A 57,419-nucleotide genomic window follows, 5' to 3' on the forward strand; every position below is an offset into this window, starting at 1 on the left:
TGAAATATGCGTGCCATGCGATCTCCAAGATCGCCCCTTCCTTGAGGGATGCGCGGCAGGTGGTCAGGCCAGACGCGACTGGTTAACCCCTCGCGGTCAGGTGAGACAGCAAGCAGGGTTTCCCAGCGGGGATCCTCAATGCGACGCAACAGAGACAGGCTTTGGTTTCGAAACCAAAGCGCCGCGTTTGTCCTGCCGAAGTCCTGAGCCAGTCGGGTTTTGACCCTGCCTGGACGCGGCTCTTTCAGCATAACGACCAGACGGCGTTTCCAACGAAATTCAGCTGAAATAGTCACACAAAATCCGGCTGTAGATGGCCTTGAGTTGGTGGATTTGTTCGACAGGTACGTTTTCGTCCACTTTGTGCATGGTTTTGCCGACGAGGCCAAATTCAACCACCGGGCAGTGGTGTTGCATGAAGCGGGCGTCCGAGGTTCCGCCGCTGGTCGACAATTCTGGCACGCGCCCGGTTTCAGCCTCTACAGCCGCCGCTACAAGGTCAGAGAGGGCGCCCGGAGGCGTGATAAAGCTTTCGCCCGAGATTTTGACGGTCTGTTCGATCCCAACCCCAAACTCTGCCGCGACCTTGTCGGCCATCGACTGCATCCAGTCGGTCAGGCTGGCGCCACTGTGGGCGTCGTTAAAGCGGATGTTCACGGTCGCACGGCACTCAGACGGGATCACGTTTGTCGCCGGGTTGCCGGTGTCCATTGTCACCACGGCAAGCGTCGAGGCATCAAAATGCTCCGTGCCGGTGTCCAGCTCGTGAGAGGACAAAAGATCCATCAAGCGCGCCATCGCCGGAAGCGGGTTCTTGGCGCGATGGGGATAGGCGGAATGGCCCTGAACGCCGGTAAATGTGAAATACGCGGTCAGCGACCCCCGTCGCCCGATCTTCATCATGTCGCCCATTTCATTCGGACAGGTGGGTTCCCCGACAAGGCAAACAGACATTTGTTCGCCCGCTTGGTCCATATGCTCCAGAAGAGCCGTAGTGCCGTCAAGCGCATCGCCTTCTTCATCGCCGGTGATCGTCAGCATTATGGCGCCGTCGGGAGGCGTGTTCTGCACAAGGTCAATTGCAGCGGCGGCAAAGGCTGCCACCCCTGATTTCATGTCCGTCGCACCGCGGCCATACATGATGCCATCGCGGATTTCGGCGCCAAATGGATCAACGCTCCACGCGGCGGCATCGCCCACAGGCACGACATCGGTATGGCCGTTAAATCCAAAGGTTTTGGCATGGCCCTTGTCTCCCCACCGGGCGAACAGGTTGCAGATGCCACCTTTGTCGACACGCTCGCAAAAGAAACCGGCCCCTCTTAGCAGGTCTTCCAGCAATACCAGTGCCCCGCCTTCTTCCGGGGTGACAGAGGGGCATTGGATCAGGCGGGCAGTTAGGTCGGCGGCATCGGTGTTGTGCATGAAAAACTCGGGTTTGTGCGTGGTCTTGAGCTTTGTGCCATAGGCAAAATCGGCCTGAAAGTCACAATTCTGACCGCGAGACGACGTTTGAGCGCTAAAGGCCTTAACACAAACCAAATTTTCGTGTCTATTGGACGCAATAAAAATGACCGAGGCAGGTCAATCAGCAGCAAGGCCACAAAAGGCCGCATATTTCTCCAGCGCCGTATCGAGCGGTTTCGGGGCTATTTTCTTAAACGATCGGGCGGGAAGGCCCGACGTGTTGCCGTTGGATTTGTCTTGGCTCTTTCTGAGTAGGGCAGATCAGGTATGCCAAGATTGATTACAAACCACAAAGTGACCGCGCAGAACATGGGGCGTGCGACATGACCTGGATTGCACTGGCTGATAGCAAAACCTGTCATTTTGCGGCTGAAGGCCTGTCGAATGTCGGTAGGGTAGCACCGGCCGAACGGGTTGACCCTGAAGCAGTGATGCCGCGCGGAAGTATCCTTCTTGAAACACGCGTCTCGCCGCATGACCGGCCGCAGATCGTTCTGGGGTTAAAGCGTGGATTTGAACATGGCGTTTCTTTCAGCTTGCAGGCTTTGCCCGGGGGTGGCCTAAACTTGGTCCACGAGCGCGGCGCCGAGATGGTGCATGGCGTGGTCAATCATGACTCGTCCGCAGTACGCACCGATATTCTGCGCATCACGTACAGCTGGGACATGGTGCACGATTGGGCGAGATTGGTTGTCGAGCGTCCGGAAGCGAACCGCAGTTTCCAGACTTCTATGCGCGGTCCCGTAGCGATGCAGTTGTCTGACATTCGTGAGATGACATTGAACGAAGCCGCCCGCCAAATGGCACCGGACGTATTGTTCTTTGCGGTTTCGGATCGAATTGAACCCATTGGCCCAATGCCGGGAATGATCGCATCCACAATGGTCGAAACCCCGTTTGGTCAGACTCCGGTCGGAAAATTGCAACGTGGGGACATTCTTGAAACTCTGGACGGTGCGCAGGTGCCAGTTTTGCAGGTCCTTCGTCGCACAGTTCCCGCCAGAGGATTGTTCGAGCCGGTGCGCTTGCGGCAACCCTATTTCGGATTGGCGCAGGACACGGTCGTTGCCCCGTTTCAGCGTCTTGTGATTGGCGGGTCTCGAGTCGAGTATCTGTTTAATGCAGAACAGGTTCTGGTGCCGGCACGTCACCTTGTGAACGGAAGCGCAGCGCTGCGTGAAAAAAACCATCTCTTGGTGACTTACACACAGGTGCTTTTGCCGGACCATCAGGCTTTGCTTGCCAATGGTACATACATGGAAAGCATGAACATCGGGCGTATTCGACGTACCCGCAACATTCTCCAAGGTAGCTTGTTGGGACAGTTTTCACGAACAACTCTGCCCGAACACTCGGTTCCGGCCTATCCGGCCTTGGGAAGTTTCGAAGCCCTGATCTTGGCAGAACAACGCGCAGCCTAGTTCATCAGGTTGTCGTCTGTCGCGATGGACTCTTCGCCCTTAAAAAATTCGGTCATTTGTGCAACAACCACCGAGTTTTCATCCAATGCGCGCTGCATCAGATCCCGTTCGGCTTGATCGATCTCGTGGCCCTGAGCCTCGCGCTCTGCTGTTGTCCCGTAGCCGGTCACATCCAGAGGCGCGAGATCAGCTTGCTTTAGAATAGCAACCGTCTCGCGCACGGCCTCGGCTTCGTCCACACCGCTGGCATACACCATAAGCGCGGCGCCGGTTGCCTTGTCGGGCAAACCATCACCGTCTTTGCGGCCGACTTGCACCAAGAGTGTATAGACCTGCTGTCGCGAGGGTTTCTTTGTCTTTTCCATACCAGCGGCCATACCCAAGCCGGATACAGTGGTCAACCTTGGCCATCGGGATCTCAAGATGTGTCCGCAGGAATGGGGAGAATTTGTGGCGATTTCCCATAAAAACCTGACCCAAAATCACAGCATAAATTAGCGAGTCGCGACTATCTGTTTTTCAAGTTGTGATTTTGTGGGGTTAAAAATGATTACTGCTTCAGAGCTGCCAATCGATACGAGTGCGGATGCCACTGCCATGGCTGAGGCGATGTTCGGAAACGGAATCTCGATCGTTGAAGGAAGCGCTGTCTATACCGGCGCGGCGTCAGCGTCAGGCATCTATACACAAGGTGACAGCGAGGCGCCGAACCTGACACCTTCGGACACGGGTGTGATCCTGTCGACAGGGAATGCCACAGATGTCACGCGCGACAGTGGTGATCCGAACCGCCAGGCTAATGAATCAACCGATCACGGGCTCGACGGAGATGCCAACCTCGAAGAAATCGCAAATGCTGAAACGTTCGATGCAGCCGTTCTAGAGGCGACCTTTATCCCAGAAGGGTCGGTTCTCACGATGCAGGTGGTGTTCTCGTCCGAGGAATATCTGGAATACGTCAATTCAGGTTTCAACGATGCCGTGGGAATCTGGGTCAATGGTGAAAAAGCTGAGCTGACCGTGGGTGATGGAGACATCACCATCAACAACATCAATGATGGCAGCAACCAGAACCTCTATATCGACAACCCCGAAGACGGCGAAGTTGCCAATACCGAAATGGATGGTTTTACCGTCACGATGACCCTCAAGGCACCGGTAAACCCAGGCGAAGAAAACACCATCAAGATCGCGATCGCCGATGGCGGTGACGGCATTTACGATTCGAACTTGCTGATCGCAGGGGACTCGGTTCAAACGGCCCTGGTGGCCGGGGATGATGAAGTCGAGTTGGCACGCGACAGTGAAGTCACCTTTGATCTGAGATCCAATGACGTCAGCCAGAACAGCGCGGTTCTGAACATTACGCATATCAACGGCAACGAGGTCGTTATTGGTGAGCCAATTGTTTTGCCAACGGGCGAATCCATTACATTCAACGCCGATGGTACAGTCACCATTGAAACTGATGGCGATGTGGGATCGAACGTCTTTTCCTACACCGTAGAAGATGGTGATGGGAACACGGATGTCGGGTTCGTCACCCTGACCACCGTGCCTTGCTTTGTCGAAAACACATTGATTATCACGGACCGTGGCGAGGTTGCGGTTGAAGACCTGGCAACGGGTGACATGATCCTGACCAGAGACAATGGCTTTCAGCCTGTACGATGGATCGGTAGTACCGTTCGAGTTGCCGCGGGTCAGGATGCTCCAATTCGGTTTGAAGCAGGCGCCCTTGGCAACCATGACGCGGTAGAGTTTTCGCAAAACCACCGGGTTCTTGTAACTTCCGCAATGGCGAGCCTTTTGTTTGGTGAGTCCGAAGTCCTGATCAAAGCCAAAGATTTGGTCAACGACACGACCATTCGCGCGCGCAATGACCACGAACCCGTTTCCTATTTCCATCTGTTGTTTGATCGCCACGAAATTGTCCGCGCAAACGGGTTGGACAGCGAAAGCTATCATCCCGGCGTAGAGACGCTGGACTCGTTTGACCCGGAAACACGCGAAGAGATTCTCCGCCTTATGCCTTCGTCTGATGCGCTGTTGGGTTACGGCTATGGACCCGCTGCCCGTGTGTCCTTGCGGACACTTGAAGCAAAGGCGTTGATGCGGGCCTAGTTTACGCGACGATTTTCGGATCTGATGGGAAACTATAAGTGCCGCGCGTTGACCTATTCGATCAAAGTGCTCATTTTGGTCCGGCATTTAAGTGTTGGGGAATTGAGTTATGCGATTGGTCACGCACGCCGCGTTTGCGGCCTTAGCCGTCTTGTGCCTAGCGCAATCGGCGTGGTCGCAAGTCACACGACCTCTGGAATTTGCGACCGTGCACCGCCCGCCTTTTGCGATACTGGATGAGGGTACCCCAACCGGATTTTCCATCGATTTGATGACAGCCATTGGTGAATCTTTGGGCCGCCCGGTTCAGTTTCATCCGCAAGACTCGTTTGCAGACATGTTGGACAAAGTGCGCGCCGGAGAGGTTCACGGCGCGATTGCCAATATCTCGATCACGGCCGCGCGTGAACGTGAGATGGACTTTAGTCAGCCAATCTTTGAAAGCGGTCTGCAGATTCTTTTGCCGGTTGAGAGTGGCACGATTCAACGGTTGGGGTCTGTTCTGACACGCGAAATTCTGGTGCTTGTCCTCGTGGCGTTGGGCGTCTTGTTCGGTGGTGGTTTGTTGATGTGGCTGTTTGAACGTCGACACCAGCCCTATTTCGATCGCCCGATGCCCGATGCCATGTTCCCGTCTTTCTGGTGGGCGCTCAATCTGGTGGTCAACGGGGGGTTCGAAGAGCGGATGCCGATGTCGCGCGCCGGCCGGATGTTTGCGGTTATGCTCGTCGTTGCCAGCCTGTTCATCGTGTCCATATTTGTGGCCACCATCACAGCCGCCGTCACGGTTGACGCGATTCAGGAAAACGTGGTGTCGATCAATGATCTCGAGGGACGCCGGGTTGCGACGGTTAGCGGATCTACCAGCAGTAGTTTTCTAGCCGCCCGTGAAATTGATGCTACTGGCTATACAGATCCCGCGCAAATGCTCACGGCCTTTGTGGCTGGTGAGGCTGATGCGGTGGTTTTTGACGGTCCGATCCTGGCCTACTTTGTGCAAGGGCAGGGGCGCGGAAAATCGCGTTTGATCGAACGGGTGTATCGGCCCGAAAACTATGGGATCGCACTCCCATCCGGGAGCACGATCCGAGAAGACATTAATCAAACGCTGCTGCATTTGAGAGAAGATGGCACCTATGACGACCTTGTCGATCGTTGGTTCGGTGCCAACTACCGCAACAACTGATGTTTAGTCGCGCAGCAAGTCGTTGATCGAGGTTTTGGACCGGGTTTTGGCGTCAACGCGTTTCACGATTACAGCGCAATAGAGGTTCACGTTGTTCTTCGACGGCATGGAGCCTGCGACGACAACCGATCCTGCGGGCACTTCGCCATACATCACTTCGCCAGTTTCGCGATCCACGATTTTGGTGGACTGGCCGATGAAAACGCCCATGCCCAGAACCGAGCCTTCGCGCACGATGCAGCCTTCGACCACTTCCGAGCGCGCGCCGATAAAGCAGTTGTCCTCGATGATCGTCGGACCCGCCTGCATTGGTTCCAGAACACCGCCAATGCCAACGCCACCTGACAGGTGCACGTTCTTGCCGATCTGCGCGCATGATCCAACGGTCACCCAGGTATCAACCATGGTGCCTTCGTCCACATAGGCGCCAAGGTTTACGAACGACGGCATCAGGACTGCGCCGGGCGCGACGTATGCAGACTTGCGGACCACGCAGTTCGGCACGGCGCGAAAGCCAGCCTCTTTCCATTCGTGATCGCCCCAGCCTTTGAACTTGCTGTCGACCTTGTCCCACCAGCCGCTGCCTTGGGGGCCACCATCATGGAATTCCATGTCTTTGATACGGAACCCCAGAAGCACAGCTTTTTTGGCCCACTGGTTCACATGCCACTCGCCATTTTCCTGTTTTTCGGCCACACGCAGTTTGCCCGAATCCAGCGCGTTTAGCGTGTCTTCGATGGCTTCGCGGGTTTCTCCGCCGGTGTGAGGATTGATCGTGTCGCGGGCTTCCCACGCGGCTTCGATGGCTTGTTCCAGTTGCGCGTTTGACATGTTGTTCAGGCTCCGAATTTCAGGATTCGGAGCTTTCTAACGGCATCACGCCTCGACGTCACCCTAGATTGCGACCTTTATTGAAACGGGTCCGGCGTGATATTTGCTCCACAAATCAACACAGCCACCTTTTCACCGGGTTCCGGCTGATAGGCGCCGGACATCAGGGCCGCCAACGCCGTTGCTCCTGCCGGTTCTACCAATTGGCGTGTTTCGCGCCACAAGGCCTCTTGCGCTCGGGTGATCGCCGCATCCGTGACCAGCACGGACTCCACACCTGTGGACCCCGCCAGATCAAAGCAGATCTGCCCAATCTTCTTAGCTCCCAACGCATTGGCTGCCACCCCAGAGACATCGACATCGACAGGCTCTCCTGCGCTGATTGCGGCATTCAATGCGTATGAGGTTTCCGGCTCAACGGCCACGACTCTCCGCCGCCCGTCAAACCACGCCATCGCACCCGCGATCAACCCGCCACCGCCCACAGCAATCAGCACGGTGTCTGCTTGAAGCCCCTGGTTTTCCCATTCTAAGGCCAGTGTTCCCTGACCGGCTACCGTGGCTGGGGCGTCATAGGCGTGGATCTGCATCGCCCCGGTTTCGGTCTCATAGGCCAACGCCTGATCCAGCGCGTCGGAATAGGCTCCGGGCACCACCACCAGGTCCGCACCGGCATCACGGATCAACGCAACTTTGGCTGGACCCGCCATCTCGGGCACGTAGATTCGCGCCTTGTGTCCCAGCTTGTGGGCGGCATAGGCCACAGCGGCACCGTGGTTGCCCCCCGAAGCCGCGACCAATCCGGACTTGGGTACGTCCTGAGACAATAAGGTGTTGAAAGCTCCGCGCGCTTTGAATGTTCCGGTGTGCTGCATCTGTTCCAGCTTCACCTCAATCGGATAGCCCAGCCCGAACCCGTCCAACGCCCCGACGGGCGTCTTCGCCACATGTCCGGCGATGCGTTTTTCCGCAGCGATGATCTCGTCCTGCCAATCCATCTTCACATCCCTGTCACTGGTATTGTTGCAGCGAACCCTATAGGCCTGAGGGAAACGCGCAAGTAAGGAAGTATGAGTGATGAAAGATGAGCGACTGAGCCCGTTTCCCAGTGCCGGAACCGACCGCAGCACGGCGGATCACGTACCGGACACACCGCAAACGCGGGCGCCGGCCTATCGCTTGGCCTTTGCCGATGACGAATTCTTGTGCCGGGATGAATTGCGGCCCGTTCGCCTGCAACTTGAGTTGCTCAAACCGCAATTGGCGCTGGATGAAGAGCAGATCGAAGGCACGATCGTGATGTTTGGTGGCGCCCGAATTCCGGAACCTGCCAAAAAGTCGACAGCGCGCACGGAAACGCTCGCCGATTTGTCGAAATACTATGACGAAGCCCGCAAGTTTGCTCAGCTGATGACCGAACGCAGTGATGGTCGGAACAATGTGATTGTCACGGGCGGTGGACCCGGTGTGATGGAGGCCGGAAACCGTGGTGCGATTGATGCGGGTGGAAAATCGATTGGTCTGAACATTGTGTTGCCGCATGAGCAGGCACCAAACGAATATGTGACGCCAGAGCTATGCTTTAACTTTCACTACTTTGCCATTCGCAAGATGCATTTTCTGATGCGCGCTCAGGCGATCTGTGTCTTCCCCGGCGGCTTTGGTACGCTGGACGAAATGTTTGAATCCCTGACCTTGATTCAGACCGGCCGCATGGAATGCGTTCCCTTCCTGCTGTTCGGCAGATCGTTTTGGGAAAAGATCATCAACTGGTATGCGCTGGCGGATGCCGGCACGATTTCTGCTGACGATTTGGAGCTGTTCCGCTTCGTGGAGACCGCCGAAGAGGCCATCGAGGTCATCGATGGCTGGGGCGATTGTGCACCACGGGACGTGATCCCCGGGCGGTGAGGCAGGGACCAAGCGGTTTCGAAACCGCTTGCCAAGGCGTTTTGAAACGCCTTGTGCGCCTTAATGGATCTGTGCGGGCAAAATGCCCAACTCGATTCCCTGTGGAAGCTTGGTCACAACCTGTGCGCCGCGCACGTCCTTGATCGCATAGCCATATCCGGCCAAACGGAATTTCCACTCACGTGCGCTGAGCGCCTGAGCGCGTTCGCGCTTGAGAATTTCCAATACGGGCGCGTCGATGATTGCGCCTCCGATATCTGCATGTGCCATGTTCAGCCCTCCTTGAACTGTATTGTTCACAATTGGGAAACTGATTGTTGATCGCGGCTGTTTTGTATCGGAATTGAGGAAAGTTTTAGGCAGCTTCTGCTAGGGCCGTTTCATCCACATAGTGCGGTCGGGATCGACGGGCTGGAAGCCGTACTTGTGATACAGGCCATGCGCGTCTCGTGTCGAAAGCATCCAGCCTGTCACGTTCTCAAGGTCAGGATGCTCTAGCAGCGCAGTCATCAGGTCCTTGGAAAACCCATGCCCCCGAAACTCTTCGAACACAAAGAGGTCAAAGACATAAGTGTGAAAAACTCCGTCGCTCACAGCCCGGGCCATGCCAACCTGACGATCTCCGTCGAACATGCCGACGATGGCGGAGTTGTCAAAAGATGTCAGGATGTCTGCGCGGCTGCGACCGTTGCCCCAATAGGAGGATTGAATAAACGCTATGACCTTGTCCAAATCGAACTCGGCAAAGTCATAGGTAAACTTCATCCCAAACCGGCCTCGGCCTCGATCTGTTTGCGCGACTTGCGCGCGCGTTCGGTGGCCGACTTTAGTTGACCACAGGCAGCCATGATGTCCTCTCCGCGGGGCTTGCGGATCGGTGAAGAATAACCAGCCTGATAAACGATCTCAGCAAAGGCGCGGATGCGGTTGTTGGATGACCGCTCATAAGGGGAGCCGGGCCATTCGTTAAAGGGGATCAGGTTGATCTTGGCCGGAATGCCGTGATCCTTGATCAGCTTGACCAGGCGATGGGCATCCTCATCCGAGTCATTCACGCCCTTGAGCATCACATACTCAAAGGTGATACGTTCTGAATTTGACACCTTGGGGTAGCTTGCCAGCGCCTCCAACAAGGTCTCAAGGTTCCAGCGCTTGTTGATTGGCACCAGCACATCCCGCACCTCGTCGGTTGTGGCGTGGAAAGAGATCGCCAACTGGCAGCCGATTTCTTCGGCAGTGCGCGCCATTTCCGGCACCACGCCCGAGGTCGACAGGGTAATGCGGCGTCGAGACAGCTGAATGCCCTCTGGGTCCATGGCGATTTTCATCGCGTCCCGGACATTTTCAAAGTTGTAGAGCGGTTCACCCATACCCATCAGAACGATGTTTGAAAGCAATCGGGCCTCGTAAGTGCGCGTACCGCGCTCTGGCCATTCATCCAGATCGTCGCGTGCCATCATGACTTGGCCGATAATCTCTCCGGCAGTCAGGTTGCGAACCAGCTTTTGCGTACCAGTGTGACAGAATGAACAAGTCAGAGTGCATCCCACCTGAGAACTGACGCAAAGTGTTCCGCGGCCATCTTCGGGGATGTAAACCACCTCAACCTCATGGCCTCCTGCAATCCGCACGAGGTATTTACGGGTGCCGTCTTCGCTGACTTGTTTGCTGACCACTTCGGGGATTTCGATTGTGAAAGCCTCGTCAAGCTCGGCCCGATAGGCTTTGGACAGATTGGTCATCTCGTGAAAGTCGCGAACGCCCCACTGATAGATCCACTGCCAGATTTGGTTGGCCCGCATCTTGGCCTGCTTTTCCGCCGTGCCCTGTTCGATCAGGGCGTCGCGCATGGCCGTGCGGGTCAATCCGACCAGATTGACCTTGCCGCCTTCTGGCAGCTTTCTCGGAATTGTGTGCACGTCCTGTGTGACGGGGGCGCTGGCGGTCATAATGTCGGGTTCCGGGTTTGGAAATCAGGCGCGTGGAATACACCATTTGGGCCCGAAAGCAAACAAAACAAGGTTAGGCCGCTGACTTTGCCTGCAATGCCAATGGCACTTCGTAGCCTTTGAGACAGCGGCGTGCCGTGTCGCCATAACTGGCCAGATCTATCAGTTCCGGGAACAGGCGCAGAATCTCGTCTCGGGCTTCGTGTTCAAACTGATCGATAGTGACTTCACCGGGGTGAAAGCTCTCGGTCGGCATGCCGTCCGACATGATGATTTGATGGCTGTCGAACAAGAGGTGAAAGTACTCGGGGTTGGGCACGTACTTCACCTGTTTGATGCCGCTCCAGCCAACAAGATGCTTGGCTGGAATCAGAACTTCACGTTCGGCAAAGAACACCTCGAACTTGGCGTCCCGCATCCAGATACGATGGTTTGGGGACACAAAAAGATCGCGTGCAGGCATGTTGCGGCCCATTGATCCCCTCGGAATGCAGATCGGTGCATTGCTTTCAAAACGTGTACCCCTTGCGTCTGCCTGTATCGAACCGATCCAGCGAATTGGAGCGAATCCTCCATCACGAACAACAACCATGTCGCCGGGGCGTAGGTCTTCGACGGCGACTTCGCCGCGTTTTGTGGCAATCAATGTGCCAGCGAGGAAGCAGGGAATCGAGCCTTCGTTCAGATCCCCGGTGGTCCAATTGCCATCATCATCCAGCTGAACTGATTGGGTCTGATCATTGCCGGTTGACCCAATTTGCGTTGAGGTTAGCCCGGCGGCAGGCCCGGTTGTTGGTGACACCGTGTTGTCGAAAGAGACAAAATCAATGACAACTCCATTTTGAACCAGCGCCACGGCGCCGTCTTTGTGCACGCCCACGCCAGCAAGTGAATAGACGTCTTTGCCCGCGACCGTATCCTGATAGTTGCCAATCCCATTGATCGAGCGAAGGTTCCCATTGGGGTGATAGACCACAATCTGGATATCAGACGTGTCTGTGCCTTCGGCAATGGCAACTTCGACAAAGTCGTTTTGCGCCGGCCCGCGATACTTGATTTCAGTAAAATACGGCGTTGTCATTGTTCGGCCCCACGTCTGAGTGTTCCGACCGGTTCATCCGATCAGTTCCCCCATGGTGACGATGTGGCTTAGACCCTGGCAGGGGCCGTTCCGCCGCCCTTTCAGGCGGCTTAGTGTTTATTCACAGCGCTGCTCAGCGCCCTCAACGGCGGCGGTAAATCCAAGCAGTGAAAACGAGTCTTGGGTTTTCGTGCCACGCGAAGATTGCGCCGACAGCGTTGCTTTGGTTCCGCGCTTCATGGCGGTGACGATCTTGCTGTCGTCCGCAGCCGAAGCGGGCCATGCCCACTCACCTTCGGTGAACAACTCAAAAGAATTGCCATCAACGCTGAGGTTGACCGTTGAGCCGCTCGCAAATGGATAGCCTCCGGTAAACCCGACCTGACCTTTGACGCCAACTTCGGGTCGGAAGAAGACCATGAACAGGATGTCACTGCGACGCACTGCGACGACGCGACCCTCTTTGGTGTTCACGCTTTCCTTGGCGGTGCTGACGGCCCAGCATTCCTTGGGCTGCTCTGCAACGCAGACGCTCCAGTCCGTTACCTGGTTCGAGCAGGGCGCGGATGATTGTTCTTGTGCACTGGCGCCTTGGGCCCAAATGCCCAGCATTGCGCCAACACATGCGCCAATCGCGTACCGACTCATTACGAGTGATCCCATATCAACAGCCTCCAAGCTGTGCTTTGCCTCAGTTTTCCGGCCCATCGGCTTTTGCCGCTTTTTTCGCGAACCGGACATTTCTTTCTCGATATAAACACATTAGCCTGATTTGGCTGACCGGGAAAAGACCTGTTGGCATGATTTTGCCCAATAAAACGAGGTCTGTGATGACAAATCCTGTGCCAATGGTGGAAATCTGGCGTGGACCCTTTCTGGAAAGCATGCATTTGGGGCATGCCGTGGTGTGTGGTGCAGACGGTCAAATCGTCGATGCCTGGGGCGATCCTTCTGCCGTTGTGTTGCCTAGAAGCTCTTCAAAAATGCTGCAGGCCCTGCCTCTGATTGAAAGCGGAGCCGCCGATGCGGCAGGGTTAACCGATGCCCAGCTGGCGTTGGCTTGTGCGTCGCATCAGGGGGCGGACATTCATTCTGCGCCGGTCACAGCCTGGCTGAAAGATCTTGGGCTAAGCGACGATGATTTTTGTTGTGGGCCACAAGAGCCTCGCGACATTGACGCGCGTGACGCATTGATCCGCGCAGGCAAATCCGTTTGTCGCTATCACAACAACTGTTCCGGCAAACATTCTGGTTTTCTGACCCTCACAAAGCATCTTGGCGCTGGTCCGGACTATGTGGCTTTGGATCACCCGGTTCAAAAGGCCGTCAAAGCGGCATTCGAAGAGGTCACGAAAGAAGACACGCCTGGCTATGGCATTGACGGGTGTTCTGCGCCCAATTTTGCCACGACCATGCACGGAATGGCACGCGCCATGGCCTTTTTTGCGGCAGCCAACCCGGATGGCGACAGACGGCAAAGCGCTGCGGCGCGGTTGCATCGGGCGATGGCAACCTATCCTGAGTTGGTGGCGGGCGAGGGCCGCGCTTGTACCGATCTGATGCGTGCGATGGATCACAAGGTTGCAGTCAAGACAGGGGCCGAGGCGTATTTCATCGCGATCATCCCAGAGAAAAAACTGGGGGTTGCCGTAAAGATCGCAGATGGCAGTACGCGGGGTGCCGAATGTGCGATTGCAGCAATCCTGATCCGTCTCGGTGTTCTGAACGAAGCGCACCCGTTGGCACAGAAATACGTCAACGGGCCTATTCAGAATTGGGATGGCCTTGTGACTGGTCGGATGAAACCCGCTGAAGGTTTTATCTAACCTGACTTTTGCTGCCCGGGGTATTCCCCGGGCACCCATGGAACGAAGCCGCTAGAGCGACTTACATCTCCATTGCTTCCGCGACTTCAACTGTACCAGCGCCGCCTTCAAGAATTGGGCAGCCCTTGGCCATGGCACAGGCCGCGTCCATGTCCGAGGCGTTGACCAGCGTATAGCCGGACACTGGGTTGGCTCCGCCGTCATCTTCCACGCCGGAGGCTGTCACCGTTTTGGACATGCCTGCCGGATTGCCGCCATCAACAAGGGCGTCGCCCATGCCTTCCATCCAGGCGCCCCAGGCCGCCATCACGCGCTCACCCTCTTCTTGGGTCTCCGGGCGGCCACCACCGTGATATATGAACATAAACTTTGGCATTTTGTTATCTCCCTGTTTTGAAACTGATTATTGTAGAAGTTTCGCCAGATCGTTGAGCGAAGAACTCCAGCCCTTCTCATGGTTGGCGCTGATCTCGTCATCACCCAGATCACGATGATCAATCACCAGCCGCGCACCGGTCTCGGTCTGTTCAATGGTGAAAGTCACGTGGCTCTCGGCGCCGCGCTGGTCGCTGTCATCATGCCATGCCCAGGTGAACCCAACGGACTTAGGCGGAGACACATGGGTGACATGGCCCGAGACTTTGTATCGCTGGCCTTCGCTGTTGCGCATGACCGAAAACCATGGGCCCGTCTTGGTGAAGTCCATGTCATCCTCGGGGACGTCCATGCCCTCTGGCCCCCACCACTTCAACAAGTCCGCGCGGGCAGTTACAGCTTTGTACAATCGATCTGGCGATACCGAGAAATCACGTTCAAGCCTCAGGTCAGTCATGGTCGTCCTCCGAAAGAAGTGCTTCCAGCCGATCCAGACCGGCTTCCCAGAATGTGCGATGATCCATTGTCCAGTCAGCGATGGTGCGCAACGCCTCGGGGCGCACGGCGTACAAACGCTTATTGCCCTCAGCGCGTTGCGAGATCAGCCCCGCTTCGCGCAGCACCTTAAGGTGTCGGGAAATCGCTGGCCCGCTGATCCTTGCATCCGCCACAAGGTCACCTGCGGGCAATTCGCCTTGCGCCATCAGGCGTTCTACGATGGATAGTCGGGTTTCGTCGGCAAGGGCCGAAAATGTCGAAATCAGATTGGTCATTCGCCTATTTAACTCTAAAGTTAAATAGATGACAACAGACCTGTCCAAACCTCACGCAAGCGTGAAGCGATCAGGCAAAATCCGTTTTGGCATAGCCCTGAATGTAGAGCAGCGCGGTGAGGTCGCCGTGATTGATGCGAATCTCACATTTGGCTGCCACGGAAGGTTTCGCGTGCAGGGCCACGCCTGACCCAGCCAGCTCGAGCATCCCGAGATCATTGGCACCGTCGCCTACAGCCATAACATCCTCATGCGCCAGCCCAAGACGGTCCGTGATTTCTTTCAGCGCCTGAACTTTCGCCTCACGCCCAAGGATCGGGCGGCCGACATCGCCATTCAGCTTGCCGCCTTCAGTAAGCAACGTATTGGCGCGGTTCTCGTCAAAGCCCAGCTCGGCGGCAACCTTTGCCGTAAACGCCGTGAAGCCACCTGATACCAAGGCCGCGTAAGCCCCATTTGCTTTCATGGTTCCCAGCAACGCCTTGCCACCGGGCATAAGCGTGATGCGCTCGGCCAGAACTTTGGCAATCACGCTTTCGTCCAAGCCCTTCAACAGACCAACCCGCTCGGTCAGCGCGCCTTCAAAGTCCAGCTCACCATTCATAGCCCGAGCGGTGATGTCCTTGACCCGCTCTCCCACGCCAGCCTCATCCGCCAACTCGTCGATGCATTCCTGCTGGATCATGGTCGAGTCCATGTCGGCCAGCAGCATCTTCTTTTTCCGCCCCTCTGTAGGCAAAATCACAAGGTCCACACCCATGTTTTGCAGGTCTGACCAGACGTCCCAACGATTGTCCGGCATGACCTCCAGCGCGAACTCTGCAGCTTCGTCCAAAGCCAGCCAGTTCGCATCCCCACCACCCCAGGCGTTGCGCAGCGATTCGACCAAAGCCGGATCGAGTGAGGGGGTCGTGGGCGAAGTTAGAAGTGTGGCGAAGTACATGGGAAAGTTTCCGATAGTGGTCATTTCAGGTCGCTTTTCAGCGTTCAAGCGGCGCTATAGCTTCATTTTGACTGTTGTGGAACCACAAACACCCCTCTATGTCCGTCCGTGGGACACCTCTCCCCAACGAGAGGCATATATCTGTAAGGATAGCATTGATGGCTACTCAGCAACCGGCAACGCGGCCGGCTAATCCGCGTTTTTCTTCTGGCCCTTGTGCCAAACCCCCCACATTCGATGTCACCAAACTCGCCGACGCCGCCTTGGGCCGCTCGCACCGTGCCGCTATTGGCAAGGACAAGCTGAAGGCCGCGATCGAAGGCACGCGCGAAGTTCTGGGCATCCCCGCTGATTACAAGATCGGCATCGTTCCTGCGTCCGACACCGGCGCGGTCGAAATGGCTCTGTGGTCGCTTTTGGGCGAACGCAAAGTCGAGATGCTGGCATGGGAAAGCTTTGGCTCGGGCTGGGTTACCGACGTGGTGAAACAGCTGAAAATCGACGCCGAGGTAGAAACCGCCGACTACGGAAAGATCGTTGATCTCGCTTCGGTCGATTGCAACAACGACGTCGTCTTCACTTGGAACGGAACCACCGCCGGTGTGCGTGTTCCAAACGCCGACTGGATTGCCGACGACCGCGAAGGTCTCACCATCTGCGACGCCACTTCGGCAGCTTTCGCGATGGACCTGCCCTGGGACAAGCTGGATGTGACCACTTTCTCCTGGCAAAAAGTGTTGGGCGGCGAAGCGGCTCACGGCATGCTGATCCTCAGCCCCCGCGCTGTCGCGCGTCTGGAAAGCTACACGCCCTCATGGCCCTTGCCGAAGATTTTCCGCCTGACCAAGGGTGGCAAGCTGATCGACGGCATCTTTACGGGTGCCACAATCAACACGCCGTCGATGTTGGCGGTCGAAGATTACCTCTTCGCGCTGGATTGGGCGCGCTCGGTTGGTGGATTGCAGGGTCTTATCGCCCGTGCCGACGCCAATGCGCAGGCCGTGTTTGATTTCTGCGACGCCAACGACTGGATCGCCAACCTCGCCGAGGATGACGGCACGCGGTCGAACACCTCGGTGTGTCTGAAATTCACCGATGATCGTATTCAGGATGGCGCCGCCTTTGCCAAGGCCGTCGCAAAGCGTCTGGAAACCGAAAACATCGCTCTGGACATTGGCGCTTATCGCGATGCCCCTGCCGGTCTGCGGATCTGGTGCGGCGGCACGGTTGAGACTTCGGACATCGAGGCCATGTTGCCCTGGTTGGCATGGGCCTTTGAGGCTGAAATCGCAAATCAATCCTAAGGGTTCGGCGGACAATCATGCCCGCCCTACCAACTCTCTCAAAATCTGTTGGGCGGACATGACGATCCGCCACCCCGACATCAAAAAGGACCAAACTCATGGCCCCCAAAGTACTCGTTTCCGACAAACTCTCAGAAACCGCTGTTCAGATCTTCCGTGACCGCGGGATTGCTGTGGATTTCATGCCTGACCTTGGCAAGGACAAAGACAAGCTTGCGGAAGTGATTGGCCAGTATGACGGCCTCGCGATCCGCTCGGCCACCAAAGCCACCGCCAAACTTCTCGAACGTGCCGACAACCTCAAAGTCATCGGTCGCGCCGGCATCGGCACTGACAACGTCGACAAAGAGGCCGCGTCGAAAAAAGGTGTGATCGTCATGAACACGCCTTTTGGCAACATGATCACCACCGCCGAGCACGCGATTGCGATGATGTTCGCGGTCGCCCGCCAAATCCCCGAGGCATCTGCCTCGACCCACGCCGGTAAATGGGAAAAGTCCAAGTTCATGGGCACCGAGTTGACGAACAAGACCCTCGGCGTCATTGGTGCGGGCAACATTGGTGGTATCGTTTGTGACCGCGCGCGGGGCCTCAAGATGAAGGTCATCGCCTATGACCCCTTCCTCTCGGAAGAAAAGGCCGACAAGATGCAGGTCGAAAAGGTCGAGTTGGACGAGCTTTTGACCCGCGCTGACTTTATCACCCTGCACGTCCCCTTCACCGATGCCACCGCCAACATCCTGAGCCGCGAAAATCTGGCCAAGACCAAGAAAGGCGTCCGCATCATCAACTGCGCCCGCGGTGGTCTGGTTGACGAAGAAGCGCTGGCTGAGATGCTGAAATCGGGTCACGTTGCTGGCGCCGCCTTTGACGTGTTCAAGGTCGAGCCCGCTACAGAAAATGCCCTGTTCAACTTGCCCAACGTGGTCTGCACGCCGCACCTTGGGGCGGCGACAACAGAGGCGCAGGAAAACGTTGCCCTTCAGGTCGCTGATCAGATGTCCAACTACCTGCTGACCGGCGCGGTTGAGAACGCGCTGAACATGCCTTCGGTCACGGCCGAAGAGGCCAAGGTCATGGGGCCGTGGATCAAGCTTGCCGAGCACCTTGGCAGTTTCTCGGGTCAGATGACCGATGAGCCAATCAAGGCCATCAACATTCTCTATGACGGTGTTGTCGCTGACATGAACCTTGCCGCGCTGAACTGTGCTGTGGTTGCGGGTATCATGAAAAAGGCCAACCCTGACGTGAACATGGTGTCGGCGCCTGTTGTTGCGAAAGAACGCGGTATTCAGATCTCGACCACCAATCAGGACAAGTCGGGCACCTTTGACGGTTACATCAAGGTGACCGTCGTTACCGATCATCGCGAACGTTCCATCGCTGGGACGGTGTTCTCGGATGGCAAGCCGCGCTTTATCCAGATCAAGGGCATCAACATCGACGCTGAAATCGGGGCACATATGCTCTACACCACCAACGAAGACGAGCCCGGCATCATCGGCGCATTGGGTCAAACCATGGGTGAAAATGGCGTCAACATCGCGAACTTCACTCTTGGCCGTGCCGACGTTGGCGGTGAAGCGATTGCACTTCTCTATGTTGACGAAGCTGTACCTGCAGAAGCCCGCGCCAAGCTGGCCGAAACCGGCCTTTTCCGTCAGATCAAGCCCCTGCAATTCGACGTCGCCTGATCAGATTTGCAACGCCGAACGCGACGCCGTCCCACACCCGGGGCGGCGTTTTTCGTTAACATGTGAAATTTTATTTTGCACAGGATAACCTCTGGGTCTACGATGCACTGCATGACCGGAGGCCAATCATGTCCCTAGCCATACCGACTGACGACACGATCACAATCGACGATCTGGTGCGAGATCCCTACAGCATCTACCGTCGGCTGCGCGCCGAGATGCCTGTGGCGCATGTTCCGGCTGTTGGACGGACGATGCTCACCAAGGCAGCCGACACAAAAGCCGTTAAAGACAACGCTGAGCTGTTTTCGTCCGATGACCCGAACACGCCGATGAAGCGCGCGTTTCAGGCTCATACGCTTATGCGGAAGGACGGTGCTGATCATGCACGCGAACGCGGTGCCATGGCCCCAGCTTTTCACCCACGTAACTTGCGGGATCACTGGACTGGAATCTATCGCCAGGTGGCTGAAGACTACGTCGCACGCCTGCCGCGTGGAGAGGTCATTGACCTGTTTCCCTCTTTGGCTGCGCCTTACGCAGCGCGCTGCCTTGCAAACCTCTTGGGTATTGAAAGCGCCACGGATGACCAGATGATCCACTGGTCGCAATCTCTGATCAACGGGGCGGGCAACTTTGGCTGGGAAGAAGCCCCCTTTGCCATTGTGGACGCGGCGCATGTGGACATGAATGCACTGCTTGACCGTGAAACAGAGCGCCACTTGGCTGAGCAGGGCCCATCTGCGCTTTCAGCCATGGTTAATGCGCAAGACCCCATTGAAACCAGTCAGGTCCGCTCGAACGTCAAAATCGCAATTGGCGGCGGCATCAACGAACCTCGCGATGCGCTTTGTACGATCCTGTTTGGCCTGCTGACCAACCCCGACCATATCGCTGCCGTCAAAGAAGACCCCAAATGGTTTCTGGATGCTTTTGAAGAAGGGGTCCGCTGGGTTGCGCCTATTCAGGTCAGCTCGCGCCGGGCCACGGAAGATACAGAAATCAGAGACTGTTTCATCCCAAAAGATCATGTTCTGATGACCATTCAGGCCAGCGCGGGCCATGATGAAGACATTCACCAAAACCCAGAGCGCTATGATCTGTTCCGCGAGAAGAAAACGCATCAGAGCTTTGGGACCGGTCCGCATTTCTGTCAGGGCACACACGTATCACGCATGATGCTGGTGCAGATCATGCTGCCATTGCTGTTTGACCGCTTCCCTAATATGGAATTGGTAGACCCAGACTCGGTCATTTGGCATGGCTTTGGGTTTCGCGGCCCCCTCAATCTACCCGTAAGGCTAACCTGACAACATGACGATCCCCATCTACGCAGTCGGAGATATTCACGGCCAACTTGATATGCTTCAGGACGCGCTTTCGCGAATTGAACGTGACGGGGGGGCAGATGCGCAGATTGTTTTTCTGGGTGATCTTGTTGATCGGGGGCCTGACAGCGCCGGAGTGATTGAACTTTTGATGAAAGGGCAGGCCGACGGGCGAAACTGGACCATCCTTAGGGGTAATCACGACCGGATGTATTCGTATTTCCTCGAGGATCTGCCTCGTCCGGATCCGCAAATTTTATTGGGGATGGATTGGTTCAACGATCGGATAGGAGGGCGGGAAACGCTGGCATCCTACGGGATCGAGACCTCAGACAGGTCACGGTACTACCAAATTCACCCGATTGCCCGCGAACAAATCCCTCAAAGCCACATCGCGTTCATGGGCAATCTGCCTGCCTATTATCAGCACCAGGGTTTGTTGTTTGTGCATGCCGGTATCCGCCCTGGCGTGCCGCTGGACCAACAGTCTGAAGACGATATGTGCTGGATTCGTCGCGACTTTTTGGATTTTCCAGACGTGCATCCGTGGTTGGTTGTTCATGGGCATACGCCGGAACGGCAGCCCGTGCATAAGGGCAACCGGATCAATCTGGATTCCGGGGCAGGTTATGGCCGTCCTTTGACATCTGCGGTGTTTGAAGGACGTGATTGCTGGATCTTGTCAGACGCGGGACGTCAGGTGCTCACGCCGGAATAATCCCTAAAATCCTCATTACTTGGGTCTAGCTCTTCAAGAAATTCGAAACTGTCCAACCTCACCCTAACAGGTGTGGGGGCCCTTAGTTGAAGGGTGAGACAATGTGGAAAAGAAACAGTGATGATCGGGCGGTTGGTCAAGCGCAACGCGCCCAGACATCAGGTGGAAGTGCCGCCTTTGCCGGTGTCATGAGATTGCTTTCAGAACTCGGAGAATCGACCCTGTTTCAGCCTAATTCTCCAAATCTGTCATTCAAACAGGTCGGTTGACAGGTACTTTAATCCACTGTCGCAAATCACGACGCCAACAACGCCGCCACGCTCAGACCCTTGCAGCAACGACAAGGCGGCAGCGACGTTTGCGCCTGCTGAAAACCCGGCAAAAACACCCTCTTCCCGGGCCAGCGCGCGTGTCATGTCACGAGCTTCTGCGCCACTGATTGTCAAAAACCCATCAACCGGTGTGTCGACCATGAATGCCAGATCAGACATCGCATAACCGCCACCTTGTATTGGGTGGTCCGGTTGCGAGACGGGATTGCCAGACAAGGCAGCTGCTCCGATGGGTTCCAGCACATATCCTCGAATGTCGGGCTGCAGTGCTTTTAGCCCGGCAATTGTGCCTGCATAGGTGCCCGACGATCCCGCAAAATCAACGAATGCTGTCAGACTGTTGTCGCTGTCAGACCAAAGCTCGGGAGCGGTGGTTTCAAAATGCGCCTTTGGATTGCCGGGATGGTTGAACTGATCCGCGCGAAAGGCGCCCCGTTCAATGACAATTTCTTTGGCGACTCTGTCCACCTCCGCGAGGTCACCCCCTGACACTTGCCCGGGAACTGAACCGGGAAGTTGATCGACCAGAACAACCTCGGCGCCAAGAGCAGCCATCATCCGTGCGCGTTCAACGGAATTGCCGCGGCTCATCACCGCAACAAAAGGATAGCCTTTGAGCGCGCAAACGATGGCCAGACCCGTCCCCATATTACCACTGGTCAATTCCACTACGGTTTGACCCGGAGCAAGGTCTCCACTGCGTTCAGCAGCGTCTACAATGCCCTTGGCGGCACGATCCTTTTTGGAAAACCCGGGGTTCAGATAGTCCAGTTTTGCCAGAATACGCCCCTCTAGGCCGCGGGCAGATACCAAACGATCCAACCAAACCGATGGCGTATTTCCAATGACATCCAAAAGAGAGTTCGCCGCCATATCAGTCTCTATTCCTGCCCAAAAGTCATCGCCAGTTCAAAACAACCTTGCCTGAGGCGCCAGATTTCATCGCGGCAAAACCCTGCTCAAAGTTGTCGACGTCAAATTGGTGCGTGATCACGCGACTTACATCAAGCCCATTTTGCAGCATAGCGATCATCTTGTACCAGGTTTCAAACATCTCGCGGCCATAAACGCCCTTGATTGTGATCGCCTTGAACACGATGCGCGACCAGTCCACTGGGGACTTGCCGGGCGGGATGCCCAACAGGGCAATCTTGCCGCCCATGACAAGAGCTTCGACCATCTGGTCTAGAGCTATCTGGCTGCCAGACATCTCCAGCCCCACGTCAAATCCCTGCGTTAGACCCAGTTCAGCGATGACATCGTTCAGATCTTCTTTGGTGACGTCCACACTACGAACCGTGGGCACAACATGTTCCGCAAGTTTCAGACGGTCGGGATTGATGTCCGTGATAACGACATTTCTTGCGCCTGCGTGCCGCGCCACGGAGGCCGCCATGATGCCGATTGGACCGGCGCCGGTAATAAGCACATCTTCACCCAGCAAATCGAAGCTCAGCGCCGTGTGCACCGCGTTGCCCAAGGGATCGAGGATGGCGCCGATTTCATCTGGAATGTCATCAGGCAAAGGAACGACATTGAAGGCAGGCAGGCGCAGGTATTCTGCAAAGGCACCCTGCTCGTTAACGCCAATGCCTCGGGTGCCGGGATCAAGGTGGAATTTTCCTGCACGGCTTTGGCGACTGTCATGATCAATCAAATGGCCTTCGCCTGAACAGCGCTGGCCAACTTCCAGCCCAGTGACATTGCGGCCAATCTCGACGATCTCTCCGGCAAATTCGTGGCCGGTGATCATCGGAACAGGAACTGTGGCCGAGGCCCAGTCGTCCCAGTTCCAAATGTGAATATCGGTGCCGCAGATCCCGGTTTTGTTGATGCGGATCAGGACATCTTCGGGTCCGATTTCCGGGACCGGTGCTTGCGCCGCCCATAAGCCTTCGCGCGGAAAAGATTTTTCCAATGCTTTCATCGTGTTAGGGCGCATCAGATCACTCCCAATTCTTGGCCAACCTTGTCAAAAGCGGCTAGGGCGCGATCCAGCTCTTCACGGGTCAGAGAAGCATTCATCTGGGTGCGAATGCGGGCCTGGCCACGTGGAACAACAGGGAAGAAGAACCCAGACACATAGACCCCTTCGTCAAACAGCTTGGCTGCCATGTCCTGCGCCAGCTGTGCTTCACCCAACATCACTGGAATGATTGGGTGTTCGCCGGGTAGAATGTCAAAGCCCAAGGTCTCTAGCCCTGCGCGCCAATAGCGGGCGTTTTCAAATAATCTGGCGCGGTGGTCAGCGCCCTCTTCAACCAGTCGAAGTGCTTCCAGACCAGCGGCGACAATACTGGGCGGCAGCGAATTAGAAAACAAATAGGGCCGCGCGCGCTGCCGCAACAGGTCAATCACTGGCTGCGGCCCAGCGATATAACCGCCGATGGCCCCCCCAAGTGCTTTGCCCAGCGTCCCAGTCAAAATGTCTACGTCGACACCGAAATGATCCGGCGTGCCAGCCCCGTTTGGCCCCATGAAGCCCGTGGCGTGGCAATCATCGACCATCACCAATGCGTCGTATTCTTTCGCCAGACGAGTGATCTCGGGCAGATTGGCCAGATACCCATCCATTGAGAACACACCATCGGTTGCGACCATGATGTGGCGCGCGCCTTCTTCGCGAGCATGTCTCAGCATCGCCTCAAGATCGGCCATATCATTGTTCATGTAGCGGTAACGTTTTGCTTTACAGAGCCGCACGCCATCGATGATCGATGCATGGTTCAGGCTGTCGGAAATGATTGCGTCTTCCGGCCCCAAAAGCGGCTCGAACAAACCGCCATTTGCATCAAAACAGGCAGCAAACAGGATTGCGTCATCTTTGTTCAGGAACTTTGCCAGCTTCTGTTCCAACTCGCAGTGAATGTCTTGTGTGCCACAAATGAACCGCACGGAGGCCATGCCAAACCCACGCGGCTCCATCGCGCCCTGCGCGGCGTCGATCAGGGCCGGGTGGTCGGCCAGGCCTAGATAGTTATTGGCACAGAGGTTGATAACCTCCTGACCACCCACAGTGATCTCGCCGCCCTGAGGCGAGGTGATCATTCGCTCACGTTTCATCAGACCTTCGGCTTCGATCTGTTGCAGAGTGGCTGTGACGTGGTTCAGAAAGTCTTTGGACATGACATCCTCCATGATTCTGGAATGATGTCTATCATAGCGGACAGAATTCCGAAATAGAAGATTTCCCCTATTTTGGAAAAAATCCGTGATAACGGATTCCACAAACACCTGATCCCATTAAATGCCTCCGGCGGGAGTATTTTCCGCAATACGAGGACCGGATGTGTGGTCTCAGGCGTCTTGTACGATTAGAAAGGCACGTGCCGGGCCGTTCGTGGCGCGGATTGAATGGGTCACGTCTGCGGCATAGTTGGCGGTATCGCCCGCGCTCAGTGTGTCGTGTGCTGTCCCTGAAACAACCTCGATTTCCCCTTCAATGACCGTCAGTTGCTCGCGCGCGCCTCGGGTGTGAGGTTGGCTGTCCAGCAAGCCACCTTCGGAAAAGCGCAGATCATAAACCTCGTGTTTGCCCGCTTGTTCGGGGGGCGACAGGATCCTGATCCGGCAGCCTTGGCCCATGTTGTCGATACTGGGCACTTGGGCCTCGCGGATCGTTTCAATGCGGTCTTCGGTGCTGCCTTCTTCCAGAAGTCCGGCAAAGTCCACCTGCAACGCGCGGGTCAGATTCCACAGCGTGGCAATCGTGGGTGAAGATTCTCCGCGTTCAATCTGACTGACCATGGATCGAGATACGCCGGAGAGTTTGGCAACGGCGTCCAGAGACAGGCCCTGTTCGCGACGCGCCTCTTTCAGGCGGGCGGGCAATAGGTCGAGGATCTGGTTTTCGCTGTTCATGTCCCATAACTGCTGTGCCGTCGCGTCCCTGTCAATGCACGCAGCGTCACAGGACAACGTGTACCCTTGTGACCCAAGGTCAGCGTAGTAGGTTAAGCCCAACTGTTTTTCTTACGGAGGCTTCCTCATGACCGATATCGTAATTCTCGATGGCGCACGGACCGCAATTGGCACATTTGGCGGATCGCTCGCCAATACTGCTCCGATCGACCTGGGCGCAACAGCGGCCAAGGCGGCGATGGAGCGGTCGGGTGTCGAAGGCGGCCAGATCGGCCAGGTTGTCTATGGGCATGTGATCAATACCGAGCCTCGCGATATGTACTTGAGCCGCGTGGCGGCGATGAATGCAGGCATTCCTGACACCACCCCTGCCATGAACGTGAACCGCCTGTGCGGTTCCGGTGCGCAGGCGATTGTTTCAGCGGCACAGTCTCTGATGCTGGGGGATGCGGATTTTGCTTTGGCGGGTGGTGCCGAGAACATGAGCCGCTCGCCCTATATTATTCAGTCTCAGCGCTGGGGTCAGAAGATGGGCGATGTCAAAACGCTCGACATGATGCTGGGCGCGCTGAACTGCCCGTTCGGCACAGGTCACATGGGTATCACCGCTGAAAATGTGGCGGACGAACACGATGTGACCCGCGAGCAGATGGACGCCTTTGCGCTGGAAAGCCAAAAGCGGGCAGCAGCAGCCATCGAAGCGGGCCATTTCCAGAGCCAGATCGTACCCGTCGAGGTCAAGAAGCGCCGTGAGGTGGTGGCCTTTGATACCGACGAGCACCCCACGCCTTCGACCGAGGAGTCGCTCGCCAAGCTGCGCGCTGTGTTTAAAAAAGACGGGCGCGTAACGGCTGGCAACGCATCAGGTATCAATGACGGTGCGGCGGCCATCGTTCTGGCCCGCGCGGACGCTGCGGAAAAGGCTGGCCTCAAGCCCAAAGCCCGCGTGCTGGGCTATGCCCATGCTGGTGTACGCCCGGAGGTTATGGGCATTGGCCCGGTTCCAGCGGTTGAAAACCTCTTGGCCAAGACGGGTCTCGCGATCACCGACTTTGATGTGATCGAATCGAACGAAGCCTTTGCGGCGCAGGCACTTGCGGTGAACAAGGGACTTGGCCTCGATGCAGCCAAGGTGAACCCGAACGGCGGTGCGATTGCTCTGGGTCACCCGGTTGGCGCAACTGGGTGCATTATCACCGTCAAAGCGCTGTACGAGCTAGAGCGCATCGGCGGCTCCAAGGCTTTGATCACCATGTGCATTGGCGGGGGCCAGGGCATCGCGATCGCCATTGAACGCATGTAATTGAGATATCAGGGCGCCTCGATCCTAGGGGCGCCCTCTTTAGTCAATCCAGATCGTAATTCGGTCTGAGCGCCCATTGTCATCAATCACGGTCAAAGTTGACGCGCCTTTCTCAGCAAAATCCAGATCGATGTCGCGACGATGCTGTCGTGTAGCAAGAGGCCGCCCATTTGCAAGAATGGTCAGTGGCAAAACACCCTCACGAATCTTAACTGTCAGACCGCCATCCAATTGTGCGAGGCGCGCGCCATTTGGCGGGAACGCCACGATAGGGGTGTCAGAGGCGGGCTCAAACACAGCCTCACGCCCGCGAAACCGTTGCAAGGGTTGGGGCAGTTGAGCGGAAGATTCTGTAAGGGTTTCAGGTGGCGGTGGGCCAAGTGGGTCCAACGTGGGTTTGAGGCGTTGAAAGGCCTCGAACAGAACTGGGGCTGCAAGTTCTCCGCCAAAGGCACCGGGCACCGGTGTACCATCTGCTCGGCCAATCCACACGCCAATGACATGCTGCCCGTCATATCCCAGCGCCCATGCATCGCGATGTCCGTAACTTGTGCCGGTCTTATAGGCCAACCGGTTTAGCGGAGCGCCAGCAGGGGGCGCGATGGACGAAAGGACATGACCAACTTGCCACGCAGCCGAGCGGCTGATGACATGGCGTTCGGGGGCCGTGTCTGAGCCCATGCGCCACACCAGATCAACCGAAGCACCCCCGCGGGCCTGCATGGCGTAGATCCGGACAAGATCTTCCATCGTGACGCCGATGCCGCCCAAAACCACAGCCAAGCCAGCTTTGCCCAAGGGGAGTTTCGGTGTCGCCCCGGACTTACGTATCGCAGACATAATCCGCGCTGGCCCCAATTGATCGGCAAGCAGAACCACAGGAATGTTAAGGGACTGACGCAGCGCTTCGGCGATTTTCAATTCACCCCGGAACCGGCCATCAAAGTTTTGCGGGGCATAGCCACCAAATGTCACGGGCCGGTCGTCAATCAGGGTCTCTGGGTGCACAAGGCCGTCATCAAACCCCATCGCATAGACCAGAGGCTTTAGGGTTGATCCCGGAGAACGAACCGCACGAGTCATATCGACGAACCCTTCGCGCCGGTCCTGACCTGCGTATCCCGCCGACCCCACCGAGGCCAAGACTTCACCGGTTTCATGGTTCGCGACGAGCATAGCGATCGACAGGCGTTCGCCGAGGCCGAACAGTGATTTTTTTGCCAGTGCTTCGAGGGAAAGCTGCAGGTCACTATCAAGGGTCAGGTTGTGCCGGTGAGCCAAGGGGTCACTGTCAACGGCACGGTCTGCCATATGAGCTGCCAATGTGGGAAATGGGCGTCTTTTGGCCGAAATAGTCTCTGTTTTTGCAGCTCTCACATCGTCCGTGGTTAAGATATCTGAACCTGCCAGCCTGTCCAAAACCCGATCTCTGGCAGCTTGAGCAACCTGACGATCGCGGTCAGGTCGCCGGCCCTCAGGGCTTTGCGGTAATGCGATGAGCAATGCGGCTTGTGCGGGTGTCAGCCGCCTGGGTTCTTTGCCGAACCAAGCCAAAGTGGCGGCTCGGATGCCTTCCAGATTTCCACCATACGGGGCGTGCGTCAGATAGAGGCTTAGAATCTGTTCTTTGTTGAGACGCGTTTCCAGTGCCAGCGCCACTCGCATTTGTCGAAGTTTGCCTGACCAGCGCCCGGTACTGCCGTCTTCAAGCAAGCGCGCAACCTGCATGGTGAGGGTAGATCCGCCCGAGACCACCTCTTGATTCATAACCGCCTGAACAACGGCGCGGGTCAGCGCCAGAGGGTCCACGCCGTTGTGTTGAAAAAAACGTTTGTCCTCATAGGCGACAAGCATGTCGAGATAGCGCTGATCAACCGATTGCGGCGCAGCCCCCAGTCGCATGAGCCCGTCTTCGACCGCATAAGCGCGCAACAGAATGCCGTTGCGGTCCCGCACCTCAACTGAGGTTTCCGCAATGAGCGGCGGCAAGTTGGTTGCTGCCACCCAGTCGTGAAACCGGTCATGCGCAAAGGCCACGCCCCAAAGGGCGATGACCGGTGCGAGGTATCGTCCCCAGCCTCGCATCACTCGTTGATAATGATGCGACTTGCGGCTGTTCGCGCGCGGAACTGCGGACGGTACATGTCCTCAACCGTTGTGGCCGGCTGGTGATACTCACCGGGGCTGACGGCGCGCACGATATAGGCCAATTGGAACTTGTTGCGTGACGTCCAATCCACAGCGGCAAGGAACCTGTCTGCACGGAACTCGGTGTTTTGCGCGGATGTCAGATCCAGCCATTTCAGCGCCGAAATATCTCCGCTTTCCAAGAGGTTCGGATTGTCGATTTCGAAACCAGCGGGCAAGGCGTCATTCACCATGAGCCGCGCACCTCCGTTGCTGGCGGGATCAATCGTCAGAACGGCAACATAGCGATCCCCGACATGGATATTGTCAGGCTGCATGGGCTCGCCATCGGTGGTGAAATAGCTGCGCTCTATGGTGTAGCCGTAGCCACCTTTTTCGACGGGATAGTCCGGCACTCCGATTGAGGTCACAGTCAGCGCAGTCGGCTTGTCGCTTTGGTTGCTGATGAGGATCGGTTCGGCATTGGCCTCATCGGCCAGAGCGCGCACCAGCGGGCCGTTGATGGGTGCACCGTTGACGGAAATGCCCATTCCACTTTCATCCTCAATCAGTGCATGAGCCGCCATCAGGGACCAGACGGATTCCTGGGTGGAGCGGATTTGATCCTGACCTCCGACACGCGCGGACCAAACGGCGCGATCCAGTGCATTGCTGCCAGCCTCAACCGCAAGGGTCAGCATACCGGCAGCATCGCGCAGGTTGGTGCCATAGTCCGCGCGCCATTTGGATGATGGTCCTGAGTCCCACTCCTCTTCCATGTATCGAGCCGCCAGAGCAAACATCCGGTCAGCGCGGGTTTGGTCTCCGTAGTATGCCAACGCAGCTCCCAGCTGAGCATTCGCCAATGGGGTCGCAAAGTCGTCGCCTTTGACGTCTGCATAGTAGCGCAAATCACCCATATTTGCTGCGCCCTCGCGGGCCAGAACCATCAAGGCATAGGCGATGTCTTCCCCCCCGAAATCAAAGTCGGGCGCATAGTTCAGGCGGTTGCGCAGGTTATCCATCGCTTGACGGAACGCGATGTCCGGTACGGTGTACCCTTTGGCACGGGCGCGCGACATGAAGTCACTGACATAGGCATCCAGCCAGAAGTCGCCCGAGTCCGCATACCAAAGCCCAAAGGCACCGTTGCTGGCCTGACGGGTCAGGATCACGGCAATCGCCTCGTCAATGCGTTCCTGCACCTTGCCCCGTTCGCCAAGTCCCAGCGATGACGTGATGGTGTCGAAATACAAGAGCGGCAACGCCTTGGATGTGACCTGTTCGGTGCATCCATAGGGGTAACGATCCAAAGCCTGTAACAGGCCTGGCGCGTCAAACCGCGCCAAAGCGCCAGACGAGATAACCGCAGACCCTGTACCAGGTCTGAGGTCGGCAAAGAGATTGCCGTCGAGAGTGAACGTCGCGCCGGCGGCCAGCTCTATGCGTTGGGTCACACTGATCTCGGGATCGTTGGCGCGCACGGGCAGGGTCAGTTCTTTGACCAGCTGTTTGCCGTCCGGTGTCGTCAGAGCAACCCGAAGGCTGTGATCACCCACGTTAAGGGCGCTGACTGGAATCGTAATGCGCGCGGTTCCCTGTTCTTCCAGCGTCAGACCAGACGGGATATCTCCGGTCACCAGTTCGATGCCTTGGGCACTCACGTCCAAGCCCATGCGGCCTGCAGGACCTTCGGCATGAACGACTTCAAGCAGCAATTGGCTGGTGTCACCCGGCGCGAGGAACCGAGGCAGGGTCGCTGTGACGACAACAGGGTTACGCACAAGAACATCGCGTTCGGCCTGACCCACGGCGGTTTTGCTCCAGGCAACCGCCATCAGACGTACGGTGCCGTTGAACTCGGGCAGATCAAAGCGGACCTCAGCCGTGCCATCGGCCCCGACCTGAACCGGGCCTTCGAAATAGGCGACCAGTTCTTCGGTTGGTGGTGGGGATTGGAACGCCGACCCACTGCCTGCATCGCCACCTTGGCGCAGCGCGCCCATGTCGCCGTTCATGCCGTCAATCAGGCGGCCATAGATATCGCGGATTTCCATGCCAAGACGCCGTTGCCCAAAGTAGTGCCCCGACGGGTCCGGGCTTTGGAAGCCGGTGAGGTTCAGGATACCCAGATCAACGGCGGCCAGCGTGACATAGGCCGTTTCACCCTCGGCAACACCGTCCACTTTGATTCCAACGTCCAATGCGTCACTGGGTGCCACCTTGTCAGCTGCCTCAAGCGATACCGCGAGTTGTTTCGCGCCGGGATCAATCTGAGCGTAACTCAGCCCAAGGGCACGAGATGGGTTTAGGCCCGCAGGAACATTGGCCGGTCGAATAACTGAAGCGGTGACATAGGCGCCAGCACCCCATTCATCCGTGACCTCCAGCGGGATTAGGTTTTCACCTTCCTGAACTTCAACGGCTTTCATGGCGATCAGGCGGTTGGACATGACAGAAATCAGTGCCGTACCCGCAAAACGCGGCACAACGCGCAACGTTGCCGTATCGCCACTGCGGTAACCGGGCTGATCCAGAGACACTTGCAGTGTGTCTGGTGTTTCGGTCGCATCCGCGGGTGCATACCATCCGGCATAGAAGTCTGAAGAGCTGGCGACATAATCGCCATCAACACGTTCCACAACGATTTCATAGCGGCCCCAATCAACAGGGGCGCTGACCTCTAGAGCGTCGCCAGAGATGGTCACCTCTTCGCTGGCCACGGTGGTGCGGCGTGTTGTTGGTTCCCAGTTCCAGTCGCCATAGAGATTGTACCATTGATACGAGGTCCGCAGACGGTTCACGCTCCAACGAACTTTCATCGGTGCGCTGGAAAGATCGGGGTTCAGGCCGACAATCCTGAACGTGGCCTCGGTTCCTTCGGCAACAACACCTTCTTCGAACAGTGGTTTGATGCCGATCATCGGCCCTTTTGAGGACACAGGATGCGTCAGACGCCGTTCGACCGGGCGACCAGAAGCTTCCAGCACCGAGGTCACCACGCGCGCCTCCATCGGACGGCCTTGGACGTCGACGTTTGGCAAATACAGGTCCACGATTGAGACACCATCAGCATCCGTGGTGTCTCCGGTGAAGAACTCTGTTAGTGGGCTGAAATATGCGTCGTATTGGCCGAACCGATACCCGGCATATCCTTCGACGTCTTCTCGGGCGCGCAAAGTCACCTGACCTTCAATATTCAGGCCTTGGCCGGGGGCACCAAACAGGTAACGCGCCTCAATCCGCAGATCGACACCGATTTTATCGTCATTCAAGACAATCGGGCCGTCCGGCAGCGTTTGAGTAAAGTCGATACGTTCCGGCAGAAAATCCTCGACGAGGAGCTTTTGCGTCACAAGTGCGGGCGCCTCGGGATCAGATTTGATCGCCAGTTTCCACGTGCCGCGCGGCACGGTCTGTCCCAGCGGCATTGCAAAGACATGACCGCCTTCGGCATCCTGCGCCGAGGTCACGCGACTGTATTCCACGCCATCCGGGCGCGTCAGGATTGCCGTGACAGGAAGTCCAGACAGAGCCTCGGCCACATCTCCTCGGGCAAGGGCTGTCGCGTGAATGGTCTCTCCGGCGCGATAGGCACCCCGATCGGTGGTCAAGAACACATCAACAGGAGGCGCTGGAGAGCGCCCTTCGACGCCGCGATCTGACAGGTCAAAGGCAGGATCGGTAAGTGACAGGAACGAAAAGTCGTCTCCGGCTTGCAACGTCAGCATCGCAGGGGCAGCACCGCCTGATCCACGCGTCAGACCGGGATCAAATCGCGCGTATCCTTGATCATCGGTGATGGCGGTCCCAAGCACGCGGTTCGCGCGCGACAATAGCGTGACAGTCGCTCCGGGTTGGGCAGATGCGTCGCCCAATGCCCGCAGGAATACATGAAAGCCATCGACACCCGAAAGAGTGGTCACCCCAAGATCGGACAGGACGAACCATTGTGTTGTCGACGTCTCGTCGTACGGGTCAGCGCCGGGCAAGTCAGCCGTCAGCGCATAGAGCCCCGTAGGCAGACCCGCCACAACATCCCCCAATGGCAAGCGGGTAGTCATGTCCGCATTCAACTCGTTTTTAACGCTTCCTGAGCCCTGCCAGATCGTTTCGGCAATCTCGCTTTCAAAGGTTTCAAACTGCCAATAGGACAAAGGCCGACCAAAGTACCCATCTTGGATGGTGCGCAACAAATTGCGGTCGCTGACGCGCTGCAGGGTTAGGTCCACTTCGGTCAGGTTGACGGTTTGGATGGGCAGGCCAGCTTCGGCGGTGCGCGGTAGAACATAGGCACGTCCAGGGAAACTGACGGAGGGTTCGCGGTCGCGGACATAAAAGGTCAGTTCGATATCTTTCAGCAGCTCTTCGCCGCTTGCCGCAGGCAGGCCCTTGCGGAACGTGACGGTTTGGCGCGAGCCGTGCGCGATACCTTCAATGCACAACCGGCTTTCCTCGGCTTGAACGGCCAAGCGTTGATCGGGAAGTTTCACATAGGGCGTGTAGTCCACGCCCGCCTGAACTAGAGGTTCATTGAATGTCGCGCAGATTCTTGGCTCAGTCAGATTGTTGTCCACAACATGTTCAGAAATGCGAAAGCCGTATTTGGCAATGGCGTTGTCCAGCGCCGCCAGAACATCCTGTCGTGGCTGGATCGATTCGGCCAACCGCAGAGCGCTGAGCGCGCGCCGTCCTGAGTTGTCAGCAATCAGCAGATCAGACAATTGCATGAGCGTCGAGACCCGTTGCGGATCATTCTCTGCGCGCAAATAGGCATTGAGTGTCGCGAGAAAAGCCCGCGATTTATAGGTGCTTTGCGAGTTGCCACCATCTGCCGCCAAAAGCGTGTTCAGGCGGCCGTATTCCAACCACAGATCGCTTCGATCTGCCTTGCCAATGGCACCGCCGGTCCAGCGCATTGCATAGAGCTTGTCGCCGTCATTCAGATTGCCTTGGGCCGCCTCTAACATCTCGTCGATGCTCCAGGGGCCGCCGGCATGAAGAGAGCCAATGTTTGCGGCTTGGTCACGGGCACGTTTCAGTTGATAGGAAGGGATAAAGTCCAATTCTGCCGTGCGATCGCTCGATTGCGCCAGAATTTTTGGGTCTGTCAAAAACACCTCGCCAGAGACAGCGCCCTCATAGGGTTGCGTGTCTGAAATGGCACTTTTGGGGAAACAAGCGCTTGAGTTCTTGTTGTAGGTAAATGCCTTGCACTGGGTGTCCTGCAAACAGGCCTCGCGGCAAGTCTCATAAGTTGTATCAAACAAGTTCGTCAGATCGGACCCGTAAAAATCCACATCCCTGCTGACGACGATGCGCCGATCCGGCACGTATTCACTCTCTGCAATAACCGACTGAGCAAGCAAAAGGCCCGCCAGGGCCGCCATGAACCAACGCATTAGACAACGCTCCTCTGAAATTGCTCGCATGGTGACATGTTGAGGCGGGCTCTGGCAACGTCTCAACCAAATGCGCGGATTTAAGCAGATATTCATTGGTCTGGGGTTTTGTCTGAGTCAAAGGCCATCTTGTTGAGGAACCTAAATGACTCTGGCGCATAAATTGTCAGAAGAACGCCGCGCCAGATTGGCGGCTGAGCGTTTGCTAGAATTGAAACAGGCAGAACTTTTTGCGGCAAATCGCAAGCTGGGAAAGCACGCAGAACAACTGTCCAACGAAATCGTTGAGACCCGCGCAGAAGTGGACAGTGTGCGGACCGAAAACCAAAAAGTGAGATCCGACCTCGAAGTGGCGAACGAAAAGATCGAAATCGCCGAGCGACGGTTGTGGCATTCGATCGAAACAATTCAGGACGGATTTGCCTTTTTTGATTCTGATGGGCGCATGATCGCGGCCAATCCTTCTTATCTGTCTGTGTTTGACGGTCTGGAAGAAGTTCAGCCCGGAATCACCTACGCACGGCTTTTGCAGGTGCTGACAGATGAGGGCATCGTACATATCGGTGATACGTCTTCCGCTGATTGGCGCAAGGCTATGCAGGATCGGTGGCACAAGAAAATACCACCACCTGTGGTTTTGCGCCTCTGGAATGGGGAATACATCAAGCTTCTGGATCAACGTGGGCATGGTGGCGACATCGTGAGCCTTGCCCTCAATATCACCGATACGGTGCGATATGAGGCCAAGCTAAAGAAAGAGCAAAAGCGCGCCGAAGCGGCAAGCCGTGCCAAGTCAGCATTCCTTGCCAATATGAGTCATGAGATTCGCACGCCCATGAACGGTGTTGTGGGGATGGCTGACTTGCTCTTGGATACCGGGCTAAGCGAAGAGCAGCGCCTTTTTGCGTCAACCATCAAAAACTCAGGCGAAGCATTGTTGGGAATCATCAATGACGTGTTGGACTATTCCAAGATCGAGGCCGAGAAACTGATCCTGCGCCCGGAGCCGTTTGATCTAGAGCGCTGCATTCATGAGGTCATGACGCTCTTGCAACCCAGCGCTCGCGAAAAGGGTATCGTGCTGATCGTGGATTATGACCTGTTCCTGCCAACGCTGTTTGTGGGCGATCAGGGGCGGATACGTCAGGTTTTGACGAATCTGATTGGCAATGCCGTTAAGTTCACGTCAAAAGGGCACGTTATGGTGCGCGTCGTCGGTGAGACGCATGAGCACACGGGCCATTGTGAGGTCCATGTCGCCGTTGAAGACACCGGCATCGGAATTCCCGCGGACAAAATCGATCACATTTTTGGTGAGTTCAATCAGGTCGAGGATGAGCGCAATCGCGCCTTTGAAGGAACCGGTCTGGGCCTGTCGATTACCAAACGACTGATTGATTTGATGCAAGGAAAAATATGGGTGGATTCCGTTGAAACAGAGGGGTCGGCCTTTGGATTTCAACTGACACTGCCCGTCGAAGAAGACCTTGGGCTAAACCCACCGGCTTTGCCCAGTGTGGTACGCAATGTGCTTGTGGTGGATGATCGCGAGGTCAATCGCAGCCTGCTGGAAAAACAAATGCAGCAAATGGGTGCCACGGTTGTGAGTTGCAGTAGCGGTCAGGCAGCTATGGACCGGGTCTCTGACGTCGATTTGATTCTGACAGACTACGGAATGCCAGGAATGGATGGTCTCGAGCTGACAGAGGCTTTGCGCGCCCGAGGCTGCACAGTCCCTGTGGTTTTGTTGAGCTCGGATCCCGCACGTGTGCAGGCAGATCCACTCATGAATAACTTGCAGGGCGTGCTGAAAAAACCGGTTTCACGGCGCGATCTGTTCCGTAAGATTGCTGATGCTATCAACGCGGATGTTCCCGAGATCACAGAAACACCTGAACTGCCGGACAAAGTCGATCAAAGGAAAATGCGCATCCTGGCTGCAGAGGACAACAAGACCAACCAATTGGTGCTGGGGAAGCTTCTCAAGACACTCGATATCGAATTGCGCTTTGCCAATAACGGCTTTGAGGCGCTAGAGGCATTTGAGGACATGCAGCCCGACATGATATTTATGGACATTTCGATGCCCAAGATGGACGGCAAAGAAGCGACTGGCCGCATCCGCCAGAAACCAGGAGGTACAGACGTGCCAATCGTTGCTTTGACTGCCCATGCCGTAAATGGCGACGAAGAGGGTATCTTGTCAGCAGGGCTGGATCACTACTTGACCAAGCCGCTCAGAAAAGCCGCCATTTTTGATATGATCGCACAGCATATCCCAAAACATGCCACCAATCCATTTCCAGAAGAAGAACCCCGCCAAAGCGGCACATGATCAGGTTTTGGCGTCGGGATAATCGCGTAGGAACACCAGCTTATCGCCTTCAGACATGTCGGGCTTATAGGTGTAACCGCCCAAGTCAAAGTCCTTGAGACCCTCAGGGTCGGTCAGGCGTCGCTGGATAATGTACCGCGCCATTGAACCGCGGGCCTTCTTGGCAAAAAAGCTTACGATTTTTGCCGTACCGCCTTTGTCTTCCATGAACACAGGGGTGATCACCCGCAGTTTAAGGGCCTTGGGATCAACCGCGCCAAAGTATTCCTGGCTGGCGCAATTCACGAGGGTATCCGTACCCAATTGGCTGGCCTGTTCGTTCAGGTTCTTGGCAATGCTATCGCGCCAAAACTCATAAAGGTTCTTACCGCGTCGGGTTTTTAGACGGCTGCCCATTTCCAACCGGTACGCTTGGATCGCGTCCATAGGGCGCAAAATGCCATAGAGACCGGAAAGAATTCGCAAATGCTCCTGCGCCCATGCCATTTCATCGCCATCCAGTGATGCGGCTTCGAGGCCGATGTAGGTGTCACCGTTAAAGGCGTGCACAGCGGGCCGCGTCGCGAATTGATCTGGTTCACTCTCATAGGCCTTGAACCGATCACGATTGAGCTTGGCCAAATCCGGGCTGAGTGACATGAGTTTTTGCAGGTCGCCAAGCGTCAGGTAGCGCGCAGTTTTGGCCAGCTTCAACGCCTCATCGGCAAACTCTGGCTGCGAGGTATTTCCGGCCACCGGGCTCCAGTCCAAACGTTTTGCAGGCGACACAACAACAAGCATGGGCAACTTTCCTTTGGTTCTTGGGAGTGAGACTTAGCTCGCCTCATGCAGCACGTCCAGAAACGCGGCCCCGAAACGTTCGGCACGCTTTTCACCCAGCAATCGCGACATGGCAAATTCATCATCCGGTTTGACGCTGGCGACTTTGGCCAAAAGCGACGCGGAACAGCTCATCGGTTTGTCGATGCCCTCGGGACCGCGTGCCAAATCTGCCTGCACCTCCAACAGCCGATCATACAGCACCCCGGATTCGCGTCCGGCCAGTTTTCGGCGGCTGGGATGCAAGGCTGCAGCCTCTCCGTTGATGACAGTCAGAAAGGCGTCTCCGTAGCTTTCAAGTTTCTTGGCGCCAACGCCGCTGATCCGCGCCATGTCATCCAGATCCGAGGGGCGCATTTCAGCCATCTCAATCAAAGTTCGGTCATTAAAGATGATATAGGCAGGCACCTTGGCATCCTCGGCCAAAGCACGGCGTTTGGCTTTGAGCGCGCTTAGCAGAGGGGCATCCTCTTCGTTGACAATCTCTTTGGCGGCTGGACGACGATTGGCTTTGCGGATGGTGTCCCGCCGCAATTCGATCGAAGCCTCATCGCGCAGGATTGGCATCGCCGCATCGGTCATTCGCAAGCCGCCGTGGCGTTCAGGGTCGGGGCGGATAAGATCGTGACCCATCATCTGTCGGAACACGGCTTGCCATTGGCGCCGATCGTATTCCGTCCCAACGCCAAAAGTCGGAAGACCGTCGTGACCACGTTGGCGCACCTTGTCATTGTCGTTGCCGAGAAGGATGTCGATCAGATAGGTCGCGCCATAACGTTCGCCGGTGCGCAACGCAGCCGACAGCGCCTTGCGGACCGCAGTTGTGCCATCAAAGACATCCGCAGGCGCGTCACACAGATCACATTTGCCGCAGGTGATGTCGGTTTCGCCAAAGTATCCCAGCAGGGTTTGTCGGCGGCACCGCAAAGCTTCGGCCAATCCCAACAATGCGTTTAGCCGGCCATGATCTGCCGCGCGTCGCTCTGGAGGGGCAAGCCCTTCGTCGATCTGGCTGCGGCGCAATCGAATGTCGTCGGCGCCAAACAAGGTCAACGTCTCGGCTGGCGCGCCATCCCGCCCAGCGCGCCCGATTTCCTGATAGTAGGACTCGATTGACTTGGGCAGGTCCGCATGCGCAACCCAGCGAATATCGGGTTTGTCGACTCCCATACCAAAGGCCACTGTCGCAACAACGATCAGGCCATCTTCGCGCTGAAATCTGGTTTCAGTGATCCGGCGGTCTTCGGCCTCCATCCCGCCGTGATAGTGCAGGGCCAGATGTCCGGCCTGTCTCAGGGCCGCGGCAAGGTTTTCGGTTTTGGCGCGGGTGCCGCAATAGACAATCCCGGATTGCCCCTTGCGGGCCTCAGCGAACTCAAGAATTTGACGCCGCGGAGAATCCTTCGCCGCAAAGGCCAGATGGATGTTGGGACGGTCAAACCCGTGCAGGAACGTGCTGGGCGTCTGTCCGTCAAACAGCCGTGCAACAATCTCGTCGCGGGTTTCAGCATCTGCTGTGGCCGTAAAGGCAGCAAGAGGCACATCCAAGGCGCGCCGCAGTTCTCCAATCCGCAGGTAATCGGGACGGAAATCATGCCCCCATTGGCTGACACAATGCGCTTCGTCGACGGCAATCTGGCTGACCCCGATACGTCGAAGCATACCCAGAGCCGCGCCCGAGGCCAGCCGTTCTGGCGCGATATAGAGCAGTTTCAGGCGCCCGGCTTCCAAGGCCTCCCAGACTTCGGCGGTTTCTGCTTCGGTATTGCCAGAGGTAAGCGCGCCCGCCTGAACACCCGCCTCACGCAGGGCGCGAACCTGGTCCCGCATCAAGGCGATCAGTGGTGAAATCACCACCGTCACGCCATCACGCATCAGGGCTGGTAGTTGAAAGCACAAGGATTTGCCGCCGCCCGTTGGCATGATGGCCAAGACGTTATCACCGCGGCTTACCGCGTCGACGATCTCTTCCTGCCCGGGGCGGAAGGCATCGAATCCAAATACATCACGTAGGAACGTGGCAGCGGCGCACATGAAGGAACCCGTTTTGACTGGTTAGTCTGCTCGTTAAAGCCGACATTCCCATAACCGGATTCGCTGAACAAGCCCTGAAGATGCCTGATCAGAACAGGAGTGTGGGCAGGATGTAGTCACGCAGCGAGATGATGATGATAAACGCTACCAACGGTGCGAGGTCCAGAGGACGCGTATCCGGCAGGATGCGACGGATCGGCGTGTAAATCGGTTCGAGCAACCGGTTCAGGCCATACCAGATCTGTGCCACAAATTGCTGACCAAGGTTCAAAACCTGAAAGCTGATCAGCCAGCTCATGATGATGTGCACAAGCATGATGAAAAATGCCACATCCAGGATGAGCCGCAGGGGGCCGTAAATTGCCATCATGATCAGGGGTCTCCGATTGACTGTTCGCAACAATTAAGCACCGCGCCCTGAAAGGGCAAGAGTGGCGCGAGGTCACGGTTGACCTTTGGGTCAACCGCTATGAATCTTGTTTGTTCAAAGGAGTGACGCCAATGTACCCCGTGATCCGCATGGTCAAAGAGTTGATAAAACATCGCAACGATCCGCCGTTGACGCCGATGAGCACGCATGTGTCGCAGCACAGGTGCTGGCCGTGGGACATTGATCTGTGGATGGAATTGAACAACGGACGGACGCTAACATTGCTGGATCTTGGCCGCATCCCTTTGGCGCGCCGGATTGGTCTTATTGCGGTGATGCGCAAGAAAAGGTGGAGCATGACAATGGCAGGCGTCACGGTGCGCTATCGCCGTCGTATTCGCCCCTTTGAAAAGTTCGAAACGCGCAGTCGGGCGGTCTGGTAGGACGACAGATTTGTCTATTTGGAACAGACGATGTGGAAACAGAACGGCGAATGCGCAAACCACGCACTCTATCGGTCGGCCATTGTGAGCCGGGATGGCATCGTGGCACCGGATCGCGTGATCGAGGCGATGGGTCACAAGATTGACCGCCCATCAGCGCCAGATTGGATTCAAGCCTGGGTCGCATCCGAGGCGATCAGGCCGTGGCCACCAATGCAGGATTAACTTGCTTGAAAGCCAAACCCCTGTCTTAAGTGAAAGAAAACGCGAAGGGGGGGACGGGCATGACCGAGGTGTCAGCGCGCAAACGTATCTGGGGATGGTGGTTCTTTGACTGGGCCAGCCAGCCCTATCACACCCTATTGGTGACGTTCGTTTTTGGTCCGTTTTTTGCGGTGGTTGCGACCGAGTACTACCTCGGCACAGGTTTGGATACCGAAGCCGCCAAGGCCAGCGCTCAGTCGCTTTGGGCGTGGAACATGGGGCTTGCCGGGCTCGTGATTGGCATCGGGGCCCCAATAATGGGCGCGCTTGCCGATACACGAGGTCGTCGCCGACCTTGGATCGCCGGGTTTTCGATAATGTATGTGATCGGCGCTGCGGGTCTTTGGTTCATCGCGTTAGATGGATCGAACCTGTTCGTAATGCTGGGGTTCTTTTCGCTTGGCTTCATCGGCGCGGAATACGCTCTGATCTTTATCAACTCTCAATTGCCGGAACTTGGTCCAGAGGACGAGATTGGCAAAATCTCCGGCTCAGGTTTTGCGTTCGGGTATTTTGGCGGATTGCTAGCTCTGATCATCGTGCTTGTCGTCTTTGCTGAGATGGCAGGGGATAAGACCATAGCGGGGCTTTCACCCGGGTTCGGCCTGTTGGACGCCGAGAAAATGGAGGGAACACGTTCGGTCGGGCCAATCACGGCACTTTGGTATGTCGTCTTCATGATCCCCTATTTCCGCTGGGTCCACGAACCTTTGGTCGACAAGGCGCGAGGAACGGTCACCGAGGCTCTAACCCTGTTAAGCAACTCGATTGCCAATCTAAAGAACCGCAAAAGCCTGTTGTACTATCTCATCTCGTCAATGCTGTATCGCGATGCGCTGAATGGCCTCTATGCCTTTGGCGGCATCTACGCGAACCTTGTTCTGGATTGGTCTGTCCCTCAAATCGGTGTTTTTGGCATCTTGGGGGCCACCAGTGCCGTGTTCTTTAGCTGGCTGGGTGGAAATCTGGACAAGAGATTTGGCCCCAAACCAGTCATTATCGCCGCAATCTGGGTGCTGATCGGAATGGCCTTTATCATCGTCAATATGTCGCGCGAGACGTTTTTTGGCATGCCGTTGGCGGATGGATCTTCTTTGCCGGACACGGTTCTGATGATTGCCGGGGCAACCTTTGGCGGCATGGGCGGCATTCTTCAGGCCGCAAGCCGAACATTGATGGTTCGCCACACGGATCCGGCCACCCCGACAGAAAGCTTTGGCCTCTATGGTCTATCCGGTCGCGCAACCGCGTTCTTGGCGCCAATCCTGATTGGTGTCGCCACGGTGTTGACCGGATCGGCAAGACTTGGCGTATCGCCAGTGATCCTTCTTTTCCTGCTGGGGCTGATCCTGCTACGCTGGGTTAACCCCAAGGGAGACAGTGAGACATGGTCAAACGCGTCCTGATCCTTTTATCTGTGCTGGGTTTGGCAGCGTGCCAGACCCAGACCGCTGAACAGGCGACTGTTTCCACGAAACAAGTGCCGGCCGCTATGAAGGGGGTTGAGGCACGTCAGCTGTTTGGGGCGCAAGAAAATGGATCGCGGCAAGATCCGCGGCCGCTAGGGTCGTATAGCAAAGGCTGTGTTGCTGGCGCGGTGCAATTGCCAGAAACCGGACCGACCTGGCAGGCGATGCGCCTCTCACGTAATCGCAATTGGGGCTATCCCGAAACCGTTGACTATATCCGAGACCTGTCAGTCAAGGCTGCAGCGCAGCCCGGTTGGGAAGGGCTGTACATCGGAGATATCAGCCAGCCGCGGGGTGGGCCGATGTTGTCGGGCCACCGAAGCCATCAGGTCGGGCTGGACATCGACATCTGGATGCTGCCGCCACAACGGCTCAACTTGAGCGTTGCCGAACGCGAGAGCATTTCATCCATTTCGATGCGGCGCGCCAAAGGCGCTTATGTGAATGACAGTTGGACTCGCCAGCATCATGAAATTCTAAAAGCCGCCGCCAGTGATCCCCGTGTTGCGCGTATCTTTGTGTTTCCGGGTGCCAAGGTACAAATGTGCAACGACGAAAAAGGCGACAGATCCTGGCTGCGCAAAATCCGACCATGGTGGGGGCACCACTATCATTTCCATGTGCGTTTAAATTGTCCGAAGGGCGCGAAAGGATGCACAAATCAGGCAGCACCGCCCGCGGGTGATGGCTGTGCAGACGCTGAACAGTGGGTGCAAAACATCCTGAACCCTCCTCCACCAGATCCAAATGCGCCGGCACCCAAGCCTCGTAGGCAGCTGGAAATGGCAGACTTGCCGGGCCAATGTATCGACGTCTTGCAGTCGCAATAGTCGCGACACTTCTTTGCATCTACGGTTGGAGCAGGATCAGCCCGGGCAGCGAAGGTCCGGCTGAGCTGGTCTCTGTCACAAAGTGGAATATTGCTGAACCTTGGTTCGGTGGCTTTTCCGGGATGGAAATTTCAGCAGACGGAGCGTCCGTGTTGCTGGTTTCGGATCGGGGCCACTTTGCGCGCGCAGATCTCTTGCGCGAAGATGCAGAGATCACTGACGTTGTTTTGAAGGACCATGCGGGCATCTTGGCGCCAGATGGCCAGCCACTGCGCAGGCATCAGCGAGACACCGAAGGCCTTGCGCGTACGGCAACGAGCGAAGCTTTTTTTGTGTCTTTTGAAGGAATTCATCAAGTCTGGTCTTTCGACGACGTCTTGGCCTCACCGGTGCCACTCGCGGGATTTGGCAATGACGTTAAGCCTCGGCGAAACGGATCGTTTGAAGCCTTGGCAATTGACCAAGCTGGGCGATTGGTTGCCATCACGGAATCGCGTTTTGGGATCTCCGGATCAAACCCAAGTGTTCCGATTGGAACACGGGCGCTTGCAGGTAGCTTTCGTGGTGCCGCGACTTGATGGGTTCGATCCGGTTGGCGCTGATTTTGGGCCTGATGGGCGGCTATTCATTCTGGAACGCGGCTTTAACGGCGTTGGCTTTCGCAGCCGTGTTCGGCGCTTCGACGTGACAGAAGGTGGGGCGCAAAACGAAGTTGAAGTACTGCGCACTGGGACCGGCTGCATGACAATCTGGAAGGGTTGGCGGTTTGGCGGGATCCAATGGGTGTCATCCGGTTGACCATGATCTCCGATGACAACTTTCAATTCTTCCAGCGCACAGAGATTGTCGAGTATGTGATCAAGGAAACCCCTTGATTTGCCAGTCCTCTGCCTATAAACCCCGCCCGTCCCGACATCTTGCGGGGCCAAGTCGCCGCTACCTTGTCAAAACGGGCTAAAAGACATGAAAACATCCTATCTACCTGGCATTATTGCCATGGCTGCCATTGTGGTGGCCTCGAATATCCTTGTGCAGTTCTTGTTCGGCCAATGGCTGACATGGGGTGCCTTTACCTATCCGCTTGCCTTCCTTGTCACTGACGTGATGAACCGCGTTTATGGCGTTGCCGCTGCGCGCCGCGTTGTGCTGGCGGGCTTTGTTGTTGGCATCATCTGTTCCGGTATCGGAACGCAAATCATGCTTCAGGGCGATGGGTATACCTATCCGGCCGTGACCTTGCGCATCGCGCTGGGCTCGGGTCTTGCATTCCTCACCGCGCAAATGCTGGACGTCTCCGTGTTCAACCGTTTGCGAGATGGCGCATGGTGGCGGGCACCGCTTGCCTCTACCTTGATCGGATCGTCGGTGGACACCGCGATCTTTTTCACCATCGCGTTCTCGGGTGCATTGAGCTTTATCGAACCCGCTAATGACGTCAGTTGGGCGGCTGAGATGTTGCCTCTCTTGGGCGCTGGTCCAGTTGTACCACTTTGGGTCTCATTGGGCTTTGCCGACTGGATGGTAAAACTGGCACTTGCTCTGCTAGCTCTTGTGCCCTTCCGCATCATCGTGGGTAAAATGGTGCAACCTACCACATGATTTTGTTTGACTTATCCACAGGCTGTGGCAACCTGAGGGTACGCGAAACAATCTGAGAGGAGGTGCCCATTGTCTAGAGAACGTATGGAGAGCAGTGTTGGAACAGTTCGGAGGGAGACCAGCTGAGGCAGCCCTTGGCTGAGACGAAGACCGAATTGGTGCTCACCTAACCGATGCACCTCCTATTATCTCGAAGGGCCGCCCAACGCGAGGTGCGGCCCTTTTTCATTCTTTGCCACAAAGATTTGCCGCAGCCGAACAAAATCCGTTAGAAGCACGGCAAAGATGGATGTTCGCAATGCTTGTCATAAATGACCAGATCACCCTTCAGGATTGGGAAATGACCGAGCATTTTGTGCGTGCTTCGGGACCTGGCGGGCAGAATGTGAACAAGGTTGCTACCGCGGTTGAACTTCGGTTTGAAGCCGAGAGATCACCGGCCTTAAGCGGCCCAGTCAAAGCAAGGTTGAAACGTCTAGCTGGGCGACGTTGGACCAAGGAAGGCGCCTTAATCATCCAATGCGATGAAACCCGAAGTCAGGCGCGCAATCGCGATATCGCGCGTGATCGCCTGGCAGAGTTGATCCGCAAAGCCCTCGTCGCACCAAAGCGGCGCATAAAAACCAAACCAACCTATGGATCTCAGCAGCGCCGTTTGAAATCCAAGAAAGTACGCGGTGACGTCAAAGCGCTTCGCGGACGGGTGGAAAGAGATGAGTAAATCGCTTGCCCATCGCCTGCCGTTAAAGGCAGGATAAAGGAAAACGGTTAGACCACAGACCATGACAAATCCGGATGACATCCGCGCCAACGCGTCGGGACGATTCATTTTTCTTTTGACGCCAGGCTATTATGCAATGGCGTTTTCACTTGCGATGGAAACGTTGCAAACGGCGAACCGTATGGCCGGACAAACTTTGTTCAAAACGGTGGTTTGTGCAGAAGACAGCACACCAATCTGCGACTCCTTGGGTGCCCAATTCCCGATTGACCATGGGCTGGAAGATGTCCACCGGGATGATGTCGTGGTTCTGGTGTGTGGGGACAACGTGCGCGACGCGTGCACGCCTGCAGTTCTTCAATGGGTTCGCAAAGCGGCGCGACAAGGGTGTGAAATCGGCGGTCTTTCCACCGGTGTCTGGATCATGGCCGAGGCGGGATTGATGACGGACCTTCCCGCTACGCTGCACTGGGAACACCGCGCGAGTTTTGCTGAAAAGTTTCCAGACGTTGTTCTGGATGAATATACGTATGTTGTTGATAATAAAAGATACTCTACGGCCGGTGGTACTTCAGTCATTGATCTGATGCTGCATTTGATCTCGGAAAAAGAAAGCCCGGAGTTGGCCAATCTCGTAGCGGACCAATTGCTCTATACGAATATCCGGGTTCTCCAGCATTCTGCACGCGTGCAGGTGGCTGAACGCATTGGTATGCGCCATCCAAAACTATCCGAAATTCTGGCTTTGATGGAAACCAATCTGGAAGAGCCTCTGCGGCCCGGCGACTTGGCCAAGACCGTGAACATCTCAACCCGCCAGCTTGAGCGGCTGTTTCGGCGGTATCTGAGTGAAACGCCCAAAAAATACTACATGGACATGCGATTGCAGCGGGCGCAGCACCTTTTGCTGCAAACCAATATGAGCGTGACCGAAGTCGCTGTGGCCTGTGGCTTCAACGCCGCCTCGCATTTCTCGCGGTCCTTCCGGCAGCGATACGGGATGTCACCCCACAAATTGCGGGCAGAACCTGCAAGCCCCAAGACCTCCTGGTCACAATCAAAAACCCCATAACCCGAAGAGCCTAAAACATGCCGACAGCTTTGGAGAGACGGGCCCGACTATTGGGCCCTCAGATGACGACATTCTACCAAGACCCGCTGCATGTTGTGCGCGGTGAGGGTGTATGGCTGTGGGACAAGGATGGTCGACGCTATCTCGATTGCTACAACAATGTACCGCATGTTGGTCATTGCCATCCCCGGGTTGTTGAGGCGATCTCGCACCAAGCGGGGACGCTGAACACCCACACACGGTACGTGCACGACTTGATCTTGGATTATGGAGAAGCCCTGACAGCAAAGTTTAGTCACGACCTAAGTAGTCTGTTGATGGTGTGTTCGGGATCCGAGGCCAATGATGTAGCGCTGCGCATGGCACAGGCGATGACGGGCAAAACCGGGATCATCGGCACCGACAACACCTATCACGGCAATACTGCGGCAGTGTCTCAGCTGAATTCATCAAAGGTTCCTGTTGGGGGATATCAGGATCACGTGCGGCAAGTTCCTGCGCCTGACAACATGGCCCCAGTTGGTGGCACACGTGAAGGCCAAGCAGAAGCCTTTGCGAAAGGGGTCGAGGCCGCTATTGCCGAATTGGAAGCCAACGGTCATGGCGTTTCTGCGATGATCCTATGCCCCTACTTCGCCAACGAAGGATTTCCGACCATCGAAGCAGGGTTTCTGGATCGTGCTATTGCGGCGGTACGCCGAGCAGGGGGTGTGATCATCGCAGACGAGGTGCAGCCGGGCTTTGGTCGGATCGGGAGTCACTGGTGGGGGCACGAACGTTTGGGTTTCGAGCCAGATATTGTGACGTTAGGCAAACCAATGGCGAATGGCCATCCGGTGGCCGCTGTCGTGACCCGTCCTGAGATCCTTGCGACCTTTCAGGACGCCTTCAAATACTTCAACACGTTTGGTGGAAACCCGGTAAGCGCAGCTGCGGCGATGGCTGTTCTGCAAGTGATTGAGGACGAGGCGCTGGTCGCCAATGCGCAAAGTGTCGGAGACTATGCACTGTCATCGGTCAACGATCTTAAGGGCAATCACGACGTCATTGCCGATGTGCGCGGTGTCGGTCTGTTTTTTGGAGTGGAACTCTGGCGTGATGGCAAGCCTGCAACTGATCTGTGCGCGGCGATGGTGGATGAAATGCGTGACAGAGGCGTGCTGTTGCACTCCGTTGGACGGTATGAAAACACACTGAAAGTCCGTCCGCCGTGCGTCTTTAGTCAGGACAACGCTGATCTTTTGGTACAGGTCATGGATGACGCTCTGAGGGCGGTCGGATGAACGACGACGACGCGTTGCGCTATGCCGAATTAGCATTAGAGAATTGGGGTCCGGCCTCGCCTCCGCGTCTCATTAAAAACCGAGAAAATGCAGTGTTCGAGACGTATTTGGCGGATGGGACACATGCAGCACTGCGTTTGCACAGGCCCGGATATCAAACTGACAATGCCATCCGCTCCGAGCTGTGGTGGGCAGAGGCCCTGGTTGTATCGGGATTGAGCGTTCCGGTGCCTGTTCGCTCCCTTTCTGGCGATGTGCTGGCCTCTGTCCCAAGAGCCGGGCGCATGGCGTCTGTGGTGTCTTGGCTGGATGGTGCCCCGATGGGGGAAGGTGATGTTCCTTTACCGGGATCGCCCGATCAACAAGAGGCCGTTCATTTTGCGCTGGGCGCTGAGCTGGCGCGGATTCACCGTGCTAGCGACGATGCTGACTTACCGGCCAAGTTTGACCGTCCTGTTCTGGATGCTACGGCACTGCTGGGCGACACGCCGGCCTGGGGTCGATTCTGGGAGAACCCCACGCTGTCTGTGGCTGAAACCGAAACGTTGCTCGAGGTTCGCTCGCGGTTGCAGAATGTCATAGCCGGACACGCAAAGAATGGGGGCGACTTTGGGCTAATCCATGCAGATGCCCTGCGCGAGAACGTTTTGGTGCAGGGGCAAGATGTGGCTCTGATAGACTTTGACGATGGTGTCTTTGGCTTTCGCATGTACGAGTTGGGCGTGGCGATGTCCCAGAATTGGGACCAGTCAAACCGTGATGCTTTGGGAGCAGCTTTGTTAGAAGGCTATGCCACCATCCGAGACTTGCCCGCGGATGCCAAGAAACTGCTGGAACCGTTTACTGTTATGCGTGGGCTTGCCAGTTGTGGCTGGGTCATCGCGAGATACAAGCCTGACGATCCCGTTGTCCGCACCTATGCAGAACGCGCGCTTGAAATGTGCCGTAGGTGGGCAGGCTAGGCCTTAAACGATCACGTCCATGCGGGTTTGTTCGCCTACGCCAAAGACTCGTTTGTAGCGATCGATTTCCGTTGCCGGGCCCATTGCCTTGTTGGGATTGTCGGACAGTTTGACTGTGGGTTTTCCGTTGGCGGATACCGCTTTGCACACCAGTGAAAAGGGCGTCAGCGCGTCATTGGACGTCAGGCCGCGGAAATCATTGGTCAGGAGGGTGCCCCAACCAAAGGACACTTTGCAGCGGCCGGAAAACTGGGAGTGCAACTCGGCGATCTTGGCTTCGTCCAATCCGTCAGAAAAGATGATCAGCTTATCCCGGGGGTCTTCGCCGCGCTCTTGCCACCAACGAATTGCGATTTCTGCACCGGTGGCCGGATCGCCCGAGTCGATACGGATGCCTGTCCACCCAGCGAGCCAGTCGGGTGCGTGTTTCAAAAAGCCCTCGGTGCCGTATGTGTCGGGCAAGATTATGCGCAGGTTGCCATCATGCTCTTCCTGCCAATCCGCGAGAACCTGATAGGGCGCCTGTGCCAGACCTGAGTCGTCGTCGGCCAAGGCGCTGTAGACCATCGGTAATTCATGCGCGTTCGTGCCGATGGCTTCGATGTCTCGTTTCATGGCGATCAGGCAGTTCGACGTGCCGACAAACTTCTCGCCAAGCCCTTCGATCATCGCCTGCACGCACCAATCCTGCCAAAGATATGAATGGCGCCGGCGAGTCCCAAAGTCTGCTATGCGCAGATCAGGCATACCGCGAAGGTTCTCAATCTTCTCCCAGAGCTTGGTCATGGCGCGGGCATATAGTACCTGCAGTTCGAATTTGCGCATGTCATGTAGTGCTGCACGTCCGCGCAGTTCCATCAAAACGGCAAGTGCGGGAATTTCCCACAACATGACCTCGTGCCACTTGCCTTCGAACGTCAGCTCATACTGACCATCGCGTTTTTCCAAGTGATAGTCTGGCAAACGCAGGTTTTCGAACCACTCCATGAAATCTGAGCGAAACATCTGGCGTTTGCCATAAAACGTGTTGCCTCGGAGGAACGTGCTTTCGCCCCGGCTGAGCGACAATGAGCGAATATGATCCAGTTGTTCGCGCAATTCGCCTTCGTCGATCATGTCGGCCAGTCGGATCGATTTGCTGCGGTTGATCAGGCTAAAGGTCACATGTGCATCGGGTTTGTTTCGAAACACCGACTGACACATCAGCAGCTTATAAAAATCGTTATCGATCAACGATCTGACGATCGGATCGATCTTCCATTTGTGGTTCCAAACCCGGGTAGCAATATCAACCATGTCTGGGCCTCTCAAAGCCTTTGAGACTTTGATAGCTAAGAATTAGGGATGGGTCCAATGCCTTTGTGGTGGGTTCGGTTGGCGACTGATTGTCACCAATTCCCGAAGCAGGTTTTGTTTGCGAATGGGTTTGGACAGAAAGCCATCCATGCCGGCCTCGCGACAGGCCGCCCGGTCACTGGCATAGGCGTTGGCCGTCAGGGCCACGATGTGAGGTTGCGGGATCTCCAGCGAGCGAATTTGACGGGACGCTTCCAGCCCGTCCATGACCGGCATCGCCATGTCCATGAGAATGATGTCGGGTTGGTGGCGCTTTGTCAGGTCAACCGCCTCGCGCCCGTTTTGGGCGATCAAGAGATTGAGCGACTGGTCTTTGATGTATTTCTTGATCAAGAGACGGTTCGTACGATTGTCTTCAGCCAGCAGCACAGTCACGCCATCAAGCTCTGCATTGTCGAACTCTTCAAGCGGTTCGGGGTCTGACTCGAGGCTCGCGTCGCTGGCTTCGAACACAAGGGCGATTCGAAAGCAGGTTCCAGTGTCTTGATCCGAGGTGGCGACGATGTCACCGCCCATGATCCGCGCAAGGCTGCGTGAAATGGCGAGACCCAGACCCGTGCCACCAAACCGACGCGTTGTTGCGGCGTCAGCCTGTGAGAACTGATCAAAGATGTGGTGCAGACGATCTTTGGGAATGCCGATGCCGCTGTCGATGACATCCAACGTCAGAGAATGCCTTTCACCTTCAGTGACACAACTGGCCACAACACGAATTCCTCCGGTTTCGGTGAATTTGATGGCATTGCCGATCACATTCATCAGGATTTGTCGGAGGCGTGTGTCATCGCCTAGAACGTGTTCCGGCAAGACGCCGTTTGCCTCAAATCGCAAAAACAACCCTTTGGTTGCGGCTTGTGGGTTTAGGAGGTTCAGAACCCCGTCGATACACCGCATCAACTGGAAAGCAACCGGGCTGAGTTGCATGTGCCCGGCATCGAGTTTCGAAAAATCCAGAATGTCGTTGATAATCGTGAGCAAGGCATCCGCGCTGTCGCGAATTGTATCTACGCACAAGCGACTTTCGTGGGTCAGATCCTCTTCGGACAAGAGGTCCGCCATGCCGATTATGCCGTTCATCGGCGTGCGAATTTCGTGGCTCATTGTGGCCAAAAACCGCGACTTGGCTTTTTCCCCTTGCTCGGCGGCCAGTTTCGCCTTGGCCAGCTCGCGTTCATGCGCCTTGCTCGCGGTGATGTCGCGCTCAATTGCGATGACCATTTCCATCTCGCCGTTGTCATCGAACACAGGCGCAATGTTGGTCTCAATCCAGATTTTCCGCCCGTCTTTCGTATAATTGAGGATTTCTGCCCTATGCGAGCGCTGCGCCTTTATTGCCTGAAAGATGCCAAGGCTGGTTTCTTCGCTTGTTTCTGGTCCGTTCAGCAACTCAGCAGGTGTTCGGCCTCTGGCTTCTTCGGCGGAATAGCCCGTGTTGCGGCTGAAAGTGTCGTTGGTCCAAATAATCTCGCCTGTTGGGGACGCCATTATCACGCCGTCATGCGCACCCTTGGCCACCAATGCTAAATTGCGAGCCTCTTTCTGCTGTTCTTGCAGCGACTGATTTGTCAGGGCTAGCTGACGACCTTGGCGCAAGAGATTGCGACTGTTCGTATACTCCCGGCGCTGACCTGCGACGACATATGACAGAAAGATGAAGACCATGTATCCCATCATCAATCCGCCCAGTAGGTTGTAGTAGAAATTCATCTGCAGACTGGACGATTTCAAAATCTCGGCCAGGAAGAGTCCACAAACGGTCAGCGCATAAACCCCAAGCCGCCCCAATGCCGCGCCTTTGTGGAACGGTAAAATAATTCCGGCATTAATCGATGCACCGGTCACATAGGCCAGACAGAAGAACATACCTGCATCGCCGGGCGCAGTGATCCAGGCCATGACAACACAAAACGAGATGGTCACGCCCTGCAGGATCGCACTCAGCGTTGTCAGGGCGAACAGTCGCCGCAGGGATTTTGGATCTCTTTGCAATCTGCCCGGGATCGTCCGCAAAAACAGACAATCCACCATTTCGCCAAACAGGGCCATGGCAACCGCGATCGCCCCTATCACCGGTGACGCCAAAAGCACTAGCGTTATCGCGCCACTGAGTGTCAGGATTTGGCGGCTGGCAAAGTGCTTGACCCGCCCGGTCGCATACCGAACCAACAGACCCGCAGGGCCGTTGCGGCGGTTAAACTCAACCAGCCGCTGATCAATTTCCGAGAGATCGGTATCCATAATTGGTGCACAGTCCAGAAACGTGGCTGTCCACAGTATGGCGGGCAGGTCTTAAGAAATTCGCAAAGTGTTTTGAGGGTTTAGCTGAGTTGGACGCCACGGCCCTTCATCGCGTCAACCGCTGCCGCCAAAGACCCCTCAAGATCAATCGCCCGACAGAGGTCTTGCCGTACAGTCACATCAAACCCAAGCTTCGCGGCGTCCTGTGCGGAAAAGCTGACACAGAAATCCGTTGCCAGACCCACCATTGCTAAATCTTTCAATCCGCGTGTGTGAAGATAACCTTCCAGTCCTGTCGGAGTTGTCTGGTCGTTTTCAAAGAAGGCCGAGTAACTGTCGATAGCCGGATTATAGCCCTTGCGGATGATGAGGTCCGCGCGGTGGGTTTTCAAGGCAGGATGAAACTGTGCACCTTCGCTGCCCTGAATGCAGTGATCCGGCCAAAGCACTTGAGGCCCATAGGCCATCTCGGTCACTTCGTAAGGTGATTTTCCCGCATGACTGGATGCGAACGAAGAATGGCCTGCCGGGTGCCAGTCTTGCGTCAAAATGACGGTGTCGAACTGATCTATAAGATCGTTGATACCGGACACGATGTCATCACCTCCGGGAACCGCGAGAGCACCACCGGGGCAAAAGTCGTTTTGGACGTCAATCACGATCAGGGCTTTGGACATTGGGCGTCAATCCATCTTTTGGAGTTCAAAGCAAGAGAACTGACCGGCAACTCCAAAGTCAACAGCCAGCCCAACCCCATAAACGAAAAAGCCCCACCAGATCGCTCTGGCGGGGCTTTTGAATGTCTATGAATGCGACTTAACCGTCGAACTCTTTGCCCTTAACCGGAGCCCAGAGTTTCTTGTTGGTCAGATAGAGCAACGAGGCCAGCAAGGTCAGCATCAGAACGCCTACGAAGCCCGCCTGCTTGCGTGCCATCATGTGGGGTTCTGCCGCCCACATCAGGAACGCAGCCAGATCTTCGGCTTCGTGATGGATGTCGTTCGAATGACCATCGGCAAACTCTACATCTTCACCATAGAGCGGGGGCGCCATGGCGATCCAGCCACCTGGGAAGGCAGTGTTTTCGTAGAACGTGGTGCCCGCTTCTTCTTTTTCCTCACCGGTATAACCGGTCAAGATCGAGACGATGTACTCGGGTCCACCCATGCCTTTGAACAGCTGGTTCATGCCGCTGCCGTAAGGGCCGTGAAAGCCCGCACGTGCTTTGGCCATCAGTGACAGATCAGGCGCGTTGGGATCGCCACCTTCCGGGAAGAAGTCCGCCGGAATGCGTGGGCGGTCATCTTCCAGTTCTTCGTCATAGATGTCGAACTGAGCCGAATACGCACGAACCTGATCTTCTGGCAGCTGTGGACCACCGTCGTCAGCCAGCGCGCGCAGAGGGACGTAACGCATGCCGTGGCAGGCTGCACAGACTTCGGTATAGACCTGAAGACCGCGCTGAAGCTGCATCTGATCGAATTTGCCGAATGGGCCTTCGAACGAGAAGTCGACATCGTGAATGTGGCCTTCGCCACCGGCTGCCATTGCGCCACCTGCCGAAAGGGACAGGGCAGCGATTGCAGCGATGCTAAGTTTCTTAAGCATTATCCTGTCTCCTTATTCAGCAGGTTTGCTGTAGTGGGCGTCAAAGTCTTCCTCGATCGTCGTCGGCGGTGTCGTCGGCTTTTCGATCACACCCAGAATGGGCAGGATGACAAGGAAGTAGGCGAACCAGTAGGCCGAAGCGATCAGCGACCAGGTCGCATAGGGCTCTTCAGCGGGCATGGCGCCAAGCCACATCAGGACAATAAAGTCGACGATCAAGAGATAGAACCACCACTTGAACATCGGACGATACCGGCCAGAGCGGACGCGGCTTGTGTCCAGCCATGGCACCAGAGCCATTACGATGATCGCGCCAAACATGGCCAGAACACCAAAGAACTTGGCCGTGATAATGCCGCCGGTGATCCAGCTCGCGAACATCACGACCCAGACTTCAGAGGTAAAGGCCCGCAGAATCGCGTAGAAGGGCAGGAAGTACCATTCCGGAACGATGTGTGCTGGCGTCGCCAGAGCGTTGGCTTCGATGTAGTTGTCTGGGTGACCAAAGTAGTTCGGCATAAAGCCGACGATGGCAAAGAAGAACACCAGAACGATGGCAAGGCCAACAAGGTCCTTGATCACGAAGTAAGGCCAGAATGGCAGTGTGTCTTTCTTGACTTCTTCTTTAGATCCGCGACGCACTTCAACACCGGTTGGGTTGTTGTTGCCCGTGGTGTGGAACGCCCAGATGTGCACGACGACCATCGCTGCGATCACGAAAGGCAGCAGATAGTGCAGTGAGAAGAAGCGGTTCAGCGTGGCGTTGTCCACGGCTGGTCCACCCAAAAGCCATGTCTGGATGGGCTCACCAATGAACGGGATTGCGCCGAAGAGGCCGGTGATCACAGTGGCACCCCAGAAGGACATCTGACCCCAAGGCAGCACATAGCCCATAAAGCCAGTGGCCATCATCAGGATAAAGATGATCATGCCGACGATCCACGTGATCTCACGTGGGGCTTTGTATGAGCCGTAGAACAGGCCGCGGAACATGTGGATGTAGACTGCAAGGAAGAACAACGAAGCGCCGTTCATGTGGATATAGCGGATCATATGACCGCCATTAACGTTGCGCATGATGTGTTCGATCGACGCAAAGGCCAAATCGACGTGCGGTGTGTAATGCATCGCCAGCACAATGCCGGTTACAATTTGCAGCACCAGGCAGAAAGCGAGAACGATACCCCAGATCCACCACCAGTTCAGGTTCTTCGGGGTGGGGATCATGATGGTGTCATAGATCAGGCCGACGATGGGCAGGCGGCTATGCAGCCACTTTTCCGCGCCAGTCTTCGGCTCGTAATGGTCGTGAGGAATTCCGGACATGGTCGCGCTCCTTAACCCAGTTTGATCGTCGTTGCGTCGACGAATTCAGCAACCGGAACCCAAAGGTTCTCAGGTGCCGGACCTTTGCGGATACGACCGGATGTGTCGTAGTGCGAACCGTGGCACGGGCAGAACCAGCCGCCAAAGTCACCAGCGCCATCCCCGATCGGGACACAACCAAGGTGCGTACAAACGCCGATCATCACCAGCCACTCACCGGCTTCGTCCAGAGCGCGGTTCTCGTCCAGCGCGTCAAGAGCCATGTCGTTGCGGTTCTGAGACATCTTGTCGATGGTCAGGTCGTCAAGCGTCACGGCGCGTGCTTCGTCAATTTCGTCCTGGTTGCGGCGGCGAATGAACACCGGCTTGCCCAGCCATTTGACGGTCAGCTGCGTGCCCGGTTCGATGTCCGAAACATCAACACGGATGGACGACAGCGCTTTGACATCAGCCGAGGGATTCATTTGGTCGACCAGAGGCCAGACTGCAGCACCGGCAGCCACAGCGCCGGTACCGGCGGTGGCATAGTAGAGAAAGTCTCTGCGGGTGCCTTCGTGATCTTCTGCGTGGGACACGAGGTTCTCTCCATTTTTCAGCCGGAAACCCGGCCAATAATCGTAGGGCCACGCTCGCGCGCAGCCTCTCACCGCGCTATTTAGCGAAGGCTGGCCAACCCGTCCAGCGAACTTTCACCCAAGCAGGCGCCTCGCGCCCTTCTGTCGCGCTTGTGTCGCACGGAAACTGACATTTATCAGACATCTGTTTGCGCAAATGCCGAACTAGTGGGCCTTTGATTGTTTTCACGCCCAAAATCGCTGGCTTTTGTGCGACTCAGTCAGTGGGTTCGGTTGCCTGCATGCTATCGCGCTTGGCAAAGTCTTCGTACCAAGCGGCCAAGGCGTCGTTGCCCTTGCGCCAATTGCGGGCGTCATGGCGGAAATCCAGATATCCCAGCGCACAGCCCACGGCCATCTGTCCCATATCCAATGGCCCGGCCAGATGGCTCATCCAGCGGGTATTCAGGGCATCCAGGGCGCGCGTCACTTTGGTCCATTGGGCATCGCACCATGAGTCGTCCTGCTTGTCCTCACTGCGCAGCCGGCCCTCGTAAGTGATCAGGACAGCGGCATCCATGATGCCATCTGCAGTCGCCTCAAGTGTCAGAACATCCCAAAGCATCGATTCGGGGTAAAATCCTGAGTCAGCGCGGGCATCCAGAAAACGGCAGATCACCCGGCTGTCATAGAGCGCCGGGGCGTCCGGCCGGATCAGCGCCGGGATCTTCCCAAGGGGATTTGCGGCTTTGGCATCGTCGGCTGTGGTCAGAGGGGTGGTTTTGACGCCGAGCAGCTCGACATCATCTTGTTGGCCGCTTTCGTGTAGCAAGACGCGAACTTTGCGAACAAACGGGGAGGCGCTGGCAGAGACAAGTTTCATGTATTGGTCTTTCCTTCTGGGGATTTCATCAATGCGGCCAAAAGCTGGGGATCAGAGCCGATCCCGTAAGCCGCAACATGGTCCGCTGCAGACAGCCGGACCTCGTCAGGTTTATTCTGGTTGAGTTTCCACGTGCCCTGAATGTCTTCGACGGTAAGGCGGAAGGGGCGAATCATGCGCAACATTTTGGTCAGGGCGTCCGGGTGCATTTTGGCCTGGGTCCAGATGGGTTTGGGCAACAGGCGCTCTTCGAAATGGAGGGACAACTTTTCAAGTAGCGAGGGCAGTTCTGACTCCGGGCGGGGCTCCAGGTGTCCGGTCAGATGCACGGCGACATAGTTCCAGGTCGGAACCTGATCCTCAACACCATACCAATCCGGAGAAATGTAACTGTCGGGTCCGGTGACCGCGATCCGGGCCGGGGTAAGGCCATCAATCGTGCGAGAGATGGGGTTGGATCGCACAAGATGCAGATCGGCAGTTGCACCATCCTCAGAGAGGAGAAACGGGACATGTGACATCAGAGGCAGGGCATTTCCATTCACCGCGAGCACGCCAAAGCCGCGCTCACGGGCATAGGCGATGTTGTCAGCGGTCTCGGCGCCGCGAAAGGCCGGATTGGGATGCATGCGAGTCTCCGTTCGAAATCGGATGTTGCAAGCACCGGGCAGGCTTGGCAAGGTTGCATCGTTCTCAGGGCGGGGCGAAATTCCCCACCGGCGGTAAGCAGGGAGACCTGTAAGCCCGCGAGCGGCTTCTTCGGAAGTGTCAGCAGATCTGGTGCAACTCCAGAGCCGACGGTCATAGTCCGGATGGAAGAGAACGTGTCAAAGGGCCGCCATTGGTGCGCCTTTTGGTTCGTGATCGCCTTGGGTGACGTGTCTGTACCTGAAAGGAGATCACTATGACACACACCCGATATGCATTCATCAAAGCCAACTGGCACGCGGAGATCGTGGATCAGGCTTTGGTTGGGTTTTGCGAGGTTATTCCACGCGCACAAGTGGACGTCTTTGACGTACCCGGTGCGTTTGAGATGCCCTTGTTGGCGCGGGATCTTGCCGCGTCGGGTCGATATGCGGCGGTGGCTGCAGCGGCCTTCGTGGTGGACGGTGGAATATACCGCCATGACTTTGTCGCACAGGCCGTAGTCGACGGGCTGATGCGAGCGGGGCTTGATACGGGTGTTCCCGTGCTGTCAGTCTCGTTGACGCCGCATCACTATCAGGAGACTGCGCATCACACCGCGATTTACCGCGACCATTTTGTCGACAAGGGCCGTGAGGCTGCAGAGGCA

The 57,419-nt window shown here is 56.4% G+C and carries 52 protein-coding genes, 1 pseudogene and 1 riboswitch (2 of these 54 cut by a window edge); of the genes and pseudogenes, 22 read left to right on the forward strand and 31 right to left on the reverse strand.

Annotated features, from left to right (window positions below):
- Both Q0932_RS02255 and dapE read right to left on the reverse strand, forming a co-directional pair.
- Nucleotides 1-251, reverse strand: the beginning of a protein-coding gene (locus Q0932_RS02255; protein ID WP_299349652.1) for a TIGR04282 family arsenosugar biosynthesis glycosyltransferase. Its footprint begins 319 nt before the window's first position; the window shows 251 of its 570 coding nt (coding positions 1-251); its start codon is at nt 249-251; its stop codon lies off the left edge, out of view.
- 28 nt (nt 252-279) lie between these two features.
- Nucleotides 280-1,425 (reverse strand): succinyl-diaminopimelate desuccinylase, encoded by a 1,146-nt coding sequence (gene dapE / locus Q0932_RS02260; RefSeq protein ID WP_299349289.1) that lies wholly within the window; start codon nt 1,423-1,425, stop codon nt 280-282.
- Between the two features lie 365 nt (nt 1,426-1,790).
- Here dapE and Q0932_RS02265 point away from each other — a divergent pair, with 365 nt between their 5' ends.
- Nucleotides 1,791-2,888 carry a Hint domain-containing protein gene (locus Q0932_RS02265; RefSeq protein ID WP_299349291.1) on the forward strand — a complete coding sequence of 366 codons (1,098 nt, stop codon included), beginning with the start codon at nt 1,791-1,793 and terminating at the stop codon, nt 2,886-2,888.
- On the opposite strand, the gene Q0932_RS02270 is transcribed toward Q0932_RS02265, so the two are convergent.
- Nucleotides 2,885-3,253: a hypothetical protein gene (locus Q0932_RS02270; RefSeq protein WP_299349293.1), complete on the reverse strand. Its 369-nt coding sequence runs from the start codon at nt 3,251-3,253 to the stop codon at nt 2,885-2,887. The genes Q0932_RS02265 and Q0932_RS02270 overlap by 4 nt on opposite strands.
- A gap of 181 nt (nt 3,254-3,434) precedes the next feature.
- Here Q0932_RS02270 and Q0932_RS02275 point away from each other — a divergent pair, with 181 nt between their 5' ends.
- On the forward strand, nt 3,435-5,012 hold the full coding sequence (locus Q0932_RS02275; protein ID WP_299349296.1) for a choice-of-anchor L domain-containing protein: 1,578 nt from the start codon (nt 3,435-3,437) through the stop codon (nt 5,010-5,012).
- Between the two features lie 109 nt (nt 5,013-5,121).
- Nucleotides 5,122-6,198 (forward strand): transporter substrate-binding domain-containing protein, encoded by a 1,077-nt coding sequence (locus Q0932_RS02280; protein ID WP_299349299.1) that lies wholly within the window; start codon nt 5,122-5,124, stop codon nt 6,196-6,198.
- 3 nt (nt 6,199-6,201) lie between these two features.
- Here the strand turns inward: Q0932_RS02280 and dapD are convergent, their stop codons facing one another.
- Both dapD and Q0932_RS02290 read right to left on the reverse strand, forming a co-directional pair.
- Nucleotides 6,202-7,029, reverse strand: a complete 828-nt coding sequence (gene dapD, locus Q0932_RS02285; protein WP_299349302.1) for a 2,3,4,5-tetrahydropyridine-2,6-dicarboxylate N-succinyltransferase — start codon at nt 7,027-7,029, stop codon at nt 6,202-6,204.
- A 77-nt stretch (nt 7,030-7,106) separates the two neighbouring features.
- Nucleotides 7,107-8,027, reverse strand: coding sequence for a threonine/serine dehydratase (locus Q0932_RS02290; protein ID WP_299349305.1), 921 nt, complete (start codon nt 8,025-8,027; stop codon nt 7,107-7,109).
- A gap of 79 nt (nt 8,028-8,106) precedes the next feature.
- Here Q0932_RS02290 and Q0932_RS02295 point away from each other — a divergent pair, with 79 nt between their 5' ends.
- Complete coding sequence (locus Q0932_RS02295; protein ID WP_299349306.1) at nt 8,107-8,940, forward strand: TIGR00730 family Rossman fold protein; 834 nt, start codon at nt 8,107-8,109, stop codon at nt 8,938-8,940.
- A gap of 60 nt (nt 8,941-9,000) precedes the next feature.
- Here Q0932_RS02295 and Q0932_RS02300 read toward each other — a convergent pair whose 3' ends face one another.
- The 5 genes from Q0932_RS02300 to Q0932_RS02320 all read right to left on the reverse strand — a co-directional run bounded on the left by Q0932_RS02300 (nt 9,001) and on the right by Q0932_RS02320 (nt 12,633).
- Complete coding sequence (locus tag Q0932_RS02300; RefSeq protein WP_299349309.1) at nt 9,001-9,210, reverse strand: hypothetical protein; 210 nt, start codon at nt 9,208-9,210, stop codon at nt 9,001-9,003.
- 99 nt (nt 9,211-9,309) lie between these two features.
- Nucleotides 9,310-9,705 carry a GNAT family N-acetyltransferase gene (locus Q0932_RS02305; protein ID WP_299349311.1) on the reverse strand — a complete coding sequence of 132 codons (396 nt, stop codon included), beginning with the start codon at nt 9,703-9,705 and terminating at the stop codon, nt 9,310-9,312.
- The gene (gene rlmN, locus Q0932_RS02310) at nt 9,702-10,889 is read right to left on the reverse strand and encodes a 23S rRNA (adenine(2503)-C(2))-methyltransferase RlmN (protein WP_299349313.1); all 1,188 of its coding nucleotides are present in this window, start codon (nt 10,887-10,889) and stop codon (nt 9,702-9,704) included. The genes Q0932_RS02305 and rlmN overlap by 4 nt, the downstream gene beginning before the upstream one ends.
- Before the next feature lie 73 nt (nt 10,890-10,962).
- Nucleotides 10,963-11,970, reverse strand: coding sequence for a Hint domain-containing protein (locus tag Q0932_RS02315; RefSeq protein WP_299349314.1), 1,008 nt, complete (start codon nt 11,968-11,970; stop codon nt 10,963-10,965).
- Between the two features lie 117 nt (nt 11,971-12,087).
- Nucleotides 12,088-12,633 (reverse strand): invasion associated locus B family protein, encoded by a 546-nt coding sequence (locus Q0932_RS02320; RefSeq protein WP_299349317.1) that lies wholly within the window; start codon nt 12,631-12,633, stop codon nt 12,088-12,090.
- A 167-nt stretch (nt 12,634-12,800) separates the two neighbouring features.
- Here Q0932_RS02320 and Q0932_RS02325 point away from each other — a divergent pair, with 167 nt between their 5' ends.
- The gene (locus Q0932_RS02325) at nt 12,801-13,796 is read left to right on the forward strand and encodes an asparaginase (protein ID WP_299349319.1); all 996 of its coding nucleotides are present in this window, start codon (nt 12,801-12,803) and stop codon (nt 13,794-13,796) included.
- 61 nt (nt 13,797-13,857) lie between these two features.
- On the opposite strand, the gene Q0932_RS02330 is transcribed toward Q0932_RS02325, so the two are convergent.
- The 4 genes from Q0932_RS02330 to serB all read right to left on the reverse strand — a co-directional run bounded on the left by Q0932_RS02330 (nt 13,858) and on the right by serB (nt 15,887).
- Nucleotides 13,858-14,172 (reverse strand): hypothetical protein, encoded by a 315-nt coding sequence (locus Q0932_RS02330; RefSeq protein ID WP_299349321.1) that lies wholly within the window; start codon nt 14,170-14,172, stop codon nt 13,858-13,860.
- Nucleotides 14,173-14,199: 27 nt separating this feature from the next.
- Nucleotides 14,200-14,628: an SRPBCC domain-containing protein gene (locus tag Q0932_RS02335; protein ID WP_299349323.1), complete on the reverse strand. Its 429-nt coding sequence runs from the start codon at nt 14,626-14,628 to the stop codon at nt 14,200-14,202.
- Nucleotides 14,621-14,944 carry a metalloregulator ArsR/SmtB family transcription factor gene (locus Q0932_RS02340; protein WP_299349326.1) on the reverse strand — a complete coding sequence of 108 codons (324 nt, stop codon included), beginning with the start codon at nt 14,942-14,944 and terminating at the stop codon, nt 14,621-14,623. Before Q0932_RS02340 ends, Q0932_RS02335 begins: the two co-directional genes overlap by 8 nt.
- A gap of 70 nt (nt 14,945-15,014) precedes the next feature.
- Nucleotides 15,015-15,887 carry a phosphoserine phosphatase SerB gene (gene serB / locus Q0932_RS02345; protein WP_299349654.1) on the reverse strand — a complete coding sequence of 291 codons (873 nt, stop codon included), beginning with the start codon at nt 15,885-15,887 and terminating at the stop codon, nt 15,015-15,017.
- A gap of 158 nt (nt 15,888-16,045) precedes the next feature.
- On the opposite strand from serB, the gene Q0932_RS02350 reads away from it, so the two are divergent.
- The 4 genes from Q0932_RS02350 (at nt 16,046) to Q0932_RS02365 (ending at nt 20,931) form a co-directional block, all read left to right on the forward strand.
- Nucleotides 16,046-17,191, forward strand: a complete 1,146-nt coding sequence (locus Q0932_RS02350; RefSeq protein ID WP_299349329.1) for a phosphoserine transaminase — start codon at nt 16,046-16,048, stop codon at nt 17,189-17,191.
- Nucleotides 17,192-17,289: 98 nt separating this feature from the next.
- Nucleotides 17,290-18,885, forward strand: a complete 1,596-nt coding sequence (serA, locus tag Q0932_RS02355) for a phosphoglycerate dehydrogenase (protein WP_299349332.1) — start codon at nt 17,290-17,292, stop codon at nt 18,883-18,885.
- Nucleotides 18,886-19,013: 128 nt separating this feature from the next.
- Nucleotides 19,014-20,195: a cytochrome P450 gene (locus Q0932_RS02360; protein ID WP_299349333.1), complete on the forward strand. Its 1,182-nt coding sequence runs from the start codon at nt 19,014-19,016 to the stop codon at nt 20,193-20,195.
- 4 nt (nt 20,196-20,199) lie between these two features.
- Nucleotides 20,200-20,931, forward strand: coding sequence for a metallophosphoesterase family protein (locus tag Q0932_RS02365; RefSeq protein WP_299349336.1), 732 nt, complete (start codon nt 20,200-20,202; stop codon nt 20,929-20,931).
- A gap of 248 nt (nt 20,932-21,179) precedes the next feature.
- Here Q0932_RS02365 and Q0932_RS02370 read toward each other — a convergent pair whose 3' ends face one another.
- The 4 genes from Q0932_RS02370 to Q0932_RS02385 form a co-directional block, all read right to left on the reverse strand.
- Nucleotides 21,180-22,136, reverse strand: coding sequence for a cysteine synthase family protein (locus Q0932_RS02370; RefSeq protein WP_299349339.1), 957 nt, complete (start codon nt 22,134-22,136; stop codon nt 21,180-21,182).
- A 25-nt stretch (nt 22,137-22,161) separates the two neighbouring features.
- A complete protein-coding gene (gene tdh, locus Q0932_RS02375; RefSeq protein ID WP_299349655.1) occupies nt 22,162-23,190 on the reverse strand; it encodes an L-threonine 3-dehydrogenase in 1,029 nt (342 codons plus the stop codon).
- Nucleotides 23,191-23,204: 14 nt separating this feature from the next.
- Nucleotides 23,205-24,389, reverse strand: a complete 1,185-nt coding sequence (locus Q0932_RS02380; RefSeq protein WP_299349342.1) for a glycine C-acetyltransferase — start codon at nt 24,387-24,389, stop codon at nt 23,205-23,207.
- A 171-nt stretch (nt 24,390-24,560) separates the two neighbouring features.
- Nucleotides 24,561-25,124 (reverse strand): XRE family transcriptional regulator, encoded by a 564-nt coding sequence (locus tag Q0932_RS02385; RefSeq protein ID WP_299349345.1) that lies wholly within the window; start codon nt 25,122-25,124, stop codon nt 24,561-24,563.
- A gap of 127 nt (nt 25,125-25,251) precedes the next feature.
- Between Q0932_RS02385 and Q0932_RS02390 the strand changes: the two genes are divergently transcribed.
- Nucleotides 25,252-26,427: an acetyl-CoA C-acyltransferase family protein gene (locus Q0932_RS02390; protein WP_299349350.1), complete on the forward strand. Its 1,176-nt coding sequence runs from the start codon at nt 25,252-25,254 to the stop codon at nt 26,425-26,427.
- Nucleotides 26,428-26,466: 39 nt separating this feature from the next.
- On the opposite strand, the gene pbpC is transcribed toward Q0932_RS02390, so the two are convergent.
- On the reverse strand, nt 26,467-28,512 hold the full coding sequence (gene pbpC / locus Q0932_RS02395; protein WP_299349353.1) for a penicillin-binding protein 1C: 2,046 nt from the start codon (nt 28,510-28,512) through the stop codon (nt 26,467-26,469).
- Nucleotides 28,512-33,956 carry an alpha-2-macroglobulin family protein gene (locus Q0932_RS02400; protein WP_299349356.1) on the reverse strand — a complete coding sequence of 1,815 codons (5,445 nt, stop codon included), beginning with the start codon at nt 33,954-33,956 and terminating at the stop codon, nt 28,512-28,514. Before Q0932_RS02400 ends, pbpC begins: the two co-directional genes overlap by 1 nt.
- Before the next feature lie 145 nt (nt 33,957-34,101).
- On the opposite strand from Q0932_RS02400, the gene Q0932_RS02405 reads away from it, so the two are divergent.
- A complete protein-coding gene (locus Q0932_RS02405) occupies nt 34,102-36,291 on the forward strand; it encodes a response regulator (RefSeq protein ID WP_299349359.1) in 2,190 nt (729 codons plus the stop codon).
- Here Q0932_RS02405 and yaaA read toward each other — a convergent pair whose 3' ends face one another.
- From yaaA to Q0932_RS02420, 3 genes are all read right to left on the reverse strand, one after another.
- The gene (gene yaaA / locus Q0932_RS02410; RefSeq protein ID WP_299349362.1) at nt 36,292-37,071 is read right to left on the reverse strand and encodes a peroxide stress protein YaaA; all 780 of its coding nucleotides are present in this window, start codon (nt 37,069-37,071) and stop codon (nt 36,292-36,294) included.
- 33 nt (nt 37,072-37,104) lie between these two features.
- The gene (recQ, locus tag Q0932_RS02415) at nt 37,105-39,144 is read right to left on the reverse strand and encodes a DNA helicase RecQ (RefSeq protein ID WP_299349363.1); all 2,040 of its coding nucleotides are present in this window, start codon (nt 39,142-39,144) and stop codon (nt 37,105-37,107) included.
- Between the two features lie 88 nt (nt 39,145-39,232).
- Entirely contained in the window at nt 39,233-39,514 is a 282-nt protein-coding gene (locus Q0932_RS02420; RefSeq protein WP_299349366.1) for a YggT family protein, read from the reverse strand.
- A 131-nt stretch (nt 39,515-39,645) separates the two neighbouring features.
- Between Q0932_RS02420 and Q0932_RS02425 the strand changes: the two are divergent.
- The 10 genes and pseudogenes from Q0932_RS02425 to Q0932_RS02470 all read left to right on the forward strand — a co-directional run bounded on the left by Q0932_RS02425 (nt 39,646) and on the right by Q0932_RS02470 (nt 48,157).
- Nucleotides 39,646-40,182, forward strand: a pseudogene (locus Q0932_RS02425) (acyl-CoA thioesterase).
- 59 nt (nt 40,183-40,241) lie between these two features.
- Entirely contained in the window at nt 40,242-41,627 is a 1,386-nt protein-coding gene (locus Q0932_RS02430) for an MFS transporter (protein ID WP_299349368.1), read from the forward strand.
- On the forward strand, nt 41,609-42,520 hold the full coding sequence (gene mepA / locus Q0932_RS02435; protein ID WP_299349370.1) for a penicillin-insensitive murein endopeptidase: 912 nt from the start codon (nt 41,609-41,611) through the stop codon (nt 42,518-42,520). Before Q0932_RS02430 ends, mepA begins: the two co-directional genes overlap by 19 nt.
- Entirely contained in the window at nt 42,493-43,098 is a 606-nt protein-coding gene (locus Q0932_RS02440) for an esterase-like activity of phytase family protein (RefSeq protein WP_299349373.1), read from the forward strand. The genes mepA and Q0932_RS02440 overlap by 28 nt, the downstream gene beginning before the upstream one ends.
- Nucleotides 43,082-43,318, forward strand: a complete 237-nt coding sequence (locus Q0932_RS02445) for a hypothetical protein (RefSeq protein WP_299349376.1) — start codon at nt 43,082-43,084, stop codon at nt 43,316-43,318. Before Q0932_RS02440 ends, Q0932_RS02445 begins: the two co-directional genes overlap by 17 nt.
- 165 nt (nt 43,319-43,483) lie before the next feature.
- Nucleotides 43,484-44,119 carry a queuosine precursor transporter gene (locus Q0932_RS02450; protein ID WP_299349380.1) on the forward strand — a complete coding sequence of 212 codons (636 nt, stop codon included), beginning with the start codon at nt 43,484-43,486 and terminating at the stop codon, nt 44,117-44,119.
- 298 nt (nt 44,120-44,417) lie between these two features.
- A complete protein-coding gene (gene arfB, locus Q0932_RS02455; protein ID WP_299349382.1) occupies nt 44,418-44,840 on the forward strand; it encodes an alternative ribosome rescue aminoacyl-tRNA hydrolase ArfB in 423 nt (140 codons plus the stop codon).
- A 61-nt stretch (nt 44,841-44,901) separates the two neighbouring features.
- Nucleotides 44,902-45,912, forward strand: a complete 1,011-nt coding sequence (locus tag Q0932_RS02460; RefSeq protein WP_299349385.1) for a GlxA family transcriptional regulator — start codon at nt 44,902-44,904, stop codon at nt 45,910-45,912.
- A gap of 62 nt (nt 45,913-45,974) precedes the next feature.
- Complete coding sequence (locus Q0932_RS02465) at nt 45,975-47,195, forward strand: aminotransferase class III-fold pyridoxal phosphate-dependent enzyme (protein WP_299349388.1); 1,221 nt, start codon at nt 45,975-45,977, stop codon at nt 47,193-47,195.
- On the forward strand, nt 47,192-48,157 hold the full coding sequence (locus tag Q0932_RS02470; RefSeq protein WP_299349391.1) for a phosphotransferase: 966 nt from the start codon (nt 47,192-47,194) through the stop codon (nt 48,155-48,157). The genes Q0932_RS02465 and Q0932_RS02470 overlap by 4 nt, the downstream gene beginning before the upstream one ends.
- A 3-nt stretch (nt 48,158-48,160) precedes the next feature.
- Here Q0932_RS02470 and pncB read toward each other — a convergent pair whose 3' ends face one another.
- From pncB to Q0932_RS02510, 8 genes are all read right to left on the reverse strand, one after another.
- Nucleotides 48,161-49,453 (reverse strand): nicotinate phosphoribosyltransferase, encoded by a 1,293-nt coding sequence (gene pncB / locus Q0932_RS02475; protein ID WP_299349394.1) that lies wholly within the window; start codon nt 49,451-49,453, stop codon nt 48,161-48,163.
- Between the two features lie 42 nt (nt 49,454-49,495).
- A complete protein-coding gene (locus Q0932_RS02480) occupies nt 49,496-51,751 on the reverse strand; it encodes a PAS domain-containing hybrid sensor histidine kinase/response regulator (protein WP_299349397.1) in 2,256 nt (751 codons plus the stop codon).
- Nucleotides 51,752-51,831: 80 nt separating this feature from the next.
- Nucleotides 51,832-52,428 (reverse strand): bifunctional nicotinamidase/pyrazinamidase, encoded by a 597-nt coding sequence (pncA, locus tag Q0932_RS02485; protein WP_299349399.1) that lies wholly within the window; start codon nt 52,426-52,428, stop codon nt 51,832-51,834.
- A gap of 139 nt (nt 52,429-52,567) precedes the next feature.
- Nucleotides 52,568-53,359 (reverse strand): cytochrome c1, encoded by a 792-nt coding sequence (locus tag Q0932_RS02490; RefSeq protein WP_299349401.1) that lies wholly within the window; start codon nt 53,357-53,359, stop codon nt 52,568-52,570.
- A gap of 12 nt (nt 53,360-53,371) precedes the next feature.
- Nucleotides 53,372-54,685, reverse strand: a complete 1,314-nt coding sequence (gene petB, locus Q0932_RS02495) for a cytochrome b (RefSeq protein WP_299349403.1) — start codon at nt 54,683-54,685, stop codon at nt 53,372-53,374.
- An 11-nt stretch (nt 54,686-54,696) separates the two neighbouring features.
- Nucleotides 54,697-55,260, reverse strand: coding sequence for a ubiquinol-cytochrome c reductase iron-sulfur subunit (gene petA / locus Q0932_RS02500; protein ID WP_299349405.1), 564 nt, complete (start codon nt 55,258-55,260; stop codon nt 54,697-54,699).
- Between the two features lie 256 nt (nt 55,261-55,516).
- Nucleotides 55,517-56,122: a glutathione S-transferase gene (locus tag Q0932_RS02505; RefSeq protein ID WP_299349406.1), complete on the reverse strand. Its 606-nt coding sequence runs from the start codon at nt 56,120-56,122 to the stop codon at nt 55,517-55,519.
- Complete coding sequence (locus Q0932_RS02510; RefSeq protein WP_299349407.1) at nt 56,119-56,751, reverse strand: FMN-binding negative transcriptional regulator; 633 nt, start codon at nt 56,749-56,751, stop codon at nt 56,119-56,121. The genes Q0932_RS02505 and Q0932_RS02510 overlap by 4 nt, the downstream gene beginning before the upstream one ends.
- A gap of 56 nt (nt 56,752-56,807) precedes the next feature.
- A riboswitch (FMN riboswitch) is annotated at nt 56,808-56,950 on the forward strand.
- 76 nt (nt 56,951-57,026) lie between these two features.
- Between Q0932_RS02510 and Q0932_RS02515 the strand changes: the two genes are divergently transcribed.
- Nucleotides 57,027-57,419, forward strand: the 5' portion of a protein-coding gene (locus tag Q0932_RS02515) for a 6,7-dimethyl-8-ribityllumazine synthase (RefSeq protein WP_299349408.1). 48 nt of this gene lie beyond the right edge of the window; 393 of the gene's 441 nt are visible here — the first part of the coding sequence; the start codon lies at nt 57,027-57,029; its stop codon lies beyond the right edge, outside the window.

The organism is uncultured Shimia sp., from assembly GCF_947498095.1.
Taxonomy (GTDB): Bacteria; Pseudomonadota; Alphaproteobacteria; order Rhodobacterales; family Rhodobacteraceae; genus Shimia.

Bases quoted from the DNA above. Each gene is read 5' to 3' on its own strand.
- dapE (WP_299349289.1), bottom strand. From the start codon at position 1,425: ATGCACAACACCGATGCCGCCGACCTAACTGCCCGCCTGATCCAATGC.
- Q0932_RS02265 (WP_299349291.1), top strand. From the start codon at position 1,791: ATGACCTGGATTGCACTGGCTGATAGCAAAACCTGTCATTTTGCGGCT.
- Q0932_RS02270 (WP_299349293.1), bottom strand. From the start codon at position 3,253: ATGGAAAAGACAAAGAAACCCTCGCGACAGCAGGTCTATACACTCTTG.
- Q0932_RS02275 (WP_299349296.1), top strand. From the start codon at position 3,435: ATGATTACTGCTTCAGAGCTGCCAATCGATACGAGTGCGGATGCCACT.
- Q0932_RS02280 (WP_299349299.1), top strand. From the start codon at position 5,122: ATGCGATTGGTCACGCACGCCGCGTTTGCGGCCTTAGCCGTCTTGTGC.
- dapD (WP_299349302.1), bottom strand. From the start codon at position 7,029: ATGTCAAACGCGCAACTGGAACAAGCCATCGAAGCCGCGTGGGAAGCC.
- Q0932_RS02290 (WP_299349305.1), bottom strand. From the start codon at position 8,027: ATGGATTGGCAGGACGAGATCATCGCTGCGGAAAAACGCATCGCCGGA.
- Q0932_RS02295 (WP_299349306.1), top strand. From the start codon at position 8,107: ATGAAAGATGAGCGACTGAGCCCGTTTCCCAGTGCCGGAACCGACCGC.
- Q0932_RS02300 (WP_299349309.1), bottom strand. From the start codon at position 9,210: ATGGCACATGCAGATATCGGAGGCGCAATCATCGACGCGCCCGTATTG.
- Q0932_RS02305 (WP_299349311.1), bottom strand. From the start codon at position 9,705: ATGAAGTTTACCTATGACTTTGCCGAGTTCGATTTGGACAAGGTCATA.
- rlmN (WP_299349313.1), bottom strand. From the start codon at position 10,889: ATGACCGCCAGCGCCCCCGTCACACAGGACGTGCACACAATTCCGAGA.
- Q0932_RS02315 (WP_299349314.1), bottom strand. From the start codon at position 11,970: ATGACAACGCCGTATTTTACTGAAATCAAGTATCGCGGGCCGGCGCAA.
- Q0932_RS02320 (WP_299349317.1), bottom strand. From the start codon at position 12,633: ATGGGATCACTCGTAATGAGTCGGTACGCGATTGGCGCATGTGTTGGC.
- Q0932_RS02325 (WP_299349319.1), top strand. From the start codon at position 12,801: ATGACAAATCCTGTGCCAATGGTGGAAATCTGGCGTGGACCCTTTCTG.
- Q0932_RS02330 (WP_299349321.1), bottom strand. From the start codon at position 14,172: ATGCCAAAGTTTATGTTCATATATCACGGTGGTGGCCGCCCGGAGACC.
- Q0932_RS02335 (WP_299349323.1), bottom strand. From the start codon at position 14,628: ATGACTGACCTGAGGCTTGAACGTGATTTCTCGGTATCGCCAGATCGA.
- Q0932_RS02340 (WP_299349326.1), bottom strand. From the start codon at position 14,944: ATGACCAATCTGATTTCGACATTTTCGGCCCTTGCCGACGAAACCCGA.
- serB (WP_299349654.1), bottom strand. From the start codon at position 15,887: ATGTACTTCGCCACACTTCTAACTTCGCCCACGACCCCCTCACTCGAT.
- Q0932_RS02350 (WP_299349329.1), top strand. From the start codon at position 16,046: ATGGCTACTCAGCAACCGGCAACGCGGCCGGCTAATCCGCGTTTTTCT.
- serA (WP_299349332.1), top strand. From the start codon at position 17,290: ATGGCCCCCAAAGTACTCGTTTCCGACAAACTCTCAGAAACCGCTGTT.
- Q0932_RS02360 (WP_299349333.1), top strand. From the start codon at position 19,014: ATGTCCCTAGCCATACCGACTGACGACACGATCACAATCGACGATCTG.
- Q0932_RS02365 (WP_299349336.1), top strand. From the start codon at position 20,200: ATGACGATCCCCATCTACGCAGTCGGAGATATTCACGGCCAACTTGAT.
- Q0932_RS02370 (WP_299349339.1), bottom strand. From the start codon at position 22,136: ATGGCGGCGAACTCTCTTTTGGATGTCATTGGAAATACGCCATCGGTT.
- tdh (WP_299349655.1), bottom strand. From the start codon at position 23,190: ATGAAAGCATTGGAAAAATCTTTTCCGCGCGAAGGCTTATGGGCGGCG.
- Q0932_RS02380 (WP_299349342.1), bottom strand. From the start codon at position 24,389: ATGTCCAAAGACTTTCTGAACCACGTCACAGCCACTCTGCAACAGATC.
- Q0932_RS02385 (WP_299349345.1), bottom strand. From the start codon at position 25,124: ATGAACAGCGAAAACCAGATCCTCGACCTATTGCCCGCCCGCCTGAAA.
- Q0932_RS02390 (WP_299349350.1), top strand. From the start codon at position 25,252: ATGACCGATATCGTAATTCTCGATGGCGCACGGACCGCAATTGGCACA.
- pbpC (WP_299349353.1), bottom strand. From the start codon at position 28,512: ATGCGAGGCTGGGGACGATACCTCGCACCGGTCATCGCCCTTTGGGGC.
- Q0932_RS02400 (WP_299349356.1), bottom strand. From the start codon at position 33,956: ATGCGTTGGTTCATGGCGGCCCTGGCGGGCCTTTTGCTTGCTCAGTCG.
- Q0932_RS02405 (WP_299349359.1), top strand. From the start codon at position 34,102: ATGACTCTGGCGCATAAATTGTCAGAAGAACGCCGCGCCAGATTGGCG.
- yaaA (WP_299349362.1), bottom strand. From the start codon at position 37,071: ATGCTTGTTGTTGTGTCGCCTGCAAAACGTTTGGACTGGAGCCCGGTG.
- recQ (WP_299349363.1), bottom strand. From the start codon at position 39,144: ATGTGCGCCGCTGCCACGTTCCTACGTGATGTATTTGGATTCGATGCC.
- Q0932_RS02420 (WP_299349366.1), bottom strand. From the start codon at position 39,514: ATGATGGCAATTTACGGCCCCCTGCGGCTCATCCTGGATGTGGCATTT.
- Q0932_RS02430 (WP_299349368.1), top strand. From the start codon at position 40,242: ATGACCGAGGTGTCAGCGCGCAAACGTATCTGGGGATGGTGGTTCTTT.
- mepA (WP_299349370.1), top strand. From the start codon at position 41,609: ATGGTCAAACGCGTCCTGATCCTTTTATCTGTGCTGGGTTTGGCAGCG.
- Q0932_RS02440 (WP_299349373.1), top strand. From the start codon at position 42,493: ATGTATCGACGTCTTGCAGTCGCAATAGTCGCGACACTTCTTTGCATC.
- Q0932_RS02450 (WP_299349380.1), top strand. From the start codon at position 43,484: ATGAAAACATCCTATCTACCTGGCATTATTGCCATGGCTGCCATTGTG.
- arfB (WP_299349382.1), top strand. From the start codon at position 44,418: ATGCTTGTCATAAATGACCAGATCACCCTTCAGGATTGGGAAATGACC.
- Q0932_RS02460 (WP_299349385.1), top strand. From the start codon at position 44,902: ATGACAAATCCGGATGACATCCGCGCCAACGCGTCGGGACGATTCATT.
- Q0932_RS02465 (WP_299349388.1), top strand. From the start codon at position 45,975: ATGACGACATTCTACCAAGACCCGCTGCATGTTGTGCGCGGTGAGGGT.
- Q0932_RS02470 (WP_299349391.1), top strand. From the start codon at position 47,192: ATGAACGACGACGACGCGTTGCGCTATGCCGAATTAGCATTAGAGAAT.
- pncB (WP_299349394.1), bottom strand. From the start codon at position 49,453: ATGGTTGATATTGCTACCCGGGTTTGGAACCACAAATGGAAGATCGAT.
- Q0932_RS02480 (WP_299349397.1), bottom strand. From the start codon at position 51,751: ATGGATACCGATCTCTCGGAAATTGATCAGCGGCTGGTTGAGTTTAAC.
- pncA (WP_299349399.1), bottom strand. From the start codon at position 52,428: ATGTCCAAAGCCCTGATCGTGATTGACGTCCAAAACGACTTTTGCCCC.
- Q0932_RS02490 (WP_299349401.1), bottom strand. From the start codon at position 53,359: ATGCTTAAGAAACTTAGCATCGCTGCAATCGCTGCCCTGTCCCTTTCG.
- petB (WP_299349403.1), bottom strand. From the start codon at position 54,685: ATGTCCGGAATTCCTCACGACCATTACGAGCCGAAGACTGGCGCGGAA.
- Q0932_RS02505 (WP_299349406.1), bottom strand. From the start codon at position 56,122: ATGAAACTTGTCTCTGCCAGCGCCTCCCCGTTTGTTCGCAAAGTTCGC.
- Q0932_RS02510 (WP_299349407.1), bottom strand. From the start codon at position 56,751: ATGCATCCCAATCCGGCCTTTCGCGGCGCCGAGACCGCTGACAACATC.